This window comes from Vibrio sp. 10N.261.51.C6 (genome assembly GCF_041471785.1).
GTDB lineage: Bacteria > Pseudomonadota > Gammaproteobacteria > Enterobacterales > Vibrionaceae > Vibrio > Vibrio crassostreae_C.
Genome location: NZ_JBFRPB010000012.1, coordinates 1 through 57,671 on the forward strand (window position 1 = coordinate 1; position 57,671 = coordinate 57,671).

36 protein-coding genes and 1 pseudogene are annotated in these 57,671 nt (G+C 44.9%); 17 read left to right on the top strand and 20 right to left on the bottom strand.

The features are described 5' to 3' along the window. Positions 1-9: 9 nt before the first annotated feature. Complete coding sequence (locus AB4375_RS02720) at positions 10-8,031, top strand: VCBS domain-containing protein (protein WP_372050982.1); 8,022 nt, start codon at positions 10-12, stop codon at positions 8,029-8,031. 76 nt (positions 8,032-8,107) lie between these two features. Here AB4375_RS02720 and AB4375_RS02725 read toward each other — a convergent pair whose 3' ends face one another. The 9 genes from AB4375_RS02725 to AB4375_RS02765 all read right to left on the bottom strand — a co-directional run bounded on the left by AB4375_RS02725 (position 8,108) and on the right by AB4375_RS02765 (position 20,413). After that, positions 8,108-9,421, bottom strand: a complete 1,314-nt coding sequence (locus tag AB4375_RS02725) for an HlyD family type I secretion periplasmic adaptor subunit (RefSeq protein ID WP_017061737.1) — start codon at positions 9,419-9,421, stop codon at positions 8,108-8,110. Further along, positions 9,414-11,666 carry an ABC transporter transmembrane domain-containing protein gene (locus AB4375_RS02730; protein ID WP_372050983.1) on the bottom strand — a complete coding sequence of 751 codons (2,253 nt, stop codon included), beginning with the start codon at positions 11,664-11,666 and terminating at the stop codon, positions 9,414-9,416. The genes AB4375_RS02725 and AB4375_RS02730 overlap by 8 nt, the downstream gene beginning before the upstream one ends. After that, positions 11,663-13,309: an ABC transporter transmembrane domain-containing protein gene (locus AB4375_RS02735; RefSeq protein WP_372050984.1), complete on the bottom strand. Its 1,647-nt coding sequence runs from the start codon at positions 13,307-13,309 to the stop codon at positions 11,663-11,665. The genes AB4375_RS02730 and AB4375_RS02735 overlap by 4 nt, the downstream gene beginning before the upstream one ends. Positions 13,310-13,500: 191 nt before the next feature. Then, positions 13,501-14,136, bottom strand: a complete 636-nt coding sequence (locus AB4375_RS02740) for a CatB-related O-acetyltransferase (RefSeq protein WP_017061734.1) — start codon at positions 14,134-14,136, stop codon at positions 13,501-13,503. Positions 14,137-14,555: 419 nt separating this feature from the next. Beyond that, positions 14,556-15,668, bottom strand: coding sequence for an NADH:flavin oxidoreductase (locus AB4375_RS02745; protein WP_032546839.1), 1,113 nt, complete (start codon positions 15,666-15,668; stop codon positions 14,556-14,558). Positions 15,669-15,955: 287 nt separating this feature from the next. Then, on the bottom strand, positions 15,956-16,645 hold the full coding sequence (locus AB4375_RS02750; protein WP_017066672.1) for a hypothetical protein: 690 nt from the start codon (positions 16,643-16,645) through the stop codon (positions 15,956-15,958). Next, positions 16,645-17,835 carry an OmpP1/FadL family transporter gene (locus AB4375_RS02755; protein WP_017064441.1) on the bottom strand — a complete coding sequence of 397 codons (1,191 nt, stop codon included), beginning with the start codon at positions 17,833-17,835 and terminating at the stop codon, positions 16,645-16,647. The genes AB4375_RS02750 and AB4375_RS02755 overlap by 1 nt, the downstream gene beginning before the upstream one ends. Positions 17,836-17,928: 93 nt before the next feature. Continuing rightward, entirely contained in the window at positions 17,929-18,741 is an 813-nt protein-coding gene (locus tag AB4375_RS02760; protein WP_372050985.1) for a crotonase/enoyl-CoA hydratase family protein, read from the bottom strand. A 478-nt stretch (positions 18,742-19,219) separates the two neighbouring features. After that, entirely contained in the window at positions 19,220-20,413 is a 1,194-nt protein-coding gene (locus AB4375_RS02765; protein WP_372050986.1) for a multidrug effflux MFS transporter, read from the bottom strand. Between the two features lie 270 nt (positions 20,414-20,683). Between AB4375_RS02765 and AB4375_RS02770 the strand changes: the two genes are divergently transcribed. From AB4375_RS02770 to AB4375_RS02785, 4 genes are all read left to right on the top strand, one after another. Further along, positions 20,684-21,769, top strand: a complete 1,086-nt coding sequence (locus AB4375_RS02770; RefSeq protein WP_017068236.1) for a PQQ-dependent sugar dehydrogenase — start codon at positions 20,684-20,686, stop codon at positions 21,767-21,769. Positions 21,770-22,217: 448 nt separating this feature from the next. Beyond that, complete coding sequence (locus AB4375_RS02775; RefSeq protein WP_010430417.1) at positions 22,218-22,427, top strand: cold-shock protein; 210 nt, start codon at positions 22,218-22,220, stop codon at positions 22,425-22,427. Positions 22,428-22,544: 117 nt separating this feature from the next. Further along, on the top strand, positions 22,545-23,084 hold the full coding sequence (locus tag AB4375_RS02780) for a YaeQ family protein (protein WP_017061727.1): 540 nt from the start codon (positions 22,545-22,547) through the stop codon (positions 23,082-23,084). Then, positions 23,077-23,730, top strand: a complete 654-nt coding sequence (locus tag AB4375_RS02785) for a hypothetical protein (protein WP_372050987.1) — start codon at positions 23,077-23,079, stop codon at positions 23,728-23,730. The genes AB4375_RS02780 and AB4375_RS02785 overlap by 8 nt, the downstream gene beginning before the upstream one ends. A 261-nt stretch (positions 23,731-23,991) precedes the next feature. Here the strand turns inward: AB4375_RS02785 and folE are convergent, their stop codons facing one another. Beyond that, entirely contained in the window at positions 23,992-24,645 is a 654-nt protein-coding gene (gene folE / locus AB4375_RS02790) for a GTP cyclohydrolase I FolE (RefSeq protein WP_017061725.1), read from the bottom strand. 216 nt (positions 24,646-24,861) lie between these two features. On the opposite strand from folE, the gene moeA reads away from it, so the two are divergent. From moeA to AB4375_RS02825, 7 genes are all read left to right on the top strand, one after another. Further along, the gene (gene moeA / locus AB4375_RS02795) at positions 24,862-26,097 is read left to right on the top strand and encodes a molybdopterin molybdotransferase MoeA (RefSeq protein ID WP_102393097.1); all 1,236 of its coding nucleotides are present in this window, start codon (positions 24,862-24,864) and stop codon (positions 26,095-26,097) included. A gap of 12 nt (positions 26,098-26,109) precedes the next feature. After that, positions 26,110-26,859 (top strand): molybdopterin-synthase adenylyltransferase MoeB, encoded by a 750-nt coding sequence (gene moeB, locus AB4375_RS02800; RefSeq protein WP_372050988.1) that lies wholly within the window; start codon positions 26,110-26,112, stop codon positions 26,857-26,859. 255 nt (positions 26,860-27,114) lie between these two features. Then, positions 27,115-29,250 carry an LruC domain-containing protein gene (locus AB4375_RS02805; RefSeq protein WP_372050989.1) on the top strand — a complete coding sequence of 712 codons (2,136 nt, stop codon included), beginning with the start codon at positions 27,115-27,117 and terminating at the stop codon, positions 29,248-29,250. 11 nt (positions 29,251-29,261) lie between these two features. After that, positions 29,262-29,900, top strand: coding sequence for a hypothetical protein (locus tag AB4375_RS02810; RefSeq protein WP_372050990.1), 639 nt, complete (start codon positions 29,262-29,264; stop codon positions 29,898-29,900). Positions 29,901-30,106: 206 nt separating this feature from the next. Next, on the top strand, positions 30,107-30,421 hold the full coding sequence (locus tag AB4375_RS02815) for a hypothetical protein (protein WP_017061706.1): 315 nt from the start codon (positions 30,107-30,109) through the stop codon (positions 30,419-30,421). 123 nt (positions 30,422-30,544) lie between these two features. Then, entirely contained in the window at positions 30,545-31,393 is an 849-nt protein-coding gene (locus tag AB4375_RS02820) for a sulfurtransferase (RefSeq protein WP_017065718.1), read from the top strand. Between the two features lie 385 nt (positions 31,394-31,778). Further along, positions 31,779-34,073 carry a bifunctional diguanylate cyclase/phosphodiesterase gene (locus AB4375_RS02825; RefSeq protein WP_102333910.1) on the top strand — a complete coding sequence of 765 codons (2,295 nt, stop codon included), beginning with the start codon at positions 31,779-31,781 and terminating at the stop codon, positions 34,071-34,073. Positions 34,074-34,164: 91 nt separating this feature from the next. Here the strand turns inward: AB4375_RS02825 and AB4375_RS02830 are convergent, their stop codons facing one another. Together AB4375_RS02830 and AB4375_RS02835 are read right to left on the bottom strand one after the other, a co-directional pair. Continuing rightward, complete coding sequence (locus AB4375_RS02830) at positions 34,165-35,535, bottom strand: glycoside hydrolase family 18 protein (RefSeq protein ID WP_170962816.1); 1,371 nt, start codon at positions 35,533-35,535, stop codon at positions 34,165-34,167. A gap of 171 nt (positions 35,536-35,706) precedes the next feature. Further along, on the bottom strand, positions 35,707-36,711 hold the full coding sequence (locus AB4375_RS02835) for a sugar-binding transcriptional regulator (RefSeq protein ID WP_017064428.1): 1,005 nt from the start codon (positions 36,709-36,711) through the stop codon (positions 35,707-35,709). A 459-nt stretch (positions 36,712-37,170) separates the two neighbouring features. Between AB4375_RS02835 and tal the strand changes: the two genes are divergently transcribed. Together tal and tkt are read left to right on the top strand one after the other, a co-directional pair. Continuing rightward, a complete protein-coding gene (tal, locus tag AB4375_RS02840; protein WP_009845571.1) occupies positions 37,171-38,121 on the top strand; it encodes a transaldolase in 951 nt (316 codons plus the stop codon). 87 nt (positions 38,122-38,208) lie between these two features. Then, the gene (gene tkt / locus AB4375_RS02845; protein WP_009845572.1) at positions 38,209-40,200 is read left to right on the top strand and encodes a transketolase; all 1,992 of its coding nucleotides are present in this window, start codon (positions 38,209-38,211) and stop codon (positions 40,198-40,200) included. A 108-nt stretch (positions 40,201-40,308) separates the two neighbouring features. Here tkt and AB4375_RS02850 read toward each other — a convergent pair whose 3' ends face one another. Beyond that, the gene (locus AB4375_RS02850; RefSeq protein WP_372050991.1) at positions 40,309-41,871 is read right to left on the bottom strand and encodes a methyl-accepting chemotaxis protein; all 1,563 of its coding nucleotides are present in this window, start codon (positions 41,869-41,871) and stop codon (positions 40,309-40,311) included. Between the two features lie 165 nt (positions 41,872-42,036). Next, positions 42,037-42,441, bottom strand: a pseudogene (locus tag AB4375_RS02855) (Lrp/AsnC family transcriptional regulator); the annotation flags it as partial. Positions 42,442-42,850: 409 nt separating this feature from the next. Between AB4375_RS02855 and AB4375_RS02860 the strand changes: the two are divergent. Both AB4375_RS02860 and AB4375_RS02865 read left to right on the top strand, forming a co-directional pair. Continuing rightward, entirely contained in the window at positions 42,851-43,177 is a 327-nt protein-coding gene (locus tag AB4375_RS02860; RefSeq protein ID WP_372050992.1) for a hypothetical protein, read from the top strand. Between the two features lie 47 nt (positions 43,178-43,224). Continuing rightward, the gene (locus tag AB4375_RS02865; protein WP_372050993.1) at positions 43,225-45,981 is read left to right on the top strand and encodes an immune inhibitor A domain-containing protein; all 2,757 of its coding nucleotides are present in this window, start codon (positions 43,225-43,227) and stop codon (positions 45,979-45,981) included. Between the two features lie 213 nt (positions 45,982-46,194). Here AB4375_RS02865 and AB4375_RS02870 read toward each other — a convergent pair whose 3' ends face one another. Continuing rightward, positions 46,195-47,370 (bottom strand): MFS transporter, encoded by a 1,176-nt coding sequence (locus AB4375_RS02870; protein WP_017061890.1) that lies wholly within the window; start codon positions 47,368-47,370, stop codon positions 46,195-46,197. Positions 47,371-47,613: 243 nt separating this feature from the next. Between AB4375_RS02870 and AB4375_RS02875 the strand changes: the two genes are divergently transcribed. Beyond that, the gene (locus AB4375_RS02875) at positions 47,614-48,504 is read left to right on the top strand and encodes a LysR family transcriptional regulator (RefSeq protein ID WP_017068464.1); all 891 of its coding nucleotides are present in this window, start codon (positions 47,614-47,616) and stop codon (positions 48,502-48,504) included. 94 nt (positions 48,505-48,598) lie between these two features. Here AB4375_RS02875 and AB4375_RS02880 read toward each other — a convergent pair whose 3' ends face one another. From AB4375_RS02880 to AB4375_RS02900, 5 genes are all read right to left on the bottom strand, one after another. Beyond that, positions 48,599-53,494 carry an ATP-binding protein gene (locus AB4375_RS02880; RefSeq protein ID WP_372051020.1) on the bottom strand — a complete coding sequence of 1,632 codons (4,896 nt, stop codon included), beginning with the start codon at positions 53,492-53,494 and terminating at the stop codon, positions 48,599-48,601. 70 nt (positions 53,495-53,564) lie between these two features. After that, positions 53,565-54,590, bottom strand: coding sequence for an HD-GYP domain-containing protein (locus tag AB4375_RS02885; RefSeq protein WP_029235511.1), 1,026 nt, complete (start codon positions 54,588-54,590; stop codon positions 53,565-53,567). 309 nt (positions 54,591-54,899) lie between these two features. After that, complete coding sequence (locus AB4375_RS02890; RefSeq protein WP_017061894.1) at positions 54,900-55,664, bottom strand: ABC transporter ATP-binding protein; 765 nt, start codon at positions 55,662-55,664, stop codon at positions 54,900-54,902. Positions 55,665-55,676: 12 nt separating this feature from the next. Then, the gene (locus AB4375_RS02895; protein WP_017068462.1) at positions 55,677-56,627 is read right to left on the bottom strand and encodes an iron chelate uptake ABC transporter family permease subunit; all 951 of its coding nucleotides are present in this window, start codon (positions 56,625-56,627) and stop codon (positions 55,677-55,679) included. Further along, the gene (locus AB4375_RS02900; RefSeq protein ID WP_372050994.1) at positions 56,620-57,573 is read right to left on the bottom strand and encodes an ABC transporter permease; all 954 of its coding nucleotides are present in this window, start codon (positions 57,571-57,573) and stop codon (positions 56,620-56,622) included. The genes AB4375_RS02895 and AB4375_RS02900 overlap by 8 nt, the downstream gene beginning before the upstream one ends. Positions 57,574-57,671 lie beyond the last annotated feature (98 nt).

Sequence of the window (57,671 nt, forward strand, 5' to 3'; positions counted from 1 at the left end):
GGTCATTGGGTGTTCACCGCGAGCAGCGCGTTTAATCAGTTAAACGTCGGCGATAAAGTAGAAGAAACCTTCACGGTGTCGTCTGTTGATGGCACACCCTCGACCATCAAAGTGACGATTAATGGCACCAATGACCGCCCTACTATCTCAGGTACCTCAAGTGGCGCGGTGATCGAACAGGGCTTGAACACGGCAGGAAACCCCGATGCGACAGGGAGCTTAATCGCGACTGATATAGATAAGTCCGACACCGTTACGTGGGCAATCAATCAACCCCAAGGTCAATGGGGAACGCTGTCGATTGATCAGCATGGTCATTGGCACTATCAGCTAGACAATTCAACCGGCGGTGCCGCGGATAAACTCGCGGCTGGTGAACATCAGTCTGAATCATTCTGGATCACCGCTACCGATTCAACAGGAGCGACAGTCCCTCATAAAGTCGTTATCGATGTGCAAGGCAGCAACGACAAACCAATTGTCAGTGCGTGGACTCAGCTTCCTGCGGGTAAAGAGGATCAACCCGTAACCATCAAGGCTTCTGACTTGCTAACACATGCAAGCGATGTGGATAGTAGCGATGTATTGCACGTGACAAATTTGCAAGCGACACACGGTAGCCTGACTGATAATAAAGATGGCACTTATACCTTCACGCCAGATAAAGATTTCAATGGTGAGATTCGACTCACCTATGATGTGGTTGACGGCCATGGTGGCAGCGTCAGCACTCAAGCTAAGTTTGATCTTATCGCAACTCCAGATAACGCGATTATTACCGACGCACAAGCCAATGCAGACTTACGGGGAGTAACTGAAGATCGCGGCTATATAGATACCCACTACCAACTGCATTACGACGGCAGATTAAACATCCAAGACCCTGATAAGGGAGAGGCACAGTTTGATCCGAATATAGGCTCACAAACCTATCAAGGTATTGGCTACGACACCAAACTGGGTGGGCACATACTGCTCATGCGCGACGGTCACTACACCTATACCCTCGACAACCGCAATATACAGAACTTAGCGCAAGGCGAAGTTAAACACGATTCAGCCATTATACGCTCAGCAGATGGTACAACACACACGATAGAGCTAACGGTTCATGGTACCAACGATGCCCCAACCATCAATGCTCAGTCCCACTCAGTGACTGAAGGTGGAAGCGTTCTAAATGGACAAATGGTTGGCCAAGATATTGATACCGGTGCGGCCTTGACTTACAGCGCACCGCAGATTGATGGCTTGGTGGTTAATCCGGACGGCAGTTATAGCTTCGATCCTGCTCACTCTAGCTATCAATCGTTAGCATCAGGTGTCACGAAGACATTGACTGTTCCAGTAACAGTCACAGACGAGCATAATGCGAGCAGCACTCAAAACCTCTCAATAACGATTACAGGGGTTAATAATTCTGCCGTTATCGGCGGTGTCTATACTGGAGATGTTCATGAAGGGCATACCTATACAGCACCAGATGGTACAATGTCTGGTGGCTACGTCGATGATCGCTCACCAGATCATATGCATGGAAACATCGGCAAATTATGGAACGACGAAATACACACTGATGGTCACCTGAACATTGTTGATCCAGACTCCGGTGAAAGCCATGCCCAAACCGGCGTTTATTACGGCACTCATGGTCGTGTCATACTTCAGAGTAACGGAGATTGGAGCTACTACGCTTCCATAGGCCAAGACGCAACAGGTAGAAAGATTGATCACCTCGGCCAAGGTGAATCGATAACGGATACTGTCACCGTCAAATCGGCTGATGGCACCACTCACGATATTGTTGTCACCGTTCATGGCGATAACGACCGTCCGTATTGTTCTGGTGAAGTGCAACTGAACAACGGTAAAGAAGATCTTGCTCAAGCCATCACAGCAACCGAGCTAATCGCTAATACTGTTGACGTAGACGCCAACGATGCAGGTAAGCTCACTATCGCTAATTTGCATGCTGACCATGGCTCGATTCAAGACAATCACGATGGAACCTTCACCTTCACTCCAAGCCACAATTACAACGGCAGCGTCCACTTCACCTACGATGTGAAAGACGCGCATGGTGGTACAACACACACTGGCGCATCAACGACGCTCTCGGCTGTTGGCGATAAAGCCCAAATCGCTGGCGTTGATACTGGTTCAATAACCGAAAACAGCGCGGGTGTCGACATGTCACCCGACTATGCTCACTCAGGCATCGCCACACTTGGCAATACAACACTCTATGCTGATGGCAAGCTGACCATCACAGACCCCGATGTAGGCGAGTCAGGATTTGAACGCCAAGGCAGCAATGGTTACGACTATCACGGCACCTATGGCGATCTAATCTTACTCACCGATGGCACCTGGCATTACCATGCCGATGCTGGGCATCTATCAGGTATAGGTGCTAGACCCACAACGCGTGGCACTGCAATTGACCAACTTGGTGAAGGGCAAAGCTTAACCGATACGATTACAGTCCATTCAAAAGATGGTACAACACACGATATTGTCATCACCATTCACGGCAGTAACGACAGACCTTACTGTTCATCTGAAGTGGTGCTTGCAAATGGCAGTGAAGATACACGCCAAACCTTAACCACCGCGCAACTATTAGCGAATACCGTCGATGTGGATGCCAATGACGCCGGTAAACTAACCATTGAAAACCTGCATGCTGACCATGGTTCTATTCTAAACAATGCCGATGGCACGTTTACCTTTACCCCAGAAAAAGACTATAACGGCGATGTACACTTCCGCTATGACGTTAAAGATGCACACGGTGGTGTAACACACACCGGCGCAACCACCAACTTAGCGGCGGTTAACGACACCCCTGATGTGACGCCTTTAACCGACAGTGTCAGTGAGGGGGCCGATAATCATCACACCCTCAATCTGCTAGTAGGTGCTACGGACAAAGACGGCGACGCTTTAAGCGTCAGTCACCTTGAATATGCCATCGATGGTCAACTTCAGGCAGGGAAAATCCCCGCAGGTATCACCTTAGATACTGATGGTCATACATTAATTGTTGATGCCACTGATCCCGCATTTAACCATTTGGCCAATGGTCAGTCGCAACAAATCGCTATCACCTATCAAGTAGAAGATGGCCATGGTGGAAGTACGCAACAAACCGCCACGCTTACGATTGCCGGGACAGATGATAAAGCCACACTGGTTTCTAATGTCATTCAGCTCACTGAAACACAAGCGCTGGATAGTGAATTTAAATCCTATAGAGGCCAGCTTCAGCTGATTGACCCTGATAGTGGTGATAACACTCAGTTTGTATTTAGCGGGAAGTATTTAGGTCAAGGTTTTGCACCTGGTCACCTTGATGTTTGGCCTAATGGCACTTATCAATTCAGATTAGATACAGGCACCAATCATCATCCGGACGATCTAATCAGTAGCCTACATGCTGGCGAGTCGATGGAGCTCCCCTACGAAGTCGAAACCACTGATGGTCAGAAGCTCACCATTATGGTGAAAGTGACCGGTGAAGATAACCAAGCAAAAATTGCAGTGACGCCCTACTCGAGCCTAAATAATCATGTTTACGAAGATCACACTTCCTTTGGCAATACCACCAGTCAACTCAGCAGTGGTGGCACGTTACAGGTCATTGACCCGGATCACGACCAAGCCGGTTTTATTGCACAAACCATCACCACCGCCGAAGGTGGTCAGTTCAATATCAACGCACAGGGCCATTGGTCATACGATATTGACAATGATAAAGTCCAACATTTAGGTGCAGGGGAAAGCTTCCAGCAAACCTTTACCGTTGAATCTATTGATGGCAGTGCTAAAAAAGATATCACAGTGACCGTTCACGGCACCAATGATGCGCCCGTCGCATCAGCTGAAGTACGTTTAGCGAATGGCTTAGAAGATACCCAGATAGTCCTCACCCCTGCACAGCTACTGGCCAATTCTAGCGATGTTGACGACAACGATATTGGCAAATTATCCATTGAAAACCTACAGGCTGACCACGGTGCTATTGTATTAAATGCCGACGGCACCTTCACCTTTACCCCAGAAAAAGACTATAACGGCGATGTGCATTTTAACTATGACGTTAAAGATGCACACGGTGGTGTAACACACACCGGCGCAACCACCTCGCTTGTAGCCGTCGATGACAAAACAATTATAAGTGGCGTTGATCATGGCGTAGCAACTGAAGATGTTGCAACGCATATGAGTACGAACGTAAACATAATGGATGCAGTTGATTGGCAAGCTTTGCAAATAACCGATGTAGATAGCTCTAACCAACAAGTGACTGTCGAGTTTGCAGGTAAGCAATACACATGGGATCTAGGCAGTAACTTAGATGTGACGACACCCTATGGGAAATTTCAGTTTTACACGATCACAACTGGCCCCCACACAGGAGAACATTGTTGGAGCTATATTGGTGATAATAGTAATGCTCACGTTCAAGAGTTAAAACAAGGTGAATCATTCACGGAATCGATAAAGCTAATAGCCACTGACGGCACTGAATTTCCGATCACAGTAAAAGTGAATGGTACCGAGGATGGGGTCGTAATCGATTCTAAGTCGGAACTTGGTCATGTCGTAGAAAATGCCCAAACAGGGGCTTCAGTTTCCGGCAGCGTAATAGCCCACGATGTTGACCTTCACGATACGGTGAGTTGGACACAAACACCAATAACTGGCATTAGAGGTCAATATGGTACGTTCCACCTAAGTACAGATGGACAATGGCATTACGACGTTGACCAGAACAAAGCGAAAAAACTAGGAGACGGTAACGAGTATTGGGAGCACTTTACAGTTGAGGCTGTGTCTACTGATGGTAGTCATGTCTCGAAAAGTGTATCCGTAGTTGTGCACGGTAATAATGATGCACCGATAGTAATACGTGGTGAGGTGACGCTACCTTCAGGGAAAGAAGATACCTCAATACATATTACACAAGCTCAATTAGTCGCCAATACTATCGATGTCGATGTTAATGATAGAGGGTGGTTACACGTTGAAAACTTGACTGCAGACCACGGCAGTGTGGTATCAAATTCGGACGGTAGTTTTACCTTTAATCCCGACCCTAATTATAATGGTGCAGTCCACTTTAACTATGATATTGCCGATAGACACGGCGGTATCACCCACACCGGCGCAACCACCAACTTAGCTGCGGTTAACGACACCCCTGATGTGACGCCTTTAACCGACAGTGTCAGTGAGGGGGCCGATAATCATCACACCCTCAATCTGCTAGTAGGTGCCACAGACAAAGACGGCGACGCTTTAAGCGTCAGTCACCTTGAATATGCCATCGATGGTCAACTTCAGGCAGGGAAAATCCCCGCAGGTATCACCTTAGATACTGATGGTCATACATTAATTGTTGATGCCACTGATCCCGCATTTAATCATTTGGCCAATGGTCAGTCGCAACAAATCGCTATCACTTATCAAGTAGAAGATGGCCATGGTGGAAGTACGCAACAAACCGCCACGCTTACGATTGCCGGGACAGATGATAAAGCCACACTGGTTTCTAATGTCATTCAGCTCACTGAAACACAAGCGCTGGATAGCGAATTTAAATCCTATAGAGGCCAGCTTCAGCTGATTGACCCTGATAGTAGCGATAACACTCAGTTTGTTTTTAGCGGTAAATATTTAGGTCAAGGGTTTGCACCTGGTTACCTTGATGTTTGGCCTAATGGCACTTATCAATTCAGATTAAATACAGGTACCAATCATCATCCGGACGATCTAATCAGTAGCCTACATGCTGGCGAGTCGATGGAGCTCCCCTACGAAGTCGAAACCACTGATGGTCAGAAGCTCACCATTATGGTGAAAGTGACCGGTGAAGATAACCAAGCAAAAATTGCAGTGACGCCCTACTCCAGCCTAAATAATCATGTTTACGAAGATCATACTTCCTTTGGCAATACCACCAATCAGCTCAGCAGTGGTGGCACGTTACAGGTCATTGACCCGGATCACGACCAAGCCGGTTTTATCGCACAAACCATCACCACCACCGAAGGTGGTCAGTTCAATATCAACGCAAAGGGCCATTGGTCATACGATATTGACAATGATAAAGTCCAACATTTAGGCGCAGGGGAAAGCTTCCAGCAAACCTTTACCGTTGAATCTATTGATGGCAGTGCTAAAAAAGATATCACAGTGACCGTTCATGGCACCAATGATGCGCCAATTGCCTCGGCTGAAGTGCGTTTAGCGAATGGCTTAGAAGATACCCAGATAGTCCTCACTCCTGCACAGCTACTGGCCAATTCTAGCGATGTTGACGACAACGATATTGGCAAATTATCCATTGAAAACCTACACGCCGACCACGGTGCTATTGCCTTAAATACCGATGGCACGTTTACCTTTACCCCAGAAAAAGACTATAACGGCGATGTGCACTTTAGCTATGACGTTAAAGATCCCCACGGTGGTGTGACTCACACCGGTGCATCAACAACACTCTCGGCAGTTGGCGATGCTGCGATCTTCACCGGAGATAAAAGCGGTCAAATTACAGAAGATCGCCATGTACAAGGTGATGCTCAACATACGATATTTGTCACTGGCGTGTTGAATGTTATCGATCCTGATGCCAGTGAAGATCATTTTTACGACACTCGTAATGCCCATGCGCTCAGTGATCCCTATGGCGGTCATCTGACCATTGGAAAAGCCGGTGATTGGGCTTATTCGGTTCCCAATGCCAATATTCAACACTTAGCGGCAGGGCAAGTCGAGCAGGTTCAATATGAAGTAACGACTGCTGGTGGTGATAAGCAGGTTATTACCCTCTATGTGCATGGTACTAATGATAAACCAACAGTTTCTGAAGCTATCGCAGGTGCACATAACATTGATGAAGATGCTGCAAATGCGACCTCTGGGCAAATTATTATCAGCGATGTTGATCATAGCGATCAACATTCTGTCAGTATTGATAGCCAACATCAGCCACAGTATGGTTCTGTTACCTATAATAGCAATACACAAACTTGGGTCTACACACTTAATAACAGCAATAGCCATGTTAATGCTTTAAATAATGGTGAACAATTGACCGATAAGTTTTCTCTATTAGTCGATGATGGACACGGGGGCATTACAACTCAAGAAGTTGAAATGCGCATTGATGGACACAGCGATGTTCCACCAATGCCAACCCTAGTTGCCCCTGCAAAAATTACCGGCAGTGCAGGCAATCAGGACCTGCATGCCTCAATCGGAATTCCTCCAATTATTCACCAAGGAACGCCTACGCCAATGACAGGCTGGGGAATATCAGATTACCACGGACACTCTCTCACTGCATTACACGGTCAATTTGGTACTTTGCATGTCAATCCTGCAACCGGAGAGTTGAGTTACGATTACCAACAAACTTCATCAGGCGTCGTTAAGACACATACAGGAGGCTCTTACAGTAGTGGTACAGACGAAACCGACTCGTTTGTTTTAACCCTAGGAGGCGATCAAAACTCACAAGTCGCGGTGCACCTACATTTGCACTCGCAATCCGTCCATGGAAACAGCGGACATCACATTGACCAAACCACACTAACTGGCATGGATTTATCGCCAATCGCTCCACCACCTCCTCCAGCACCCGGCATGAGCCAAGCGGATGAACCGGATGCCTCTTTCAGCACCCCTGATGAAGTTACTCTTAATTTTGATGAGGTGACGGCAAACCTAGAACATACAGCGATAGGCGAACACGAACAGCGTTCTGGTGCCCATGCTTACCTAGACGCTCTGGGTATTAATGCTGACTCGCTGTCTATAGATTCACCGTCACACAATGTACCAGTAGCGCATGATATCGATATCATTTTCAGTGATGCCGAGAGTGCTTATGGGGCTGAGCAAACTGACGATGGTATGAGTGATGGGCTGTCTCACCATACCGATAACCCATCTATTGATGATTATTTACACCATCATAATGACGTTGACGGACTGCCTGACATAGACCCAAATAACTAGAACATCACCCCTGCGGTTAGATAAAAAAAGGAGCACGGCATGTGCTCCTTTTTTATGCAAGCCAGAGTGGAGGACTTTACCTCTCTCCAAACGCCACGCTAACATTGGTATAAATCGGTTTCCATAAGTATTGGAACACCGACTTCTCGCCAGTTGTGATGTCTACTTCACCCGTCATACCCGGCAGTATGGAAAAGCTTTCAGGGTTATCACGGAAGTAAGGCGTATCAACCGACACTACAACTTCATAATAGATCTCGCCACGTTCGCTTTGACTTGTGGTCGGTGAAATACTCTCTACCGCCCCTTTTAAAGCCCCAAAGCGGCTGTAATCAAACGCATCAATCTTGACTCGAGTGGGCTGCCCAACACTCACAAAACCAATATCTCTTGGGGACAAACGTGCTTTGAAGTCAGCGTTCCCTCCGACAGGCACAATTTCAACTACCGTGCCACCCGGCTGAATAACACCACCATCCTGCGTGCTTGGTATGCTTTGCACCAAGCCTTGTAGCGGTGACACTAACATAGTGTTCGTCAATTTAGCTTGGCTTGAACGAACTCTAGCATTCAATGCTGATAAGTCAGATACGGCTTTAGAACGATCATCGCTCACTTTAGCTTTCGCTTCCGCCAGAAGCTGTATGATTTTTTGGTCATTACTGTCAGCTTGTCTAATCAATACCGACTTCTTACCACGAGCTTCTTCGATTTTCTGTTCGATACTGGCCAATTTTTGTCGCATTTCAAGCACACGTAAACGTGAAATGTTACCCGCTTTATAACCCTTCTCCAGTATGTTCAACTCTTGCTTAGTCGCATTTAACTCTTTCTCATAACTCGGCAAGGCCTTTTCTACGCTACGAAGCTGCTCTGCAATTTGCTCGCTCTCTTTCTCAAGCACCACACGCTTTTGGAAGTAGAGGGCTTTTTGCGCGTTCAGCTGCGCTTTTTGTTGGCTGACGATCTCTGGGTAATCGACCTCAAACTCAGCAAGGTTAGGCTCACGTTGCTCAAGCAGCGCATTCATACGTTCCACACTGGCTAGAAGCGTCACTTGTTGGGACTTTAGCTCTTCAAGGGCGGTACGCTGGAAAGTGGCATCAAACTCAACAAGCGGCTGGCCTTTCTCTACCAACTGGCCTTCTTTAACAAGAATTTGCTTTAACTTACCGCCAATCGCACTTTGTAATACTTGCTTCTCGCCTTCCGGAATCACAGCACCTTTGGCTTTGGCGATTTCATCAACTTGAGTGACTACAGACCAAGTGGCAAAAGCAATAACACATAAGGCAACCGACCATGTGGCCAGCGCCAATGTACGAGCCGTATTTTGTGATTCAACAAGCTCACCGTAGCGCTTGCCCTTCTCGATAGATTGTTTAGTCATTAGCGACTCCTTGCTTAGACTCTGATTGTTCTTGTTGGGCTGCATTTTGTTGAGCAGACGCCTCTTGAGTTGACGGCTGTAGCTCTTGAGATAACGGTTGCTCAGATAACTGCGGTTCTTGAGAAGCTTGAGGCTCTGAAGGCTGTTCCTGCTTCGAAGACTGCTCCGGCTCTAATGGACCGGCATAAACCACTGCACCTTCATTTAATACCACCACTTTATCGGCAAGCTTGATTAAATCCGGATCGTGGGACGTGTAAATCACCGTTGCTTTTCCTTTTTTCGACTGCACAAACTCACCAAATATACGTTTAGCATTTGGGTGAGCATCAGGCACAGGATTATCCATTAAGAACATTGGGTAGTCATAAACCAGCGCTTTTGCATCAATTAGGATCTGCGCGACGCTGCCAGACAACATGTCAAAAAGGCTGTCCGGCTGAATACTGCTGATGGAAGTATCGAGCCCACCTGATAATGTCTCGAACCAACGCTTTCCGCCGACCATTTCAATTGCAGAGATCATTTTCTGATCTTCGACTTTGTGACCGTCGTTTAGCCACTCTCGAATACTCAGCGTAAGCAAATCAGGATATGCGGCTCGAATGAAACACCAGTGGCGATAAAGCTGCGGGTCGTATTGAACGAGGTTAACGCCTTCAAGCTCGACCATGCCATTTTGGATAGGCTGCAAGCCAGACAGCACTTCAATTAATGTTGATTTACCGCTCCCAGAAGGGCCGGTAATCGCGACAACTTCACCGGCTTCAATATCAAAACTCACACCATTCAAAGCGGGGCGACTCTGTTTGGGATAGCGCAGCGTCACTTGGTCTAATTTCAAGTTAGGCGCTACCACGGGTAACGGGTGATGCTGGTAACTGAATTCACGCTCAGACGGCTGAGACAAAATACGGTTCACTTGCAGCTTGGATTGATTAAAGCTATTAAAACGCATCGCGCTGTTTGCCAACACCTGAGCAGGACCCGTCACCTTAGATATCAACATCATTGAAGCAATCAAACCACCGGGCGTCATCACTTGTTCAAAAATAAGTCCTATGCCTAACCCCATCACGGCGAGTGTCGAGCCCACACCAATGAAATAGTAAATCGAGGTGTACCGACTCTGGAGAACCGATTGATTAAAGGTCACTGTTGAAGCAAGAAGATTGGCTTTTTTGAAACGTTGAATCCAGTGCTCTGAGAATCCAGCACTGCGAATAAAGGCAAGCTTGGATGACAGCTCATTAGTCATGTTTTGACGATTCGTACCTGCCACTGTCGATTGCATAGAGCGCTTGCTGCTAGAGCGTATCGAGCGTTTTGCTAGTAAGTAATAAAGGATTAAAGAGACGACTGGAACGAGTACCAACCATCCGCCTAAAACACCTATCGCAAGTACAAAAATAAGAATGAATGGTAGGTCAAATAACGCATTTCCTAATGGCCCCGATAGCACACCTGAAATACGCTCTGACAACATCACTTGGTTTTGCTGACTAGAAGAAGCTGTTTGCTGATTTTGAGCATAGCTATTACGAAGCAGACGCTGCACGAGGGATTGAGAAATCTCACGACTTACTCGGTTCGAAACTGAAGCAAACACTCGGCTGCGCAATGTTCTCAACCAACCCATCATCACAAACAACAACGCCGCGCCAATGGCGATACCTTGCAACTCATGCCCTGCATCACCACCAATCACATGGTCATAAATCGACATCGTGATGAAGGGAACAGCAAGCGCAAATAAGTTAGTGATAAAACTGACTAGCAGCAATTTAGGAATAATGGGGCGAAACGCATGTAGTCGTTCGCCAACCCAATCAGGAGAAGCCTTCTCTAGTGGTGGACCTTCGATAACAATACAAAACTGAGGGACATCGGTGATGTCGTCATTGGCATTAAAGGCAACAAATTGCTTGGATTCTAAATGACCAGAGACCAGCTCATGTTCACCAAGTACCAGTAAGACCAATTTATGTTCACCAACTTCATCTAGGTTGGCAACCAAGCGATAAGGCAGTACAAGCCTGTCGAACAAGGCAAACATATCGTCGATTGATTCAATGCCATTTTCATCGACCCATTGATGTGCGAACAACTGGATATTAGCATTAACTTCCAACTGCTTAAGAACGGAAAGGCTCTCAGTTTCTAAATGGTTCATCACTTCTTGTCGACCGCTGGTATATGTACGGTTGTTCGTACCTGAAGGGTTACCAATATCTAAACGATTCATACGACGGCCTCCTGATTGCTCTCGCTGTCGACCGTAATAGCTCGACTTTCCACTGTAATGATTCGATTAGCAAATTCGCGAAGCTTCGAATGGTAGCTCACCATCAGTATCGTGCGTCCTGCCGCCACTTCTTCTTCCAACACCTTAGCTAGATTCCCAAGGGCGTCTAAATCAAGTGAAGAATCCGGCCTTTCCAACATAATTATGGGTTTATCACTTGCCAATTGAGCCGCGATATTGAGCATTTTCACGTTACCCATACTCAACAAAGAAGCACTCGTATGGCCAATTTGTGTCTCGAGTCCATCGGGTAATCGAGTAATCTCTTTGGTTAAACCCAAACGCTTTGCATAGTCACTGGCGCTTTGCGTTTTCTCAGGGTCAAACCCGCACAAGTTGTCGAGAATAGTACCCGACACCAACTGCCCTTTAACGCCACAGTAGGCAGCAATATTGGTTACGGATGCGATTGAAACTGCAGCTCCGTTAATGAAGCACTCACCCGCTTTTAGATCATCAATACCTGCAATCGACGACAATAAATGACTGTTGGTGTGGCGATCCTCACTCTCTAACAAAACCAACTCACCTTTATTCAGTGTGACATCTGCATGAGAGAGTTCACCATATCTTTCAACGGTCGCTTGCTTGATTTCCAACGTCTCAAAGTCAGATAAGTGGTTCTCAACTTGCTCAGAATCTGAAGATTCCGATAATGATAAGTCACTCAATTTTTCTATTGCCTGATTGGCACTGTGTATTGAATTAAGCTTGATTCTAACCCCAACCAGAGCACTCAAAGGCGCAACCGCTCTGCCAGATAAGATAGAACATGCCGCCAAGCCACCAGTAGTTAACTGACCATCCAACACCCACAAGCTCCCCGTAATTACGAGTAAAACTGACGTGGCTAATGCGGCAAGCTGAATACATTCTTGGGCAAAGGCGTTCTGTTCTTCTTCTCTCGCTTTAGACTGAGAGCGAACGTTATTGAGGGATTTAAACTGATTGAAGATTCGAGACTCAACAGCCTGACGTTTGATTCCTTGAATGGTTTGGCTCAGTAAAATCAAGAACGCTTTTCGCTCCTGCTCATCTTGGGAAGCTTCTTCACTTAAGCTTTTAACGCGAATAGAAGATAACCAAACGATTCCGAGAGTAATCAGCCAAACTGCCAAAGGTATCGCCACCAGCTCACCGCCGATGTAAGCCACCAAGCCCAAGAAGATCAAGGCAAAAGGCAAATCAATAAAGCCTGCAATCACACCACCGGAATACCAATCTTTGACTTTGGATACAGAACCAAGCCCCTCTTCCACGCCGCCAACACCAATGTGGCGGAGATGGCCTGATGAAGCCGTTGTTACTCTTTCAACCAAAGTTTGATAGGTCGCTTTCTCGGTATTGCTGGCCGCGGCTGACAAAAGCCAAGTACGCACAAACCGGATCAATGCTTCCATGGCAACAGCCAACGCTGCACCCGCCAACAACAAAGTGGCAGTACCGTAACTTTGGTTAGGTAAAATACGATCGTAAATTTGCAAAACCGTTAACGGAACGGCGAGAGAGAGAAGATTTATGAGTAAAGAAGGCAGTAAGACTTTCCCCACCACCCCTTTGTTTTTCATTGAACTTGCGGGCATACACAATCCTTATCCATGCTTATGAAATAAGATTGGTACACCATGTTGAGTATTGCAAGGTAACGGACTGATTTAACGTGTTTTTCAATATAAATATGACACAGATCTTTCTACACAAATCTGTGGCTATACCCGTACCTTAAAAACGCTCCTTACAAACGCTCCTTACAAACGCTCGTTACAAGTGCTCCTTACAAACAATTGTCGTAATCCGTTATCGCCTGCTTTAACTTTGAAAAGTCTGAGTTACATAAATACGGTTTCAGCGCTTCAAATTTATCTGAGGGCCACTCGTATATTTTGAATGACATGAGTTCGTCAATAACGGACTCATCAAAGCGGTATTTGACGACTTTAGCTGGAGAACCACCGACAATGCTGTATGGAGCGACGTCTTTAGTCACCACACTATTCGCTGCAACCACAGCGCCTTCGCCAATCGTCACACCGGGCATCACCATCGCTCTCATGCCTAACCACACCCCATCTTCAATGTGAGTGTCACCTTTGCCAATGTAGGCATCGTCGATTACATCCATAAATGGATACAGCGAAAACCAATCAACTCTGTGGGTATGGTTGCCACCCATTAAAATCACAACCTCTGCGCCAATGCAGACATAATCGCCGATATGGAGTTCGTCGATTTCCCATCGAGGCTCCCACTGGCGGCTGACTTCGTCGCCATGTAAATAACGGACGACAGATTGCTCGAACCCATTATCCCAGCAATCGCTGTAATAACTGTGTTGACCTTTTACGTGAATATTGGGGTTGGTTACGACTTCATGCAGCAACTCGAATTTGGACCAATGCTTCTTTTGCATTTTTACCTCTGAATGATCTATTAAGTTTTATTCGTTAACTATCAAAATGTTCGACGATGCAAATCCAAGGTGCACAAACTAACGCCCTATAAACACAGGGTTCACTGGGATGAATAGTGAGTATCACGCTTAAATCATAGCAATATCGCTAAAACTAAAGAGACGTCAGTGGATTCGAGGTTGCTTAAGAAGAGGAAGTAGTTTCAAAGTTTGCTCAGTTTTTATCGATAACTTGGTTGGATAATTTACAGGCGTAGTGTAACTGTTTAGTCGCGCCAATTTGACAGGAAGATGTGATTAATAAGGTTTCAAATTTCGTTTCGTGGAATACGGAATGAACAAGAGCCTGCGCGATTACACAGGCTCAAACTTAGACTCAGCTATAAACTTCGGAGCTCGCTTGGAGCTGGGCTCAGCGACTACATGCGTGCAAGCTGTACTTTTCTGTCTTTATTCACCACGCAGAAGTTACCGCGCTTAGTACGACACTTAGAGCATCGTTCGCATTCAACAGGGCTTCTATCCCCTTCCTTCCAACGCTTCACTAAATGGGGTTCAGAAAGCAGCGGTCTTGAAAGCGCGAAGTACTCAATGCCCGTGTTGTTTGCAATCGCTTCGATAGCATCAAAATCCGTTAGACCACCAACCGTGATCACTGGGATATTAACGTCTTGGCTAATCGCGTGACCATACTCATGGAAGTAGCCTTCAGCTTGAATGGTAAAACCATCGTGCGACTCGCCAATCATAGTGTCTGCTTTGCCATGAATATTGCCTGACACGACAATGCCATCCACACCCACTTGTTCAAGCTTTTTACAGACAATACGTGTTTCCTCAAAGGTGACGCCACCTTCAAAAAACTCGGATGCCGTGAGCTTAACCAAGATAGGGAAATCATCACCCACCAGCTTACGTGTCGCGGTATAGATCTCTAACAAAAATCTCATGCGGTTTTCTAAGCTACCGCCGTATTCATCTTCACGTTGGTTGTAATAAGGGCTTAGAAATTGGTTAATCAGGTAAGTGTGAGCGGCATGAATTTCAACGCCATCAAAGCCTGACTTCTGTGCTCTCAAAGACGCTTGAGCAAACGCATCAACAATGTAGTCGATCTCGTCTTTGGTCATCGCTTTGCCTAGAGTTTGAGTTCCTTTTTCTGGAACCTCACTTGGTGCGTAGATTACTCGCTCGCCAAGGTCATGCGTGGTTTTGGTGCCACCATAAGCCAACTGCATCACGATTTTAGAGTCGTTGTCGTGCACCAGTTGAGTCAGCTTTTGATACTCTTCAATGAATGAGTCGTTATACATACCCATCATGCCTGCATTCGGCTTTTCTTCTTCAACAATGTTCGCGTAGCCCGTCACGATCAGGCCGACTTCACCTTGAGCCAACTCTTCATAGATAGCGTACAGTTTATCTGTCATATGCCCATCTTCGGTGGCCATATTTTCCCACGTTGCACTTCTCATGAAGCGATTCTTTAGTGTCATCTTGCCAATGTGGGTTTCTGTAAACAAAGTGCTCAAGTGTCTTCCTCTCAAAATCGTGTTACGCAAGTTACCCATTAAGCATGGGCACTGATTCAGGCGGATACTACAGAGAATAAGGCAGCGAAAACTTAATCTAGATTAAGAGAGCGGCACTCTCATGTGAGAAAGATATAGAAAGCATCCAAAAGAGATAAAAAAGATTGGAGAAATGGTAACAAAAGAAAGTCGCTAAGTTTTAATAAGCGACTTTGTTCAATTTAATCTGGACTAAGTCAATGGTTCTTACGAGAGGTGTCCACCTGCGAATTTCTGCCTGCTAACAGTTATTTGAACTCATAGGTGTAAGACGCGCCAACACTGTTATTTTCACCGAAATCGTCCTCAGCAAAAATAGTGAAGAAGTTGAATGATTGAGCGTCACTCAACTTGTAGCTAGCACCGACGCCTGCCCAATACCCTGAATAATCATCAGACCCCATTGAACCGCCACCGAAGCCCATGATAGACCATTCATCAGTAATCGTTTTTAAACCAAACGCACCAATGTAGCCACCGTGTGTTGAGCTCGACATCAATACATAGTCAGAACCAACATTATCATCATCGAAAACCGCTACTTCGCCGTCATTATAGCTGTAACCAGCCATAGGGAAGATTTGCCAACCGAACGGCTCAATATCGAAATAGCTCAGTGGTATAAATGTGCCAATACTGTAGTTGTTCTTATAAGCATCGTTGTCGTATTCAGAGCGGCTAAAGTTGAAATTGACGATCCCCATAGGCAACAACCATGAACCGCCTACTCGCCACTCTTCACCGTCAGCATTAACACGAGCGTTGATCATTCGCGCTTCATCAAGCCCAATAGACCCAGAGAACTGCAGATCTTCGTTATAAGCAACGCCAGCTTTGGTTACGATTTTAGTCGGATCATCAGGGTGCTTCTCTTCAGCAAAAGCACCCGTTGAAAATAAAGACACTAAAGTAATGATTAGTAGATTACGTAATGTCATTAGAAGGTCGCGCTAACACCAACAAAGTGGATACGGCCATCGAACGAACCATTCAACAGATTAACTTGACCAAATCGACCATATCGATCCATCTCAACTGAACCCAAATCAGCGTATTCATAGAACACATCAATTAAGATGTCGTCCCAGTAGGTAGATGCGCCAACTGAGTAGCGGTACTGTTCACCCACAGGAAGGTCAACCCATTGCATTGACGGATCGTCTTGCGGAGAAGTTTCGTAAGAGAAGCCAGCTTTCAAACGCCAGTCTGAATTCAATTGATAATCCGCACCTACCGCAAATTTCCAAACGTCATCCCAGTCACGCTCAATCGGAACACCATTAATTGGACTTCCTGCTATTCCAAAATCAAGAACGGTTGTATCCCATTCACTCCAACGGTGGAACTGAATACTAGCAAGCAGGTCAAGTTGAGAGTTCAAAGCATAGCTCGCACTGACATCGATGATTTCAGGTAAAGCAATATCAGTTGATAATGAATTCAATACGCCTTGGTTAATAACGCCATTTACATCATTGTTAAACTCATGCTCTAGCTTAGAACGGTAACTTGCGCCCAGCTTAAGTTTATCTGTCGGTGTGTACATTACGCCAAGGTTATAGCCGTATGCCCAGTCAGTATCTTGCTTCGCAGTAAGCATTGACGTTGTTTGTTGGAATGCAGCCCAACTGAATTGCACACCCGCGCCTACTGACCATTGGTCATTCAGCTTATAACTCAGTGATGGGTTCACTTGCATTGCAGTAAGAGTGATATCTTCTAGAAGTGCAGCACCCGCCCAATCACTGCCGTAATCAAGGCTAGAGCCGCCAACAGCGCCAAGCGCGATACCAAGGTGTAATTTGTCTGTGACTTGATGAGCGTGGAAGGCACCAAATGACGGCATTACGGAATGAGCTTTACCATCTGGATTACCACCGTTATCTTGATACTTCATTTCAAGATCGAATGCCATGGTGTTGATGGTCGTTTTGCTTTCGCCCATGTGAGACATAGTGGCAGGGTTTGTCCACATCGCCGCTGCAGATCGAGTGTAAACACCATCACCAGCGCCAGTAGTACCAGCGTTGGCAACGACAGCTTCTTGCAAAAACAGGCCACTTGCGAATGCATTTAAGCTCGTAAAAATTGCAGTGGCAGCTAGAGAGTAAGTAAAAGTTTTGTTCATCAGAGCGCTCATTTAGCCTTAGACATTAAATTGCTCTAAGGTTACCGCAAAGCTCAATAAACAAAGGGAATATCCATTATTCCTGTACAAGCGCTATTTAAACTTTCTGGCGACGTAAGGGCGTGGTTTGTCTCGATGAATTTCACGTTGAGCAGCAATCGCCCTGTTCTTACCTAACCCAACCTTTATCTGATACCAAGTTTCGCAGAATACAGCCATGCCCGGGCTTGACCACCAAGTCTTGTTGTAGAGCTTCTTGTTAGCAGCGACGACATCTGGCGACCGATTCGCACACTCAAGTGCCAACGCATAGGCTTCAGCGTAAGGATCTTCGGCAATCTTGGTCACCAACCCATATTCTTTAGCGGTTTCACAGTCGATCACTTTGGCCGTCATCGCCATTTCAAGGGTGTGATCTTTACGCATCAGCTCTCTAAAAGCGATAGCGCCTCCCATGTCTGGAATCAGACCCCACTTTGCTTCCAATATAGAGAAGTTCGCATCCGGGCTAGCAATTCTAAAATCACCCCCACTGACCAATTGCAGGCCGCCTCCCCAACAACGACCATGAATCGTAAAAATGACAGGGCATGGAATATCTCGCCAACCCAATGAAAAGCGTTGTGCAGCGTTAGGCAGTGTCGGTAGCCATTTAAACAAGAGCTTCATCGCCCCAGATTTACTGGTTAATAGGGACTTAACATCAAGCCCTGAACAAAAATCAGAACCCTCACCTTTTACTATTACGGCACGAATCTCGGTGTTCTTTTTCAGCTGAGTCACCATGTTATTCACGCCTTGAAACATTGCCATATCAATAGCATTGAGCTTATCGGGTCGATTCAACACAACCGTCGCAATTTGGTTTTTATCGATAGAACAAGTAATACGATCGAGGTTTGGCATGGTGGCTACCTTATCAGTGGTCAGACCTTTAGGTTATACATTTTATTAACATATGCCAAACTTGCACATTAAGAAGCGAGACCTGTGTTGCTTAACGTCTTTCCCTTTACACAAACGACATCAACAAAAAAGCAGTGATGGATCGCTCCATTCACTGCTTTTCATCCGTAGCTTTTATCGCCAATGGCTTTGATTGCCAGTAGCTTTGATTAGCAATGGCTTTCGGTCATGAGCAAAACCTATGTTCTTCGAGATTTCAGTAGCAAGAAGATAAAGTAGCTGCCAGCAATAATGGAAACTAACGTCCCTGCCGCAAGCTGCGCTCGGAACACTACCACTTGCCCTAAGCAGTCAGAAAATAGCATATATTCTGGTAACTTAAACCAAAGCGCTGAACATTAAAAAGGCCATTGAAATTCATCATTTCAATGGCCTTCTCGTTCCTACTAGCCAGGCAGCTAGCTAATTACCTAAGCAACTAACTGAGCTGAGACTCTCTCGCTTCTTGGCTACTGAAACCACGCAAAATGTTAAACAGGGTAATCAATGTGAACAGCATGATAACGAGCGATAAATGCCACGCTTCCCCTAACCCTAACTGAACCAGGCCCATACTCACAATTGAAGACACCACCATCTGCCCGCCACCAGACATCGCAGCCGCCGCGCCAGCGTTCTTCTTATAAGGCAACATCACTAACGCCTGAGCACAAGGTAACGCAATACCATTACCAAGGATCATCAAGAACTGGCCAAGCATGAGATACAAAGGTTCGAGTGGACAGAAGAACAGCCACAAGGCCGCAGCAACGTGCAATACAGGTGTGCATAACAGAGTTTTCTTGTTACCCAGCATAGGGCGAATACGGTTACATAAGCCTGTTCCGCCAAGCATGCCTAATGCTGGAATCACCGCCCACATCGCGTATTCATCTGACGTCATACCAATCTGGTTTTGCATGATAAATGGCATCACCGACACAGTGGTGATCATCAAGCTAAAGTTAAGCCAACCGATACTCGCAAAGCTCATAAAATAACGAGAAGTGAGTAGCTCTTTATATTGAGAAACCATTCTCTTAGGCGAAGGGATCGCCGAAACCTGAGTGACGGTTTCCTTAAATTTGAACGCTAACACCACCCAAGCTAATGAGACATAGCCAAGTAGCGAGATAAACACCATGCTCCAGCCAAAATGGAAGTTAATGAATCCACCGATAACGGGCGCGATCAAAGGTGTTATAGACGCAACCATAGCAATGTAAGACATCGCCAAAGGCAAGTCTGCCCCACTGAATCTGTCTCGCGTAGAAGCACGAGCAAGTACCGCGCAACAACCGGTTCCTAAGCCTTGCAGGAATCGCCCCATCACCATGCTAGTAAACGAATGGCTGAAGAAGATGATCATCAATAACCCAAGCATGGCAATCAACAAACCGCTTAGCAGTACCTTCTTGCGTCCCAAAGCATCGGAAATAGGGCCATAAATAAACTGGGAAGGGCCAAAGCCTAATAAATACACACTCACCAAAAGCTGGGCTTGCTCTAGCGAGACATCAAAATCTTTTGCGATCCAAGGCAAAGAAGGAAACACCAAGCCCATACTGAGCTGGCCGATACTGATGACCAAGCACGCAAGTAAGATCGATTTAAAATCAAATCCACGACTCATCGTTTAATAGGTCCGTTCGAAGAAAAATCGTGCGTATCTAACTCACAACATAAAAACTGAGAAAATAGCGAAAATGCTGCTGGTGAGTTGTTCATAATGCTCCGACGGGATCAAATAGAGAAAGGCACAGTAAACATACGTGAGCTTGTATAATCATACAATAGGCGTTCAACTAAATATGTGAATAGTCACTTTTCAGCAACCTCGGCTTTCCGCCAATCGGTCACAAGCGCTAGACTAACACTAGATGCTCATAATCAAGGGATTTCAATGAACACTCATCACCGTATTTTTTCATGTGCTTTGGCGCTGCTTGCCTCTGGTCCTATAACGTCAGCCTTTGCATGGCAGGCAGAGAAGATCACCGACGGACTCGTGATCCCTTGGGGACTGGCTTATGTCAACGATAAGTCCATGTTAGTCACAGAAAAATCAGGCGTCATTAAACATGTCGATTTAAAAACAGGCGATCAAAACACACTGTTCAGGCTGCCCAATGTATGGGCGAAAGGCCAAGGTGGATTATTGGATATCGCACTCTCCCCTTTTGAAAACGGAAAGTTCTACGTCACTTACAGTAAAGACGTCGATAGTGAAGGCGTAACGACACTGGCTTCTGCTAATTACAGCAATAATGAAGTCACCAATTGGACAGATGTGTTTGTATCTAAATCTAGAACGGACACCGGACGTCACTTTGGTAGCCGTATCACCTTTGATGATAGCCACCTGTATTTTTCAATCGGCGACCGTGGTGATCGAGACAACGGCCAAGACACCATGACTCACGCCGGATCAATATTACGACTGAATGCCGATGGAAGCACACCAAGCGATAACCCATTCACGGATAACAACAAAGTGCTCAATGAAATTTGGAGCTTTGGCCATCGTAATCCACAAGGTCTGTATTACGATTTCCCGACTCAAAAGCTTTGGTCGATTGAACACGGCCCTCGCGGTGGTGATGAAATTAACCTAATAAAAGCGGGTGCCAACTATGGGTGGCCTGTCACCTCACACGGAAAAGAGTATTGGGGCCCTATCAGCGTTGGCGAATCGGAAACCAAAGATGGTATTGAAGCGCCAAAAAAAGTCTATGTTCCTTCAATCGCTCCGGGCAGTTTGATTGTTTACCAAGGAGACAAATACCCAGAGCTGAAAGGCAAACTGCTGGCTGGCGCACTAAAACTTACTCACATCAATATTGTGACAGTCAATGAACAAGGTGAGGCAATCGAGGAAGAACGCATTTTAGAGGACTTGGGCGAAAGGGTAAGAGACATCGAAACTTCACCAAACGGAGACATCTTCTTCAGCACTGATAATGGCAACCTGTACCGCTTGAAAAAGTAGCCGAGACCTCGTTCAAGTAAAGGCACTTACCTTACAACGACATTTATAAATATAAGCCGTTAAAAGTGGGCTCAACGCCCAGTTAGCGGCTTTAAATTTGCAAAAATGAATGCGCTAAAACAGTGCATTTACTCCAAATTCGTCATCAATTTCGACCACCTTTTTCACAAAAACTACAACAAATCACCATACAACTGTAACTCCATGATATTTAAGGAATGCAAAGTTTGACTACCCCCAAGTTTCTGCAACCTTTCCCTATGTATTCGATTGACTATCCCCTGATTTGATTTAGACTCGTTCCCGGCTAGAAAGAAAGTTCTTTGTATATAAACATTTCGTTGGATTACTAGTAACCCCGTTGTGTTGTACGCAATAGCAATAAACTTTTCCGCGCTATCAGTGCCACAATTGGCTCAAAATAAAAATTTAATTTTAGGATATCATCATGTCTAACACAGTTACTGGTACAGTAAAATGGTTCAACGAAACTAAAGGCTTCGGCTTCATTCAACAAGAAAACGGCCCAGACGTATTCGCACACTTCTCTGCTATCACTGGCGACGGTTTCAAAACTCTTGCTGAAGGCCAAAAAGTTGAGTTCGTAGTATCTCAAGGTCAAAAAGGCCCACAAGCTGACAGCATCAAAGTACTTTAATCTAGTATTTTAAAGCTTTCTAAAAATAGCCAGCCTCTGCTGGCTATTTTTTTACCCGCTATTCAGAGATTTAAGGTAATATTCCCCTTCACTATTTCTACCTAAGACACCCTCTCAATGGCTCTTAAACCGACAATCTATAAGTTTCGTATCTCTTTAACCGATATGAATCGCGACTATTACGACTCTTTCAATCTAACGGTTGCACAACACCCTTCTGAAACAGAACAGCGAATGATGGCTCGAATCATGGCTTTCTGTATCAATGCATCTCCTGAACTTGAGTTCACTAAAGGATTGTCTAGCATTGAAGAACCCGATTTATGGCAGAAGTCGTTAGACGATCAAATCCTAGAATGGGTCGATGTGGGCGAACCCGATCCAGAGCGTGTTAAGAAGGCAACTCGCCTATCTAAATCAGTACGCGTATTCAGCTTCAACACTAAATCAAACGTTTGGTGGGAGCAGAACAAAGGTAAATTCGGCTACCTAAAAGCTCAGATCGTTCGTCTAGACAACGATGGTATTGAGCAGCTAGCGGCGATGACACAACGTACGATGGATCTTTCAGTCATGCTGACGGGTAACTCTGCTTTCATTAACAGCGATACTCAATCGGCAGAAGTAACGTGGGAAGAGCTACAGAGTAATGACTGAGCGTCCAACCCCGAATAATTCGCAAACAGAAGCTAGCCAGCTAGAAGAAGCCAAGCAACAAGCCGACGCGCAGCAAGAAATCAAAGCTAAACAACAAGCTAGAACCAAGCTTCACCAGTGTTTAAAAGAAGCAGGTTTAGGTTCAGTCAAAGCGCTCTCGACAGGCTACGAGAAAGAGCTGTCGTCATTTATTGATGAAAACCACGCTTTGTTTAAACACGCTTGCGAGAACAAGCCGGAGAACTCTGCACGTCAGACGTTGCTTGGCTTGCTAACCAAGGAACATATCGATGCAAGCTATCGCTTTGAAAGCAATAAAGAAGCGAATGAGGCGATGCAAAATGTATTCGATAATACAGTGGGAACTGAGCACAGCGACAAGTTTCAAAACTCTAACGCTCAACAGTTAAAACTAGTCACGCATTTGTGGTTGTTCATTCAAGGACGACTAGGAATGGATTACAGCCTAGCCAATGATCACGCAGCTGTAGCCGCTACGCTACTGTCTCGTATATCGAGAAGCAGTGATGATGAGATTCGCGTAGAGTTCATGGCGAGTTTTTACGATGGTTTGAGCATCTATCAAGCCGAGAACAAGCCATCCGGTATTGTTCACCACTTAAAGCGTTTGTTTAACCTTTCTTAAGCACTCCACCAGCGACTGATTCTAGTTACGCTCTATATGCTTTCAACAAACGTTAAGATATAGAGCGTGCTTTTTCTGCTTGGCCGCAACAGATTCCCTATTACGTTCATTCTTCACTTTAGGGAATAACAGCATTCTCAGCCATTACAGTTGACTTCATTACAGGCGTAAAAAAGCCCCGCATAAAGCGAGGCTTAGAATATATTTCAATGAACATCAATTTACAGAGGCTAAATTGAATTCATCTAATAATGCAGTGAATCAACGCAGGCCGTGTAAGAACTCGTGGCGCGTTGCTGGGTTTGATCTGAAGATACCGCCTAGAGCTGTTGTTGTCGTTTCGCTGGTTGCATCCATTACACCGCGAGATTTCACGCAGTAGTGAACCGCATCCATGGTTACAGCAACGTCATCGGTTTCGAGTAGCGTTTGCAATGCAACAAGGATCTGCTGCGTCATACGCTCTTGAACTTGTGGGCGCTGAGCAAAGAATCGAACAATACGGTTGATCTTTGAAAGGCCAATAATTTTCCCACGCGGGATATAAGCGACCGCAGTCTTACCATCAATCGTCACTAAGTGGTGCTCACAAGTACTGGTCACGGTAATGTCTTTTACTCGTACCATCTCACGAACGCCCATCTTGTTTTCGATTACAGTAATTTTAGGGAAATTAGCGTAATCCAAACCAGAGAAAATTTCATCCACGTACATTTTAGCAATACGTTGCGGTGTTTCTTCCAGACTATCGTCCGTAAGATCAAGTTCAAGGAGAGTGAGAATCTCACGCATATGGTGTTCGATTCGTTCCTTTTTCTCTTCTCGGCTAACCTGGTTAGGACTCATTGGTGTCTCTAATCCGCGGCTTGCTAGCGCATCTTTAACCAACTTCGCTGATTCGCTAAGACCTGACATTGAACTTCCTCTTTTATTACCCCTTCTGGATGGCAAACAAGGATACTCGGAATTTTGAATAAATACACCCATATTTTAAGGGAGGTCATTATTTACGGGGCTTAAACTGTGCTAGAGTGGCTAGAATTTCGTTGGCGAACCATCATGATTTGATAACTATTGAATCCCTATTGCCAACCGCCAAATCAAAATAATAACGATCAAAGGATTTCAATTATGGGCTGTTGCGACGCTCCGGGCTTGATGCCAATTGAAGAAGCACTAGATAAGCTGCTATCACCAATTCAACCTATTCAAACGACCTTATCACTGCCATTGGCAGAAGCATTGGGTTACGTACTTGCTGAAGATATTCTATCCCCTATTTTCGTACCTCCTTTTGATAACTCAGCAATGGACGGCTATGCACTGCGCTTAGCAGACCTAGAGAACAGTAAAGTGCTGCCTTTAGCGGGCAAGTCCTTTGCAGGTCAACCTTTTGAAGGTGAATGGCCAGCAAACACCTGTATTCGCATTATGACTGGCGCAAAGATCCCGGAAGGTTGTGACGTCGTAATCATGCAAGAAAACACGGCTGAAACTGACGCTGGCATTGAGATTCAGCAAGACGACATCAAGCTGAACAATAACATTCGCCCTACCGGTGACGACATCAAGCAAGGCGATATCGTTCTTAGCCGTGGCGAACGTTTAACACCTCGTGACATTCCAATGATTGCTTCGCTCGGTGTGAGTCATGTAACTGTGGCACACAAACCTAAAGTCGCTTTCTTCTCTACTGGCGATGAGCTCAAGCCATTAGGCCAACCGCTTGAAGATGGTCAGATCTACGACAGCAACCGCTACGGTATCAAACCACTGATTGAAGCGTTTGGTTGCGAAGCAATTGACCTAGGTATTATTCCTGATTGCCCTGCAACGCTTAAAGAAACCTTTGTAAAAGCGCAAGAACTGGCAGACGTAGTTGTCACTTCTGGTGGCGTAAGTGTCGGCGAAGCTGATTACACCAAAGACATTCTTGAAGAGCTTGGCGAAATCGGCTTTTGGAAACTAGCAATCAAACCAGGTAAACCATTCGCATTTGGTGAGCTAGACAACGCTTGGTTCTGTGGCCTACCGGGTAACCCAGTGTCTGCAATGATGACCATGTACGTGTTAGTTCAACCTATGCTGGCTAAACTTGCCGGTCACACTGCGTGGACAGCACCAGAATCGATTCCTGCGATCACTAAATCTGCATTCAAAAAAGGCCCAGGCCGTACTGATTATCAACGTGGTATTTACTCGATTGAAAACGGTAAGTTTGTAGTAGAAACAACAGGTAACCAAAGCTCTGGCGCTTTCCGCTCAATGAGCTTAGCAAACTGCTTTGTGGTACTAGAGCGCGAACGTGGCCGTGTTGAAGTCGGTGAAACGGTTCAGATTCAACTGTTTAACTCCACGCTTTACTAACGAGGCTTGCTGATGGAAATACTGTCTGACGCAGAGATGCTTCGCTATAACCGCCAGATCATTCTCAAGCAGTTTGATTTTGAGGGTCAAGAAGCGCTGAAACAGAGCTCGATTTTGGTGTTAGGTGCGGGTGGTTTAGGCTGTGCCTCTGCTCAATACCTTGCGACTGCGGGTATTGGTAAGCTAATGCTGATCGACGACGATGTTGTCGAGCTTTCAAACTTGCAACGACAAGTGCTTCACACCGATGCTGATATTGGTAAGAAGAAAGTCGTTTCAGCCGCTGAATCATTACAGGTGTTAAACCCACACCTTAGAGTTGAAACGGTCGACCACAGACTTGATGACGAGGCACTAGCAAAGCTCATTGAAGCGCATTCGTTAGTACTTGATGCCAGCGACAACGTTGAAACGCGCAATCAATTGAACCGCTTATGTTACGCATCTAAAACGCCTTTAGTTTCTGGTGCTGCGATTCGCATGGAAGGTCAGATTAGCGTATTCACTTATCAAGATGAAAATGCACCTTGCTACCAGTGCTTGAGCGCTCTATTCGGCAACGCTGCTCTAAGCTGTGTTGAAGCCGGTGTGATGGCACCTGTTGTTGGCATGGTTGGCGCAGCTCAGGCTTTGGAAGCTATCAAGGTTATTGCCGGGTTTGGACAACCAAAGCAAGGCAAGCTTTTGATTCTCGATGCCATGTCTCACAGCTGGCGTGAAATGAATTTAATGAAGATGCCTAATTGTTCGGTGTGTGGATAAGCTAAATCATATCCCCTCTTATCGAAAACTTAAGCCTTGACTATATGTTGGGGCTTTTTTATATCTCAACGTCAGCATCTCAACTCGCTTTATCAATTTGAAATACTCTATGAGAGATTAGTTTCATTTGAGTTCTCATTTTGAGAATACAATAAAAAAATCAGCACCACAAAATATAATCGTTAAAAATCAACATGTTAAATTTGGCACATAACTTGTAACTGTATCTGTACCTTCCATCACAAGGATGTAGATATGAGAATTACAACGTTAAGTTTGCTATTAAGTGCCCCTCTAGTCGCCAACGCAGCGCCATTCGATACCTGCCCTAGTCAAGCATACCTCTTTCAGTCGAAACCCGTTGAGGTTTGGGGTGTAAACCTAGTGACCGGCTCAACCACTCTGTTAGAAGACGATACGGGCATGAATGCCAATATCAATGGTGTCGGATTTGATTTCCAAGACAGATATATTTATGGCTATGACACCACCAACAAACGTTTAGTGCGTCTTGGTCAAGACTTCCAAGCAGAAGTTATCAATACCAGTGGCTTACCAACCGATCACACTTTCTATGTCGGCGACGTTTATGACCATGTGTATTACCTTTACCGTACAGGGAAAGGCTTATTCACTGTTGACCTATCGCCTTTAGACGCAGACCCAAACGCGACTGTTACCGTTAACAAAATTGTCGGCAGCCCAGCAACTGTAAAATTGACTGATTTCGCCTTTCATCCAAGTGATGGCTCTTTATATGGTATCGATAATAACTCTGGTGGCTTATACAGCTTCAACCCTACAACTGGTGCCGAAACCTACATCGGAGACACCGGCGAGTTAGGTACGTTCGGTGCGGGCTATTTTGATGTCAACGGCTACTACTACGTATCTCGAAACCAAGACGGTAAAATTTACCGTATCAATCTGTCTCCAGACAACGCTGCCAATATCGCGGCAGGTATTGTTCCAGCCGTTGAATTTGTTTCGAATGGCCCAGCTTCTGGTCAAAACGATGGTGCTCGTTGTGCTAATGCACCTGTTGTTGATGAAGACTCAAACATCGACTTCGGTGATGCTCCAGACAGCTACCTAACGTTACTGGCGAGCAATGGCCCTCGACATGAACTCGATGGCATCACATGGTTAGGTACAACTCCTCCAGATGCGGATTTAGATGGTTATGTCACACCTCAATCAGATGAAACTGTCGGGGTGGATGATGAATGGGCAAACGGTGGTATCGGTTTTGTTACCGCACTTGAAGCAGGGCTTGATTCAAAAGTAGTAATTGAAGCTTCAACAACCGGTTACCTTTCAGCTTGGATAGACTGGAACCAAGATGGCAGCTTCGATGGCGCCAACGAGCAAGTGTTTACAGATTACGCGCTCGATGCTGGTGAAAACGATCTATTCCTAAATGTCGACATCAACGCACTAACCGGTACTACGTGGGCTAGATTTAGATTCAGCCAACAAACCAACCTAAGTTACTTTGGCGGTTCAACCTCTGGTGAGGTGGTCGATATTCAAGTCGATGTCCTTAACGATGGCGCCACCGCTCGTTACTTCCCAAGTGCTTCTGGCTACGCAACGCTCGCGTACGAAGATAACTGGCCTTATAAAGCCGACTACGACATGAACGATGCTGTTCTTATGTATCGCATTACTGAGATCCTTAAAGATGGAAAAGTCGTTAAGTCCACTATCGACGGCCGCCTAGCTGCTGTCGGGGCAACGTACAGAAATGGTTTTGCTGTTCGACTTCCTAACCTAGCCCCGAGCTTGGTGAGTAGTGGTAGCTCTTACATGAAACACAACGGTGTATTCACTGACCTTGACCTAGAAGATGGACGTAGTGAAGCAATCTTTGTTATCGCCAATGACCTGACAGAAAAAATCAGCACTGGCTGTACCTTCTACCGCACCAGTAATGGATGTAAAGAGGATGAGCAGTTCTCGTTCCAAATTGGTATTACTTTAGCCGGTGACGGTGTGAGTACTGGCAGCTGGACCGATATGCCTTACGACCCGTTCATCTTCGCAACGCCTGGGTATTATCACGGTGAAAACCTACCTCTACATCCAGGACGCAGCTGGGAGGTTCACTTACCAGACCAAGCGCCAACAGAAGCATTTGATACCACTAACCTCTTTGAAGCTGGATTAGGCGTTGATGACAGTAATCCATCAACAGGTAAATACTTCAAAACAGTAGAAAATCACCCTTGGGCGCTAATAGTGACTTCAGATGACGAATGGGAGTGGCCTTTGGAGTACGTCGATATTGTTACCGCTTATCCAGAGTTTAAAGAATACGCAGAATCCGGCGGTGAAACGAACCAGACATGGTACCAATCACCTGCAGACAACCAACGTTACGAACCATAAGGAGAGACGTTATGACTATTCACACTAAACAATATCGAGACAATCATTGCGTTAATTCGAGTCGCAATCTCTCTGAGGAAAAACGTATGTCTGTACAAAGCACTTGGAACATCAAGAAGTCACTAGCCATTATTTTAGCTGCAGCACCATTAGTATTAGCCGGTTGTGGGGGCGGCGGTGGGGGCGGCGGCGGCAGTGCATCTACTCCATCGCCATCTACACCGTCGACTCCTGCAACTCCGTCGAATCCGGTAACAGCAACGACTCCGGTAACCGCAACGCCTTCGCCGTCTCCCGCGACAAGTGCGGTAGCAGCGCAAAGCTATACGATGAGTGATTTGGTGGTACCTGACGGGTTTGACTACAACTCTGTTGAACAGTTTGATCTCGACATCGACATCAGCAGCATTTCGACAGATCGTTCTTTTGTGACCGTTTATAGCCGATTTAGCACAAGAGATGACTCAACCTTGAAGCCGGATTACTCCAGCAAGGTCATTGCAGGTCCATTAGATAATGGCGTATTCGCCTCGAACTTTGCAGCACCGGTAAACCATGACGCACTCTTGATAGAGATTTGGTTCTACGATGGTCAACCTCCATTACAACAGGTGGTTTCTAGCGGTGACTCTCAGATTGTCTGGCAGTAAATCGTTTAACAGCAGGTAACTTGTCGTTAGCGAGATCTCTGACGAAACAGAGTCAAAATGGATTGTTTATAAGTAGGAAGTGAGCAGAAATGCTCACTTTTTTATTTTCGTCGAAGAGCAGTTAATTCAGCTTTCTTAGCGAGTAGCATTCACTTTACCACCAACCTCACTTATATTTTCAACATAACCTTCAAAGACTTACTCTCATGAAACAGTTAAAAATAGGTCTATTTATCTTAATGTGTGGCGTAGGCGTGTTAGTTGCCCTTGCCTATTTCCCGCTAACATCAGAGACGGGGCAACGTATTCAAGCCAAAGTAATTTCGAACACGCTTACTCAATCCTTAGATGGGCACAGGCGTTATCTGACGGTTCAGACAAAAGATAATGACGTATTTCGGCTCTCTATTGCTCCTACCACAGACTGCCCTATTGATTCTGTGGTCGCGCTTGATACATTAAACAATCAAATAACCGGACAAAGCAGTTATCAGTTCATCCACTGTCGAGCTGCACAGTAGCCATCGATGCAACAACGGTATTCGTAAAGCAACTGTATTCGCAAAAGCAACAGTAATCGCTCTACCACTGTATTCGCTAAAACAGTAAGAATCGCTAAAACAACAAGAATGGATATAACAATAATGAATCAGCCACTCATCTCACCACAACAACTTCAACAACGTTTGCTAGCAGAAGACAATATCATCATCCTCGACGCCAGCATCGAGTTTCAAATTCCAAGCGAGTCAGAAAAGATCAAAGGACAAATGATTCCTGGTGCTATTCGTTTTGACTACGACAAAGACTTTTGTAACAAGCACACTCTGCTTCCTCACATGTTTCCGAGCGAAAAACACTTCAACACTCGCGCAAAAGAAATTGGCATCAATCAAGACAGTACGATTGTGGTTTACGATAACTCCGGAACCTTCGCTTCTCCTCGTGCGTGGTGGATGTTTATGGCAATGGGACACAACGATGTATTCATCTTAGATGGCGGTTTGCCAGCTTGGATCGAAGCCGGTTACGCGACCGAGACTGACTATCGCACCGAAGTAAAAGCGGGCAATTTTGAAGGCCATATTCAAGACAACTACTTTGTCAGTGCTCAGCAGATTGAAGGTTACTCAACTGACAAGAGCGCAAACATTGTAGATGCTCGTTCTCAAGCTCGTTTCGATTCAGAAGTTCCTGAACCACGTGAAGGCTTGCGTAGTGGCCATATACCGAATTCTATTTGCCTACCATTTGCCCAAGTACTCAAAAACGGCAAGTTAAAGTCCCAAGAAGAGCTTATTGATATCTTTTCAACGCTAGAATTAACGCCTTCTCAACCTATGTTCTTTAGCTGTGGATCTGGCGTAACAGCTTGCATCATATTATTAGCCGCTAAACTCGCTGGCTATAACGGTGAAATGGGTGTTTACGATGGTTCATGGACGGAATGGGGTGCTAACGACAAACTCCCTATCGCCGTGACTAAAAAGTAATTCAACTTCGCTTAATGCAACTATTAGAATATACTGCGCATGCATAAAGAGCTTACTGATAATGATGGCCCCACGTCTCATGAAGTAAGCCTCTATGTCGCAGTTAACGCTATGTTCATTTAAGACCAAGACTCGATTCACGCCGTTTGATTTGTAACCCACATCAACTTGCTAACCATAATTCGTGATTAATCATAAACTAATCGTTATCGACGTTATGAATACTAATTTTTCACTCAAGAATCTCTGCTCGTAGTCGTTACACTATTTAATCATTAATACTTTCATCATTGATGTTTGTATTTTTCGTTGCATGAATCGCGCTGACAACCCAATAGTTTGTCACTTGCAGTCTGTTAAAAGTAGTAACCAACAAAGGCATCTCATGGCTCTATTTAAGCAAAATATCTGGTCGCTGTACGCGTTTGTCGTACTACTGACCCTGATACTTTTCGCCGCGTTGGGAATAACAAACTGGAAAGCAAACAGAGACGACTTCATAGAGCAGCAACACATTCAGGTTGAGCTTTTTTCTAGCTCCGTCAACTCGCTGCTGACCAGTCAAGAAGCCTTGTTAGAAGTGGTTGGCCATCAGCTGGCTCAACAGTCTGATTTCACACGTACTGCATCTATCCAGATTAGGCCAATATTAGACAAGCTACTTGAGACCCACCCTGCGATAGCAGCGTTTGGCTTGTTGAACACCGACGGTGATTACCTCTCGATTAGCTCAAATCTCGAACTTGCGAATCAAAGGAACTTGCTGCAATACGCGCCAACCAGAGGCTCCTTCCTAGACGCCCTATCAAGCAGTAGCATGGTGCTTGGCCGTACCTATTTTCAAGATTCGTTGAATAGCTTAGTCATCCCGCTGAGAAAATCCATTTCAATCGATGGCAAGAAAACCGATGCAGTAATGACCGCAGGGCTACGATTAGACGCAACGATCGTATTTGAAAATAATGCTCACGCCGGAAGTTTCAATACACTAAGCCTGATCAGAAAAGACAGCTATCGCCAGTTTTATTCAAGTGATATTGAATCTGAGAGTGCCTATTCCTCTCCAGTCGGCAAAGATGTCATACAGCGTATTGCAAGTATCTTTACCGACCACTTCGGAATTAGCGTACAAGAAGCGATGAATGGGCAAGAAACCTATTCTTTTGTCGTCGACGATGAAGAGTACCACTCTTTGATGAGCGCGAAATACATCCCAAACTACAAATTATGGGTGGTAGGACGTACGGATCTAACTCACGTCGATAGTATATTCATACAAGAGTTCAGCATTCTTTTCGTTGCCTTTATTTTTCTTCAGTTTGGTTTCTACTTTTTGGTTAAGTCGATTGCCAAGAATGAACAACGGACTCGTAGCCAACTCATTTATCAGGCGAACCATGACCCTTTAACCTCTCTGCCAAACCGTTTGTACATGCGTAGAAACATTGGTAAATGGATTGACGATGAGTCAGAGCCGTTTTCGCTGTTGTTTATCGATATCGATAACTTTAAATGCGTCAATGACACCCACGGGCATGACTTTGGAGATAAGGTTCTCAAACAGATCGCTTTGCGTTTGATGAGGTTCCGATCTCGCCTCAGCCTATTGGTACGTGAATCCAGTGATGAGTTTTTGTTCTTGACGCCCTTGTCGAATGAAGCTGAAATTAAACGACTCGCCAAGCGCATTATTGAAGTGCTTTCTCAACCTTATGAAGTTGAAAGCGCTCAGTTTTTGTTAGGTTGCAGCATCGGTGTAGCGCGTTTCCCAGAACACGGAAAAGATCTGGATAGCCTGTTACGTTCTGCCGATATTTCAATGTACAAAGCGAAACAGCAGCAAAACTCGTACAGTATTTTCACAACGGAAATGCAAGATGCTCATCTCTACAAAATGAAAGTAGAACAAAGGCTACGCATCGCTATCGAGAAACAAACGCTGTTCATGGTTTTCCAACCGCTGGTTCGTGCAAATGAAAGTATTCATGGTGTAGAAGCACTCGTGCGCTGGATTGATGAGGAATTGGGTTTTGTTCCGCCAGATGTCTTTATACCGATAGCAGAGAACACGGGGTTAATGCAAAAACTGGGGACTTTTATTATTGAGTCCAGCATTATGCAGATCGCCCACTTGCACCGAACAACAGAACAAAAAATCGGGCTGTCGATCAACATATCAGTGCGTCAGTTTTCTCATCAATCCTTCTCTGAGCACTTGTTCGCGACACTAGAAAAGTATCAACTCTCTCCTAGCTGTGTAACGCTAGAAATTACCGAGAGCTTGTTCATTGAAGATGTGACTTTGGTGAAACCGACTTTTGAAGCCCTCAAAGAGAAGAATATAAAGATCTCTTTAGATGATTTCGGGACAGGTTATTCATCACTAAGTATGTTGAAAGCACTGCCTATCGATGAACTTAAAATCGATAAGAGCTTTATTGAGAACATTGCTGTCGATCAGCAGTCACTCACCATGGTGCAAAACATCATCGCAATCGGTAAGAACTTCGGCATGGTGGTATTAGCAGAAGGCGTAGAATCAAACGAACACTTCGCAATTCTAAAGGCATGTGGATGTGACTTAATGCAAGGCTATTACTTCTCTCGCCCTATTCCTTATGATGAGCTGGCTACTCACCTAAACAAGAAAGTGACCGAGCACGCGGAATGTTCTGTTTAAGAACGTGAGTTAAATAGACGAGCTAAATAAGGTAGGCGGCTAAACACCTACCTTATTTTCTAGGTATTTTCTGTTCAGTTATTTATTCATTTCACTTTTTATTCATTTCACTATGCATAACATCGATCAACTGCCCGGAAGGATCTCCTGATAATTCCCAAGTAAAAATGCCGCCTAGGTCTGATTTCTTCGCCCATTCTGCCTTTGCTTTAATAGAACGCTGATCTTCAAAAGATATGAATACTTTTTTATCTGGGTTCCACAAATAAGGTGCTTGAGCTTGCTCATCATACTTATACTCATAACCTTGTTTACTACTGTAGTTATTCATAAGATCCCAAAACATGAAGTAACCGTTTTCACCGGTACCAAACTGCGCCCCTTGTTCAGAAACTAGGTCACCTTTAGGCAGCTCTCCAGCAAAGTCTTTTGTCCCTTGCCAACCTCGACCATAAAAAGCCGCCCCGATCACGAGCTTCTCGCTAGGAATACCTTGCTCTATCATCTGATTAATGAAGACATCAGCTCCCATTCCCCACCAACTACGCTCGGTGGCATGTAAGTTTGTTGTGTGACCTGTTTGAGTTCCCCAGCCTCCGAGGAAGTCATACGTCATCGCAAACATGTTCGTCAGATATGGGCTAGCTGCGTTCCAGTCAATTTGAGCTGCCTTAGCACCAACACCGACAGCCGTTGAAAGCTCGTAATCTCTTTGAGTCGTCTTTGATAGAGCGTCCAAATCACTTCTGATTGTTTTTACTAAAAGAGTAAAAGCTTCACGCTCTAGCGCTTTTTGCTCATCCGTTAGTTTCGTCTCTGGGTTCCAAGGCGAAGTGGTTAAGCCGCCGCCTCCTGGGTATTCCCAATCAAGATCAATACCATCAAAGAAGTCGTATTTTTGGATCAATTCAACAGCAGTTTTTGAAAAGTGCGCAATGGCTTGAGGATCTTTCGCCATCGCATGGAAAGGTTCAGACATTGTCCACCCTCCAAATGAGGGCAAAATTTTGATATTTTGATTGTCGGCCTTCAGTTGAGCTAACTGGGCAAAGTGACCTTTATAGGCGACATCAACACCCACGTCTCCGAAATCGACTTCTAACGCAGCTTCTTTATCCACAATAATCGCGGTATATGGTTGTTTGTCTGCACATTGCTGCTGAATTTGTTTTTGGACGGGCTCACCAGCACCGCTATGAGGACCACACATGCTCAAGAAGGCGTAAATAATATGTGAGAGCTTGTCTGCAGGTATGTCGTCAACGGTATAAGGGTTGTCTTTATTCAGATATTGCCAATCCGCAAAATACCCTGCGACGACTTTATCATCGGCATGTACTGTAGGTGTGAGCATACAAGCCGTGGCTATTGAGCTAAGCCCAAAGATAGAAATAGATTTAAAGATAGAACTTGATTGGTCACTGTTGCTAGAAATAGCGTGTGTGATAAATGACAGTTTCATAATTATCTCCTTTAGTGTGGCTTAACATTAAAGAGTGATAATTCTTTCAACCGCTGAACAAATTCACTATTCGAGTCATGTCTAATAGTTATCCCCCTTATTGCACTGGTTTCATCAGAGGATTTTCCATGATTACTCAAATAGTGAATTCAACGAAGCACAAATATCTTACTATTCACTGCCGTATGGTTTATTCACGCTAAGTTGTTCGTCCAAATTAAGTACCGTTAAAGCATTACTTACGCTGGTCGCTATCACATCGACCACGCCGGTTCTTAGTGCACCTAACAAAGCGAGTGGTTTACTGTTCTCGGCTGCAATGGCAATGACTTCTGCAATTGGGCGGAATTCTTCCAAGGCCAAACCAATCACACGGTCACTCATTACTGTGTTTGCTGTTTTACCGTGAACATCGAAAAAGTCATAACCCGCAAAGTCACCGACGACTCCTTGCAATAAACGAGATTGAACGACCTCACCTGCGGTAAACCAACCTAAGTCGACCATATAGCTGTTTTCACTCATATCACCGATACCGACTAATGCAACATCGGCTTTTCGAGCGAGATCGAGTGTCTGCTTAACGGTGCTGTTTTCCATAAATGCGGTTTTTTGCGCTTTATTCTCGGCATAAGCCGGCGCGTATAAGGTTTCAGAAGATCCACCGTACTTTTTGGCTAGCTGCCTGCATATATGGTCGGCATTAAACATACCGCCTCTTGGGTGAATACCGCCGATACCACACACGAATTTACAGTCTCGTGGCGTAATTACGCCAGTGTGGTGAGCAACAGAAGATACGTTTCGCCCTTGCCCTACTGTCACCACCATACCGTTTTTCAGTGTACTGGTAAGATAGTTAGACACTAAACCGGCTACTTGGAGTCGTTGCTTCTCTTCATTCGGTTGGTCTAGTGCCACAAGCGCACGCTTTACACCAAATCGTTCGATCAAACGTTGCTCGATCTTCGCACTAAAGACAGGGTGGTATTTCACGGTGATCTCAACAATGCCCTCATCTCGGGCTTGCTTGAGCATTCGACCAACCTTTGCACGGGAGATAGAGTACTTTTTAGATATCTCTTCTTGCGTGGCACCATCTTGATAATAAGCAACCGCGACTTCAGTGAGGAGATCAGTGTTTTCTTCGGAAACATCTTGGATATTCTTACTCATATACCACTCAACCAATATTTAACAATTATTTTACCTGCTTGAAGAACAAATGTTCGATGCTTAAGCAAGTGATACACAAGTTTACACCCCGAACATATGTAACAGCAAGGTACATTTGCTCACAGTCATAACCATGGTTTTGTTGTTGATTAATTCACCTCACTTTGCTCGTTAAACGTTTGCTTGCATAGCCCATGATTACTAGAGCGAAATATATTTGACTGAAGTCACCATACAGTACTATTTACCGTTGACTTTGGGGCTAGATCGGATAAATATGGCTACATCATTTACTCATCGAGCGATCAAATGTTCTGTGCAAATGTTCGTTCGGAGAAAAATTTAAATTAATGTAAGTTTGGCTCACTGGTACAAACATTGAGAACTTCATTAGTTAGCTTGCAAATGCCCACACCTCTCCCATTAATGAGGTGTTATGCGATACATAGGATGATCAAAATGAGCAATAAATTAGAGCAACTTCGTAAACTAACAACTGTTGTAGCTGACACTGGCGATATCGAAGCTATCAGCAAGTACACTCCTGAAGATGCAACAACTAACCCATCTCTAATTCTTAAAGCTGCTCAAATTGCTGAGTACGCTCCTCTAATCGATGCTTCTATCGAATACGCAAAAGCGCAAAGCGGTGATAAAGCACAGCAAGTTCAAGATACTTGCGACATGCTTAACGTGAACATCGGTAAAGAAATCCTAAAAGTTGTACCTGGCCGTATCTCTACTGAAGTCGATGCTCGTCTTTCTTACGACATGGAAGGCAGCGTTGCTAAAGCTCGTCAACTTATCAAAATGTACAACGACGCTGGCATCACTAACGACCGCATCCTTATCAAACTGGCTTCTACTTGGGAAGGCATCCGCGCTGCTGAAATCCTAGAGAAAGAAGGCATCAACTGTAACCTAACGCTTCTATTCTCTTTCGCTCAAGCTCGTGCTTGTGCTGAAGCTGGCGTATTCCTAATCTCTCCTTTCGTAGGTCGCATCATGGACTGGTACAAAGCGAAAGAAGGTCGTGATTTCGAAGCTTCAGAAGATCCAGGTGTAATCTCAGTTTCAGATATCTACAACTACTACAAAGACCACGGCTACAAAACTGTTGTTATGGGCGCAAGCTTCCGTAACATCGGCGAGATCCTTGAACTTGCTGGTTGTGACCGTCTAACTATCGCTCCTCAACTTCTAGCAGACCTAGAAGCAGCAGAAGGCGAAGTAGTTGAGAAACTTATCGACTCTAACGGTACTAAAGAGCGTCCAGCAGCGATGACTCACGCTGAGTTCCTATGGGACCACAACCAAGATGCAATGGCTGTTGAGAAACTGGCTGAAGGCATCCGCAACTTCGCCGTTGACCAAGGCAAACTAGAAGACATGATCGCAGCTAAGCTGTAATCACTCTTACCAAATTCAAATAGGGGAACGTTCAGTTCCCCTACTTTTATCAATTTTGTTTTTCTTAATTTTTATTCGGAAGTTCTTATGAATCGCAAACATCTAGCTAACGCTATTCGTGCTCTAAGCATGGACGGCGTACAACAAGCAAACTCTGGTCACCCAGGCGCACCTATGGGTATGGCAGACATCGCTGAAGTACTTTGGCGCTCTCACCTAAACCATAACCCAGCAAACCCAGAGTGGGCTGACCGCGACCGTTTTATCCTGTCTAACGGCCACGGCTCAATGCTGATTTACTCTCTGCTTCACCTAGCAGGTTACGAGCTTTCAATTGAAGATCTTAAAAACTTCCGTCAACTGCATTCTAAGACTCCAGGTCACCCAGAGTACGGCTACGCACCAGGCATCGAAACAACGACTGGTCCTCTAGGTCAAGGCATCACTAACGCTGTTGGTATGGCAATGGCTGAGAAAGCGCTTGCAGCACAGTTCAACAAAGAAGGCCACGACATCGTAGACCACTACACTTATGCATTCATGGGTGATGGCTGTCTGATGGAAGGTATTTCTCACGAAGCATGTTCTCTAGCAGGTACGCTTGGTCTTGGTAAGCTGGTTGCTTTCTGGGATGACAACGGTATCTCTATCGATGGCGAAGTTGAAGGTTGGTTCTCTGACGATACACCTAAGCGTTTCGAAGCTTACGGCTGGCACGTAATCCCAGCAGTAGATGGCCACGACTCTGACGCTATCAACGCAGCGATTGAAGCGGCTAAAGCAGACCCTCGCCCTACTCTAATCTGCACTAAAACGGTGATTGGCTTTGGTTCTCCAAACAAAGCAGGTACGCACGACTGTCACGGTGCTCCACTAGGCGCTGAAGAAATTGCAGCAACACGTAAAGAATTAGGTTGGGAGCACGGTCCTTTTGAAATTCCGTCGGAAGTTTACTCAGAGTGGGATGCGAAAGAAGCAGGCGCAGCTAAGGAAGCAGCGTGGAACGAGAAACTTGCAGCTTATGAAGCAGCATACCCTGAGCTGGCAGCTGAATTCAAACGCCGCGTAAACGGTGACCTACCAGCTGAGTGGGAAGAGAAAGCATCGGCAATCATCGCTGATCTTCAAGCTAACCCAGCAAACATCGCATCACGTAAAGCATCTCAAAATGCTCTAGAAGCGTTCGGTGCTATGCTACCAGAATTCATGGGCGGCTCTGCTGACCTTGCGCCTTCTAACCTAACTATGTGGTCTGGTTCTAAGTCTCTTGAAGCGAACGACTTCTCTGGTAACTACATCCATTACGGTGTACGTGAATTCGGTATGACGGCTATCATGAACGGTATCGCTCTACACGGTGGTTTCGTACCATACGGCGCAACGTTCCTAATGTTCATGGAATACGCGCGTAACGCTATGCGTATGGCTGCTCTGATGAAAACTCAGAACATCCAAGTTTACACGCATGACTCTATCGGTCTTGGCGAAGATGGTCCAACTCACCAACCAGTTGAGCAAATCGCTTCTCTACGTCTAACTCCAAACATGAGCACATGGCGCCCATGTGACCAAGTTGAGTCTGCTGTTGCTTGGAAACTAGCAATCGAGCGTAAAGATGGTCCTTCTGCACTTATCTTCTCTCGTCAAAACCTTGCACAACAAGATCGTGACGCTGAGCAAGTAGCAAACATCGCTAAGGGTGGTTACATCCTGAAAGATTGTGAAGGCAAGCCAGAGCTTATCCTTATCGCAACGGGTTCTGAAGTTGAGCTAGCGGTTAACGCTGCTGCTGAGCTAACGGCTGAAGGTAAGAAAGTACGCGTAGTTTCTATGCCTGCTACTGATGCGTTCGACAAACAAGACGCGCAGTACCGTGAGTCTGTACTTCCATCTGACGTAACGGCACGTATCGCTGTAGAAGCTGGCATCGCTGACTTCTGGTACAAGTACGTTGGTTTCGGTGGCAAGATCATCGGTATGACAACGTTCGGCGAGTCTGCACCTGCAGGTGAGCTATTCAAGATGTTCGGTTTCACTACTGAAAACGTAGTAAACACAGCGAAAGAGCTTCTAGCTTAATCTTGAATACATTGTCTCGCCCTTCAATAGGTTGATGCATACAGAAAGCCCCGCATGAAAATACGGGGCTTTTTTTGTCTTTTCTCTCATTCGGATTAAATCTAACGGCTATTTTTCTTCGAAACGCTTTGCCAGTTGGTAGAACTCATTGACTTGTTCTTTTAGCTCTGTGGAGTGGTCTTTCACAGAATGCGTTGCCACTAAGTTTTGTTCTGCGGTCGAGGCGATAGACTGCATATGCAGATTGACCTCACTCGACAGCTCACGTTGCTTATGAGCAGAACTTTCAACAGACTGCATGAGTTCATTCATGGATTGCATTAGGTTTTCGACTTCCGACAAGCGCTCTGCACTTACCTTAGCAACATCACCACACGCGTCCGTTTGCTCTCGGTTCGCCAGAATATCTTTCTGCCACCCTTCAATCGTCGTTAGCATGGTATCGATGCTCTCTTTGATCTGAACCGTAGCCTTTGAGGTTCGACCCGACAATGCACGGACTTCGTCGGCAACAACGGCAAAGCCTCGTCCTTGCTCGCCCGCTCTCGCCGCTTCAATCGCAGCGTTCAGGGCCAACAAGTTGGTTTGTTCGGCGATTCCACCAATCTCTTCCATTATCTTGCTTACGCTCTGCGCTTGATCGCTCAGTTGGTAAGTCGTTTGAGTCGCCTTTTCAGCCTGAGAAGCTAGGCTCTCTAAGTTTTGATGAGTTTGATTAATGCTTTCTTTAGCGCCAGCACAGGTTTGCAAAGTTACATCAACAATCTGGTGCGCTTCTTCTGTGCGAGAAGAGACCTCATTGGCGGTGACTTCAACCTCTTCAGTCGCCTCTCGTACTTGAAGAATGTCTTTTGTTTGTTGATCTAAGGCTTCTGATACTTCAAATGACGTCGCATTTAGGTTGTCAGCCAAATCTTGTAACGGCTTGGCTGAGTCTGTCATGCGACCTAATACGGTGTGGATTCTTGCAGACAATAGTTTTAAGTGAAAATCGGCAATAGAGAACTGACTATTACCTGAATAAACAAGACGACTAACACTATCGAATTTAGATTGCAGCTTTTTCAACTGCAGTGGAGTATCAATCAGCTCTTGTCGGAAAAGCAGTGCTAATGCTGAAACAGGAAGTAGGCTCAACAACCATTGTGATACTTGCCCTACTTCAATGAGATTTGAAATTAACGGCGCAGCCAAAGAGCCTAGCAACACGGCGTAACGAACACTGTCACTGATCTTTAATGACCATTGGCGACCCGACTTTTCAGCCTTCAAGAGGCCTTGGTAAGCCTTATCTGCAACTTGTATCCATTCATTCTTTGGCTTAACACGAACAGATTGGTAGCCACTCACCTTACCATTGTCGTAAATTGGAGTTACATAAGCATCGACCCAGTAAAACCGACCAGATTTGGTTTTGTTTTTTACGATGCCACGCCAAGCTTTACCTTGCTTTAGGTTAACCCACATATCAGCAAAAGCGGCTTTCGGCATATCGTTATGCCTTACGATATTGTGGTGTTGCCCTAGCAATTCTTGTTGGCTGTATTCCGCTATGCGACAAAAAGCATCATTACTGTACGTAATCACGCCTTTTAAATCAGTGGTAGAGACAAGTTGTTCGTTTTCGCTGAGAAGCGTTTCACGAGATTGAGTAGATGAGCTGACAGTCATTATATTAACTTAGGTTAATTATTATTTTAGGCGAGGAATATATACAATTATTAAAGTTATGACAAAATGTGAACGTCACATTTTGTGTAAATGCCTGCTATTTATACAAATATTAGCTAAGTACCTCACAAAGCTAATAACTTCACTATCTTCTCATGCCAACAGTCACGACTCATCTAAGTTTACGGCAGTGGTAAATTTCACGGTTCTCATTGAGACAGAGGTATGGAATTTACGAATATTCAGATCTTTGCGTAGTACTCGCTCCACAAAGTCTTCGTTGGCTTGAATGTCTTTGACCGTCACAATCAGCATGAAATCAAAGCTGCCTGATATCTGATAGCACTGCGTGACCTCTTCTGCCTTTGAAATAGAATGGCGAAAGATTTGGTAAATATCCCCTCGATCACGCTCCATTTCCACGGACACAACCAAAGTCATCTTACTGCCGGTCAGTTCTGGATTAATGATGGACACACCACCGACAATCACGCCCTCTTCTCTCAGCCGTTTCACTCGCTTTAAGCAAGCAGGCGGTGACAACCCGACCAGCTCTGCTATTGTTAAATTTCACGTCATTGAAACACTGAAAGTTACTCTCAATACCCTAATTATTGATATTTTGAGTAAAAATAATTTGAGCATGGGTATTTACTAATGACTCAGTTATTACATGCGTATTTTAAAACACCGATAATAAAAAATTATCTTATTAGTTAGAACCCAACGCCTTGTATAAAGCGCCCTCCAGAATAATAACCACGACCTAATCAATGTTATTAAACATCCAAACTATCAACTATTCATTCAACAAAACCCATTAAATAACTGACAATAGAATAAATAGCACTCCTTATTTTATATTAACTCTAAATGTTGAAACCGGAACGAATAATTAATTGTAATAATTATCCATTTGATTGGTAGATTTTATAAATATATTTTGTTACATAATCAAAACTGATGGCTTGATATAATAATGTCACACAAAACAATGGCTTTAATGGTTCTAATTTTTTCCTCACTGTCACAGGCTTCCACTATTGAGAACGACGAACTATTGCTGAAGTCATTGATTAAAAAAGGTGTTATCTGTTCAGGCTTAACCTATGAGGAAAATCAAGAAGCTTTGCGTATCTATCTCAACGCTAAAAAAGTGAAGAGCACTCCGTTTGATTCAAAAAATAGAAAAGAGACAACCAATACAAAAGAGATAGAAGGTAAAAAACATACAACAAACACACGTCAGTTAAATAAGACACCACAAGAGTGTATTAGGCCAAACTCGGCCAACAGATCCGAATAAGGCAAGTTGATACTGATATCGACATGGAAATATAAAAAGGAAATATAATGAAAATGATGAGAAAAACATTGTTGGCTTCAGCAATGCTTACTCTATTTAGCGTCAGTGGTTATGCAAAAACACCTATTGATTTAGGCGTAGTTAATGAAGACAAACTCATTGAAATGCTAGTTAGACAAGGCTTAGTCGACCAAGATGCAACCGATACGGCAAAACACGACGCACTTGACCGTTACTTAAAAAATAAGATCAATTCCGGTTTTAAAGGCGACGCTCAATTCGGTAAAAAAGCACTTGAGCAACGAGCGAAAATACTCAAAGCCATCGAAAAAGGATCCGGTGTTAAAAAAGCGAGTGTCTTTGCTTTAGAAGTCGGCACCAAGCGTACCGATAAAGTACTCGCTCTGTTGGTCGATTTCCCTGATTTGAACTGGGATAACAACAAGCTGACCGAAGAGCACACGCAAATGCTCTACGAGAGCTACAACCCTGAACATTATCAAGAGTTGTTGTTTTCAAATTCTGGCTACACAGGTCCAAATGGCGAAAACCTAATCTCGATGCGTCAGTATTACCAAAGCGAATCAGGTGATAGTTACAGCGTTGCGGGCCAAGCTGCTGGTTGGTATCGCGCCTCTAAGCCTGCGTCTTTCTATGGTGGTAACTCCCCGACGACCGACAACGATCTCAACGCACAAGAACTGGTTCGCGAAGCGTTGAATCAACTGGCGCAAGATCCTAGCATCAACCTTGCCGATTACGATATTGAAGATCGTTATGATTACGACGGTGACGGAAATTTCCGCGAACCCGATGGTGTGATTGACCACCTGATGGTGTTTCATGCATCGGTAGGCGAAGAAGCCGGTGGTGGCGTGTTAGGCCCTGATGCGATTTGGTCTCACCGATTCAACCTTGGTCGCACTCATGTACTGGAAGGTACTTCTAGCTCGCTTCCAGATCGCTTTGGTGGCCAATACGCGGCGTTCGATTACACCATTCAACCGATTGATGCGGCTGCAGGTGTTTGTGCCCACGAATATGGTCATAATTTAGGCTTACCAGACGAGTATGACACGCAATACACAGGCAGAGGCGAACCGGTTTCTTACTGGTCAATCATGTCTTCGGGCAGTTGGGCTGGTCAAATTGGTGGTACACAACCAACGGCATTCAGCTCTTTGGCAAAACACTTCCTACAGAAATCGATTGGCGGACGTTGGGTTAACGATGATCAGCTCTCGATTGATGACCTAGAAGACAATCCACAAGTGTATACGCTGTTCCAAACAACGGATAACAGTCGTCCTAACATGATCAAAGTGGATCTTCCTGAAAAGCAGATTGAAAGTCTGAAACCCTTTGAGGGCGAGTATTCATTCCACTCTCAAAAAGGCGATGATCTGAAAAACAGTATGACTCGCAAGTTGATGATCCCAGCGGGTGATTCTGCACTGCTGTCTTTCAAAACTTGGTATGAGATTGAAAAAGACTACGACTTTGCGCGCGTGCTAATCAACGGACAAGCCATTGCAGGAAACATTACCTCAATGGACGATCCATACAACACGGACCTCGTTCCTGCTATTGGCGGCGAATCTGGCGGATGGGTCGACGCTGAGTTCGACGTTTCACAATGGGCAGGCCAAGAAGTGGAACTGTCTTTTGAATACATCACCGATGGCGGCTTAGCAATGGAAGGCTTCTATTTAGATAACCTTGCTGTTGTTGTCGATGGTGAAGTGACCTCAATAGACGATGGTGAAAGCAACTCCACCTTCGCCCTTAATGGTTACAAGCTGAGTAATGGATTCCATCAAGCGCAGCACTACTATCTATTGCAATGGCGCAGCCACATGGATGTTGATGAAGGCCTAGCGAACATCAAACGCATGGGACAACTGATGTCATTCGACCCTGGCTTGATCATTTGGTACGTCGACGAATCACTCACCGACAACTGGGTAGGTAAACACCCTGGTGAAGGTTGGTTAGGCGTGGTCGATGCAGACCAAAATGCCATGGTGTGGGCAAACTCTGGTGAAGCGGCTCAAACACGCTACCAAGTTCGAGACGCAGCGTTTTCACTCAAAGATCATACTCCAATGCGTCTTGTAAACAGCGACAACGATGTACTCGAAGATACCAGTTTGGTTGGCAATGCTAGCTTCTCGGATGACCAAGATTACACATCGCCTCAAGCGCCTGATTCAGGACGCATCCTGACGGAGTTTGGTTTAGCGGTCGATATTGTGAATCAGAGTGACAACAACGAATACGGCGTGGTTCGCTTATCTAAAGTAAGCCAACACAACGTCGCTCCTACTGCGAACTTCGAGCTGAATGTGACTGGCCTGAATGTTTCTGTAAACAACTTCAGCTCAGACCAAGACGGTGAGATCACCCATTACCTGTGGGACTTTGGGAACGGCACAACAAGTAACGAAGTGGCACCAACTTGGTCTTACGAGCAAGCGGGCGAATACACGGTGAACTTGACTGTTGTCGACGACAAAGGCGCTACCGCTTCATTTAGCTCCGTAGTGAGTGTTGAATCTCCAAACGCCCTTCCAGAAGCGAGCGCGAAGTACATTCACTTGGGCCGCTGGGTAACCATGTGGTCTACAAGTTCAGACAGCGATGGTCGTATTGTTGATACCGAGTGGACACTTCCAAACGGAAAGGTGAAACGAGGTCGCACATTCACGTCAATCTTCCCTTCATACGGAAAGCACGAGGTGACACTGAAGATAATCGATGACCAAGGTGGGATTACCACTAAGACAATTTTGGTCGACCTGTAAATCATCGCTGGCTCTGTCATGCGTATTTACAACACAAGCTTAAGTACTGTTGTCACAGGATATAAGCCACGACAGCAGTTTTAAGAAAACGTTATTATTTAAGCCGTAAGCAAAGGCCCTACCGATTTGGTAGGGCTTTTTATTGGTCGCAGTTCGAGATACTAGGGTTTTAATCACAGTAACAAATTTACTGAACCACCATTCGATGAGCCATTACACAGGCTGCTTTTGAATACGCGATTTACGAGCACTGAATGCGAACAGCAAGATAACAGCTAACACGAATGGTAATACGTAGATATTGAGGTTCTGCCACCCTGCTGTCGATTCTAGCCAGCCAGAGAGCATCGCTGTAATCGTCACACAGCCAAAGACAATAAATTCATTAAACGCTTGTGCCTTAGCTTTATTCTGCGATTGGTAGGACTGACTAAACAAACCTGTTGCCGCGATAAACATAAAGTTCCAACCGACACCAAGCACAACTAGAGCCGCTCTGAAGTGCCAGATAGATTCGCCATGAATGTTAATCGCGATACAGACGACGAACAGAACCCCGCCTGCCAAGATCATCATTCTTGAGCCAAACTTCTCGATAAGTGAACCAGTAAAGAATGCAGGAACAAACATCCCCAATACGTGCCACTCAATGACGCCCGCTGCTTTGGTAAAGTCAAAGCCACAACCAATCATTGCCAATGGCGTTGCTGTCATCAGGATATTCATCACCGCATAAGCGACCATGGCAGCAAACACTGCGCCAATAAAGTTAGGCGCTTTTACTATCACACTGAGAGGATCGGATTTAGGTGCCTGACTATTAAAAGAGACTTTTGGAAACTGAATTGTTTGTAAGATGAGTAACGCAAGAATGTTCAATCCAATCAAAGAAGCAAAAGCACCAATGTACAAGCCATCTTGCGACCACTGTTGCGACATAATCGCCAAATTTGGTCCTAATACCGCGGCTAAAACGCCACCAGCCATCGAGATAGAGATCGCTCGGTGACGGGCATTTTCATCACACACCTCGATTGCAGCAAAACGATAAAGCGTGCCAAAACCTATGCCTATCCCAAGTAAGAACGTAGCGAAACAAAACAAATAGAAATGTTGTTGAGACAGTGCGTAGGTGGCAAGACTAGCTCCTGTAATGCCAACCACATTACCAATGCTAAATCCTCGCTTTCTCCCTAACTTGCCTGAAATTAAAGATGCTGGAATAGTGGCTGCCATTAAACCCAAAAACTGCAGTGCAACCGGCAAGGTGATCATGCTGACACTGGGTGCAATCTGCTTACCGATCAAACCAATCACAGAGATCAGTAATATGTTACCCGTCATCAACAAGGCCTGACACAGTGAAAGCAGCCAAACATTTCTATTCATCTTCGTTCCTAAATATGAGCACAGTTGGTCAATAGACCAAAAATTCAACAAAGTCGCAACACTTTGTTACTCATAGCAACTCTACAAAGCGACCAATAGACCAATATAAAGTGCTACCACCACATGACTTTGATTAGCGTTACTTAAGACGCTAGAGTTGAAATTATCATTACTTAAGATAATAATAATTTTCTGTTATTCATTGGCTTTGTTATTTATAGGCTTTAGTATTTGAAGGTGAGTATGATTAATCCACTTTGGCTCAATACGTTTAAGACTCTGGTTGAAGTTGGCCATTTCACCCAAACGGCAGAAAAGTTGTATATGACACAACCTGGAGTCAGCCAACACATCAAGAAGCTTGAACAAGCTTGTAATTGTGACCTGCTATCTCGAGAAAACAAGAGCTTCGAACTGACCGAACAGGGTCGGATTATGTATCGCTATGCGATCAAACTAGAGAAAGACCAAGAAGATCTTTTTGAGTCTCTGAGTTTTGATAACCCTTATGCTGGGCAATGTCACTTGTCTTGCTCTGGCTCACTCTCTTTGCGTCTGTATCCCAAGCTTCTTGAACTTCAACAGCAACACCAAGAGCTCAGCATTAACTTAGAAGCCGCTCCAAACAAAAAGATATTGAATGACCTAAGCGAAGGCACTACCGATATCGGCATTGTTAGGCATTCCCCGAACGACAGCTACTACCAAAGCCAAGTCATCGGCAAAGAAGCACTGTGTCTTATAGTTCACCACAGCCTTGCTGATTTAGAGATAACGCCGCAAGTATTGAATGACATTGGCCTGATTGCCCACCCAGATTCTGCACATTATCTGTCTTTGTATTTCGACCTTTGCGGAGATAAAGACTTAGTGAACATCAACGTTAATGAGATACCAAGATCTGGCTACATCAATCAGCTTCACCAGATCTTGCTACCCGTATCAAAAGGATTAGGTTTTACCGTGTTACCGGCTGGCGCGGTTGAACACTTCCCAGATAGAGACAAGCTACACGTTGTGCCGCCAAAGGTAGAAGTAGAGGAAACGCTGTATCTGGTTCAAAAACGAAACCGAAAACTGCCGCACCGATACGATACGGTTGTTGAGCTAATCAAACAGAACGTGAGTCGTTAGTTCGGTATAGATAGATTTAAAGCCTTTAGCTAGCTCGGTATTTCGCTATAAGAGCTAAAGGCTTTAATGTTGAAGTGATATTTATAAAAGACAACTACTCAGAAGCGCCAAGCCCCTCTTTTGCTCGTTCAAAGTCATAATTATCTAACGCACTTCGAACATCTTTGAGAACAACAGAATGTGGATACTGTGCCAGTAACTCAGTCACATATTGAGTTGCATCGTTATCATAAGCATCCAGCAGTGATAGCAACTGAGCATGCTGTTCTGACGTGATGCTCGGTGAATCAGAGGTATCAGCAAGACTCGCATCGGCTTCTTCAGTACTTGTCGTATTGAATCCCCCAACACCAGACACATCAAAGCTGATCTCAACTGCTTTAATCAGTTCGATTAACCCAAGTTCGCCTTGCTTAAGATCTGCTTCATCACACGCCTTGTTATGCGCTTTGCTTTCTAAATCACTGAGTAACTCTGCCAATCGCAATCCACCAATCGAAGCTGCCATGCTTTTTAAGGTATGTAGATTACGCTCTAACGTCTCCCAGTCGCCTTGTACTAAGTTATCAAAAGCATCCGACATAATGTCTGGCGATCCTTGGCAGAACCTATCAAGCATTTTGGCTTGCAGCTTCGCATCATGATGAGTCAGTTGCTCAAACCTCGACTGAGAGAAAACAGGCGGCTCAATTTGGGGATCGGAGTGCAATTCCGCACTCTCACCAGAATCACCTGTCTGGATCGCATCTGAAGAGGTGTCTGATGGCGCTCGACCTTCAACTAAGACCTCAGGAACAATGTATCGAGTAATCAAAGACATCGCTTTATCAATAACAATAGGCTTATCCAAGAAGTCCGTGATGCCCGACTCCCTCGCTCGTTGTTTCGCATCATCAAAAACATTGGCTGACATTGCAATAATCGGTACATCTATATCGAATTCACGAATCAAACGGGTAGCTTCAAAGCCGTCCATAATCGGCATTTGAAGATCCATGAAGATTATTTCGTAGTCGTTGTTTTTAGCTAACTCCAGCGCTTCCTTTCCGTTTTCAGCAAGATCGGCATTTAATTTAGAGCGACTGAAAAATGCTAAGGCGAGATCTTGGTTCAGCTCATTGTCTTCAACCAATAGCACTCTTTGCCCTTTGAACTCTATCTGATAATCCAGTTGCAACTCTTGAGCTTTGAAGTCGGCTAACGCATCCGAGCTTGAGCGTGGCAATGTCAGTACAAAGGAGAACTCACTGCCTTGCCCGTAAACACTCTCTACCGTAATTTGACTGCCCATCGCATGAACTAATTTCTGGCTAATGTTGAGCCCAAGCCCTGTACCGCCAAACCGACGTGTCGTTGTGGTATCCGCTTGGCTAAAGGCTTCAAACAGCTTGTGACGGTTCTCATCCGAAATGCCTATCCCGGTATCCATCACACTCACTCTCATGGTTAGGCTACTGTCGTTCGAGTCAACATGCTCCACCGTTAATACTACGCTGCCTTGTTCCGTAAACTTAATCGCGTTGCCCACAAGGTTGAGTATGACTTGGAACAACCTCAATGGATCGCCTTGTAGTGGCGTGTCTAACTCTGGGTCGATGACCATAGACAAATTGAGTTGCTTCTCAGCCGCTTTCGATTCCATCAACTCAATCACATCTTTAAAAGTCGTTACGGGATCAAACGGGACGTTATCAATAACAAGTTGCCCAGCTTCTATCTTTGAAAAATCAAGGATGTCATTGATGATACCGAGTAACGAATGGCCAGAACGGTGCACTTTCTCAATGTAATTTCGAGCGACAGGATTAGATATTTCGCCAATCGCCAGATAAGACAAGCCAATAATGGCGTTCATTGGGGTTCTTATCTCATGGCTCATATTGGCTAAGAATTCCGATTTAGCTTGGCTCGCCAAATCGGCTCTCTGTTTCTCTTCTTCCAATTGTTCGTTAAGGCGCTTCATTTCTGAAATATCGAATGCCCAAAATAGTGTGGCGACTTCACCATCAATCTCAAAAAGATAGTAACTGACCAAAGCAACAAATCGGGTTCCATCAGACTTTCTGAGTACTAACTCCCTATTTTCAACTTTACCGTTAAGGTCGAGCTCTTCATGCACGCCATCACGAACGCTCAGCGAGTCATGGATAGCGGCAACGTCGATAGAAGACAACGCCTGATCTTCCACGCCTAACAAACGTTTTGCCGTATCGTTCGCGTAACGAACCTCTTCTTCAAATACCACGCTGGCTGCAATTGGAGAGCTATTTAGCATGTTGTAGAGTTGGTTCTGCGCCTTTTCCAGAGCTTCGGTTGCTTCCTTAGCAATACTGATCTGCTTAGTTAATTTACGATTCCAGAAAATAATAAGAAGAAGGATCACCAGAGAGAACACCGAAATGGTGTAAACCAATTGATAATTAACTCTTTCTATCGCTTTTGGCGCCGCCCACTTCGCCGATATCTTTTGATGTTCTTCAGCAGAAATACTCTCAATCGCCTTATTCACAATCGAATAAAGCAAAGGCTCAGATTTGATGACATGTAAGGTGGGTGAAAGGAAAAAATCAAGTCGTCCGACAATTCCAATCTCTCGATGACCAAATGAATCAATGAGGTAATTGAGGACATCAACAGTGTCGACCATGCCGTCTAAGGTTTTATCATCCAATCGGTTGAGCCCATCGGCCGTGGATTCTACCTCTACCCACTCAACGTTCGGGTACTTATCTAAAATCGCGTTAGTATTTGCCGCATTCTTCAATATACCGATTTTCCAACCATCAGCTTCTTCAAGTACCAAGCTACTAACGTCTCTTCTCGATGCAATGGCCAAACGACTTGAAAACAAGCTTTTAGCTGCTTTGACGTTATCTCCTAACGAACGATTCTCTTGAGCTGCTGAGACCAGTTCCACTTCATGATGATCAACCAAGCTTCGGGTCTCAGACCAATTCGCCACGTCAACATGCTGAATACTTAGCCCTGTTTTTTGTTCAATCAGCGTTAGATAATCATCAATCATCCCGATGTATTCACCGGTATTGGATACCGCTTCATAAGGTAACGAATTCGGATCGATACCTATACGTACATCCGGATTATCTTTAATCCACGCCCTCTCTTTTTGGTTTAGATTTAGGATCTCTCCAGTCAAGTTACTCGCTTGATAAACATCCGTAATATAGCGTTTCGCCGCATCTCCGAATGAACTAAATTGTTCGACAGATGGAAAATAAACATGGTTCCGCACTAACGAATTAACATCAAAGTAGAAAGTCATCGAACCAGAGTTGATACTCCCTCCCTTGGTCCTATAATTCGCCACCTTGGTGACTGATGAAAAGTGAGAGGTATTTTTCTTCTCTCCATATTGATCAACTAGGTTGCCTATGTACCAAGATTTGATCGGGCGACTATTGTTATCCGCTTGTGCGGTGATCACCTGAAAAGAACTGTCCGTGTCGAAAATTTCAAACACTTCCGTCAACTCTTCAAAGCGGTCGTTGACGATAAAATACGCAGATATTTGCGCGATAATATTCGCTTTTTTAAGGACTAGGCTTAAATCACTCTGAACCTGCATCTCGATAATTTGGTTTAAGCCGTCATCCTCCTGTTTAAGCCTTTTAATTGCGGCATTGAAGCTATCTCTGATTTCTTCACTCTTAAAGTCCACATAGATCGGATACTCAACTTTATACTCGTCATGTAGCGTTAGCTCTGCCATTTCAATAAAACGAGTATTGGTGATAAACCACTCTAGCACTCTTCGTTCAACCATTAGCAGGTCAACATTTTGAGCCCTCAACTGCGAGAATGCTGATTCAAGATCTTCGTAATCTTCAACACGATCAATGTCTAACTTACTCTTCAGAACTTCAACAGAGTTTTTAATTGAGGATGTTTCGTCGAACAATAACGCCCCTAATGATAGGTCTTTTTGGGATTGAAGTTGGAGTTTGCGGCGAGTTAGTGAAACAGGAACAAACTCAATATTAAGAACGTTATCACTTAAAAAGTGCGCATTAGGATCATCAAACTGAACACCAGAAACAAAGGCTATAGAATTATTGTTATCGATGGCTTTTTTAGCGGCGCTAGGTGGAAGTGTGACAACGTCACCTAGTTTATATCCCATGTCATTCAGTGCACGCTGAAGAATGTCGTGCTCTAGCCCGACTGCGGTGCTGTCTGGGTAAAAATACGGAGGGTTACCAAAGCCAAACACGCCTTTTAGCGGCACTCGATAGGGGGAACTGTCTAGCCACTTCGATAAAATCTGGTTCTTGTTATCAACGTCGAAGGTTTCAATCTGTTTGTTGATTAGCGTCAGCAGTTCTGGTTCATCGGTTCGAATCACCATTGATGCTTCAAACCTTTTCCAATGCTCCAGAACATAATTTACCGCTAAATCATGAACGCCAATCTTTTTCGCAAGATCCATAGTGGTGATAGGTTCACCGACCATGCCTTCGACATCCCCGGCCCCTAACGCACGTACTGCATCAATAACGTTATCAAAATTCACTCGCTCAATAGAACTCAATTTGACACCGGCTCGCTCCAAATCGATATTTTCGTTAACCATCGCAATACGGCGTTTATTATTTTGATCTAGGTTTCCATCGAGTTTGTTGTCGATGGGAACAATCACTGCGACCTGATAAGGAATATAGGGAGCACTCGCAAGAAAACGGCCACCTTCACTTGGGTCGAACTGTTGGAATGGAAATACATCGCCTCGCCCGTCGACTAACGTGGCTTTAGCCTCGACACGCGAGTTAACTGTGACAAACCGAACATGAACACCAAAACGCTGTTCAAGATCTAATGTCCAATCTTTGATGATCCCAGAAACCTGCCCATCATCATCGATGAATGAGTAAGGATAATGGTTGGCCAAGACAACAAAAGTTACCGTTGGTTGGTTTCCCAACCACTGATTTAACTCAGTATCTGTTACCTCAGCAGCATTCGTAGATCGCATTAGCAGCGGCCACACCACAAGTGTAATGACCAGAAAAACAACCAAACGATTTAGCGACAACATCAAGCCATCACTCATCTCTAAATTTCTCTTTAATTGCTAGAATCTCAGGTAACTTCAGAAAAAACACATCAACGATAGTTGGATCAAAATGTTTGCCTTTCTGTTCTTCAAACAAGTTCAGCGCCTCATCAATACTCCAAGCTTTTTTATAAGGGCGCTCTGCGGTCAGGGCATCAAACACATCAGCAACAGCCGCAATTCTTCCAACCAATGGGATACCTTCACCAGCTATCTGGTTTGGATAACCACTGCCATCCCATTTTTCGTGATGATATTGCGCCACCTGAATAGCCATACGCATCAGTTTGGAATCACTCTGCCTACCAAGTATATCAACACCATATTCGACATGCTTTTGCATAATTGTCCACTCGTCGGCGTCCAATTTACCCGGCTTGAGTAATACGCTATCAGGAATACCGATCTTGCCAATATCATGCATTGGTGCTGCATCACGCAACGTCTCGGCATCTTCGTCAGTCATTCCTAAGGCTTTAGCTAGCACTTCACAGTAGTGACTCATACGCTTAACGTGCATGCCTGTTTCATTGTCTTTAAATTCAGCAGCTCTACCCAGTATGTTCAGTGTTTCTAGCTTACCGAGATTGATCTCTTGAGTTTTCTCTTTTACCTGACTAAACAACGCGCGTTGTTGGTCATAAAGTGCGATATGCGTTTTCACACGCTGGAGTGCAATTGCAGGGGTTATCGGCTTGGTTAGGTAATCGACAGCCCCCAAGGAGAGTCCTTTTACTTCGGCTTCTGGACCAATTGTGGCGGTCACGAAAATGATAGGAATGTGAGCCGTATTCGGCTGAGCTTTAAGTTGGCGGCACACCTCGTAACCATCGATGTCAGGCATCATGATATCAAGGAGGATAAGGTCTGGCTGCGGCACCATCTTCGCGATCTTGATACCAATTGTGCCGTTAATCGCTACTTTCACTTGATAAGTATCTTTGAGTATTGCCGTTAACACATCCAAGTTACTTGGGGTGTCATCCACGACTAACACTATAGGTTTCCGACTCATTGATACCTCGTATACAAATCAAACAGTTATAACCCTAGTGTAGAACGGTTTCCAGAGGTTAAGTAGAAAAAAAGCAATTGATTTTCAAAAATGAAGAGTAGATCTGTGAGTGACTTCAAACTGGCGTTATTAGAAGTACGACCAGTCAATATTACGTCAGTTAAGTTATTATTATACAAGGGGAATTACCTTTGCATTGCAACATTTAACTAACAACACAGATACTATCCGAAAACAAAAAGAGCTCCTCATATGGGAGCTCTTTTCGTTCAACGGCTAGAAAGCAAAACAACCGAGTTATTCAGTAATCTAACGACCAGAATAATACATACAGATTCGAACACCATCGAACTCACGAATCTCAAATGGGATCTCGTAGATAGACTCCATCACTGATTTTTCAACCACTTCCGAAACCTTACCCGACTTAACCACTTTGCCTTTCTTCATCGCAACAATGTTATCTGAGTAACAAGAAGCGAAGTTGATGTCATGAATCACGATAACGACCGCTTTATTGAACTCATGCGCTAAACGACGCAACGTCTGCATAATTTCGACCGAGTGTTTAATATCAAGATTGTTCAGAGGCTCATCTAAGAACACATAATCCGTATCTTGCGCCACAACCATCGCGATAAACGCCATTTGACGCTGACCGCCACTCAACTCATCAAGGTATTTGTTTTGGATGTCAGTAATGCCAAGGTGTTCTAGTGCTGTATCGACGATCTTATGATCTTCGTCTTTCAAGCGACCTTGAGAGTGTGGGAAACGACCAAAACAGACCAATTCACGAATCGTAAATCGCATGTTGATGTTATTTGATTGTCTTAACACGGCAAGGTGCTTCGCTAGCTCTTTGGTATCCCACTCAGCCAGTAACTTATCGCCAATGACCACTTCACCCGCGTCGCTGTCTGTTAAGCGGCTCGCCATTGAAAGCAGTGTACTTTTACCCGCACCATTTGGGCCAATGATAGAAGTCACTTCGCCTTTCGGGAACATAGCACTGGCATCATCAACCACGAGTGACTTGCCATACTTCTTACTTAAACCTGTTAATTTAATCACTACTTACTACCTTTACTGAATTCTGGTGCGTAACAACAAGAACATAAAATACAAACCGCCGACCAAGTTAATAATCACACTCACAGTGGTTTCAAACGCCATCACTTTTTCGATAAACCATTGGCCAGAGACCAATAGAACGACCGCTAACAAACTGCTTGCGATGATAAGCACACGATGTTGATAAGATTTGAATATCTGACGAGCTAAGCTCACGGTGATTAAACCAAAGAACAGCACTGGGCCAACCAAAGCAGTCGACACCGCGACCATCACTGACACAATCACCAAGGTAATCTGAGTCAATCGCTTGGTGTTCACGCCCAGGCTTGTCGCGTTATCAACACCAAGCCAAAGTACATCAAGCTTAGGCGCCAACAACCAAAGGCCAAGCAAGCTCAAACCCAAAGGAATAAGGCTGAGGTAAACCAACTCGCCTTTCACGTTATTGAAACTTGCGAACATCACATTCTGCAGCACCGCGAACTCGTTCGGGTCAATCAACATCGCCAAGAAGTTAGACAAACTCGAGAATACGCTGCCACATACGATGCCTATCAACAGCAGTGTGAATACGTTGTTTCGCTTGCTCTTAAAGTAGAAATGGAACAGAGCAAACGAGAACAAGATCATCACAGTCACAGACATCGAAAAGTTTGCGATCGAGTCAATCACCCAGAAGCTAGCACTGCCAAACACAAACAGAAGTACCGTTTGTACCAGCATATACAAGCTGTCAAAGCCCAAGATGGAGGGGGTTAGAATTCGGTTATTAGTAATGGTTTGGAAAACCAATGACGACGCCGAGATCGCTACCGCCGCCAACACAATCGACAGCAATTTTGGTAGGCGCAGAGACAAGAAGAACTCGTAGTTATCCCACGTCAGCCCCTGCCCGATGAATAGCGCTGTCATACCCAAAGACGCGATAGCCAGAATCGCAATTTTTACTGAATCACGCATTCGACTTGTCTCTCATGATTAGGTAAATAAAAATCATGCCACCAAAGATGCTGATTACCATCGAGATTGGAATCTCATAAGGGAAAATGACGATTCGAGCTAGCAGGTCACAAGCCAACACCAAGATCACCCCCCAGTAGGCAGTCCAAGGCAGAATCTTCTTCATGTTATCGCCCATCATCAGCGACACGATATTCGGCACGATAAGTCCAAGGAATGGGATAACACCAACAATCATCACCACAGAAGAGGCGCAGATAGCAACCAACGCAACACCAATGAAGACGATCTTCTGATAATTCAAACCGATGTTTTTCGCGAAGCTCTCACCGATGCTCGCCGCACTGAACTGGCTCGCGAAATAGTAAGCCAATACACAAGCAGGCACCGCGAGATAAAGGATTTCATAGCTGCCCTGCAACACGCTCGCAAAGTTCGCCATAGTCCATGCCGACATGGTTTGTACTAAGTCGTACTTATAAGCAATAAAGGTTGTTAGAGACGAAACAACGTTGCCATACATAATGCCAATCAAAGGCACCAATACCGCGTTCTTAAACTTGAGGTGTTGTAGGAAGCGAACCAATAGCATGGTGCCAAACACTGCAAACGCGAAGATAAAGCCTAAGTAGCTCCATTGCGCAGCATTGCCTAGCACTAGAATGCCGACAATGTAACCCAACATCGCACAGTCAATGGTGCCCATCGTCGAAGGCGCGGCAAACTTGTTCTGTACGATTTGCTGCATGATCAAGCCAGAAACACTCAATCCCGCTCCGGCAAGCACGATCGCGAGTAGTCGAGGGATCCGACTAACAATATAAATAGAGTTGGCGTGTTGGTTGCCATTGAAAAAGTCACTAAAACTGATTTCAGCGACTCCAATCATCAATGACGCAACGCATAACACAACAAGAAATACAGCAGCTGCAATGGGTTTCAACATAGGAATAATACTAAAGATAGGTCTCGGGTAGCCCGTATAAAAAAGTGAAAAAGGGCTTATAAGAACACTCTTATAAGCCCGAAAATCTGATGGTTAGT

Excerpts from the sequence above, each read along its gene's own strand:
- AB4375_RS02805 (WP_372050989.1), top strand. The coding sequence starts at position 27,115 with ATGAGAATTACAACGTTAAGTTTGCTATTAAGTGCCCCTCTAGTCGCC.
- AB4375_RS02835 (WP_017064428.1), bottom strand. The coding sequence starts at position 36,711 with ATGAGTAAGAATATCCAAGATGTTTCCGAAGAAAACACTGATCTCCTC.
- AB4375_RS02815 (WP_017061706.1), top strand. The coding sequence starts at position 30,107 with ATGAAACAGTTAAAAATAGGTCTATTTATCTTAATGTGTGGCGTAGGC.
- AB4375_RS02880 (WP_372051020.1), bottom strand. The coding sequence starts at position 53,494 with ATGCGATCTACGAATGCTGCTGAGGTAACAGATACTGAGTTAAATCAG.
- AB4375_RS02830 (WP_170962816.1), bottom strand. The coding sequence starts at position 35,535 with ATGAAACTGTCATTTATCACACACGCTATTTCTAGCAACAGTGACCAA.
- moeA (WP_102393097.1), top strand. The coding sequence starts at position 24,862 with ATGGGCTGTTGCGACGCTCCGGGCTTGATGCCAATTGAAGAAGCACTA.
- AB4375_RS02740 (WP_017061734.1), bottom strand. The coding sequence starts at position 14,136 with ATGCAAAAGAAGCATTGGTCCAAATTCGAGTTGCTGCATGAAGTCGTA.
- AB4375_RS02750 (WP_017066672.1), bottom strand. The coding sequence starts at position 16,645 with ATGACATTACGTAATCTACTAATCATTACTTTAGTGTCTTTATTTTCA.
- AB4375_RS02755 (WP_017064441.1), bottom strand. The coding sequence starts at position 17,835 with ATGAACAAAACTTTTACTTACTCTCTAGCTGCCACTGCAATTTTTACG.
- AB4375_RS02765 (WP_372050986.1), bottom strand. The coding sequence starts at position 20,413 with ATGAGTCGTGGATTTGATTTTAAATCGATCTTACTTGCGTGCTTGGTC.
- AB4375_RS02900 (WP_372050994.1), bottom strand. The coding sequence starts at position 57,573 with ATGTTGAAACCCATTGCAGCTGCTGTATTTCTTGTTGTGTTATGCGTT.
- moeB (WP_372050988.1), top strand. The coding sequence starts at position 26,110 with ATGGAAATACTGTCTGACGCAGAGATGCTTCGCTATAACCGCCAGATC.
- AB4375_RS02875 (WP_017068464.1), top strand. The coding sequence starts at position 47,614 with ATGATTAATCCACTTTGGCTCAATACGTTTAAGACTCTGGTTGAAGTT.
- AB4375_RS02870 (WP_017061890.1), bottom strand. The coding sequence starts at position 47,370 with ATGAATAGAAATGTTTGGCTGCTTTCACTGTGTCAGGCCTTGTTGATG.
- AB4375_RS02730 (WP_372050983.1), bottom strand. The coding sequence starts at position 11,666 with ATGAATCGTTTAGATATTGGTAACCCTTCAGGTACGAACAACCGTACA.
- AB4375_RS02785 (WP_372050987.1), top strand. The coding sequence starts at position 23,077 with ATGACTGAGCGTCCAACCCCGAATAATTCGCAAACAGAAGCTAGCCAG.
- AB4375_RS02825 (WP_102333910.1), top strand. The coding sequence starts at position 31,779 with ATGGCTCTATTTAAGCAAAATATCTGGTCGCTGTACGCGTTTGTCGTA.
- AB4375_RS02865 (WP_372050993.1), top strand. The coding sequence starts at position 43,225 with ATGAAAATGATGAGAAAAACATTGTTGGCTTCAGCAATGCTTACTCTA.
- tkt (WP_009845572.1), top strand. The coding sequence starts at position 38,209 with ATGAATCGCAAACATCTAGCTAACGCTATTCGTGCTCTAAGCATGGAC.
- AB4375_RS02735 (WP_372050984.1), bottom strand. The coding sequence starts at position 13,309 with ATGCCCGCAAGTTCAATGAAAAACAAAGGGGTGGTGGGGAAAGTCTTA.
- AB4375_RS02725 (WP_017061737.1), bottom strand. The coding sequence starts at position 9,421 with ATGACTAAACAATCTATCGAGAAGGGCAAGCGCTACGGTGAGCTTGTT.
- AB4375_RS02895 (WP_017068462.1), bottom strand. The coding sequence starts at position 56,627 with ATGCGTGATTCAGTAAAAATTGCGATTCTGGCTATCGCGTCTTTGGGT.
- AB4375_RS02820 (WP_017065718.1), top strand. The coding sequence starts at position 30,545 with ATGAATCAGCCACTCATCTCACCACAACAACTTCAACAACGTTTGCTA.
- AB4375_RS02775 (WP_010430417.1), top strand. The coding sequence starts at position 22,218 with ATGTCTAACACAGTTACTGGTACAGTAAAATGGTTCAACGAAACTAAA.
- folE (WP_017061725.1), bottom strand. The coding sequence starts at position 24,645 with ATGTCAGGTCTTAGCGAATCAGCGAAGTTGGTTAAAGATGCGCTAGCA.
- AB4375_RS02850 (WP_372050991.1), bottom strand. The coding sequence starts at position 41,871 with ATGACTGTCAGCTCATCTACTCAATCTCGTGAAACGCTTCTCAGCGAA.
- tal (WP_009845571.1), top strand. The coding sequence starts at position 37,171 with ATGAGCAATAAATTAGAGCAACTTCGTAAACTAACAACTGTTGTAGCT.
- AB4375_RS02885 (WP_029235511.1), bottom strand. The coding sequence starts at position 54,590 with ATGAGTCGGAAACCTATAGTGTTAGTCGTGGATGACACCCCAAGTAAC.
- AB4375_RS02810 (WP_372050990.1), top strand. The coding sequence starts at position 29,262 with ATGACTATTCACACTAAACAATATCGAGACAATCATTGCGTTAATTCG.
- AB4375_RS02760 (WP_372050985.1), bottom strand. The coding sequence starts at position 18,741 with ATGCCAAACCTCGATCGTATTACTTGTTCTATCGATAAAAACCAAATT.
- AB4375_RS02780 (WP_017061727.1), top strand. The coding sequence starts at position 22,545 with ATGGCTCTTAAACCGACAATCTATAAGTTTCGTATCTCTTTAACCGAT.
- AB4375_RS02770 (WP_017068236.1), top strand. The coding sequence starts at position 20,684 with ATGAACACTCATCACCGTATTTTTTCATGTGCTTTGGCGCTGCTTGCC.
- AB4375_RS02860 (WP_372050992.1), top strand. The coding sequence starts at position 42,851 with ATGTCACACAAAACAATGGCTTTAATGGTTCTAATTTTTTCCTCACTG.